Origin of the sequence: Bradyrhizobium sp. (genome assembly GCF_049519115.1) — a bacterium.
Classification (GTDB): Bacteria; Pseudomonadota; Alphaproteobacteria; order Rhizobiales; family Xanthobacteraceae; genus Bradyrhizobium.
This window is the reverse complement of sequence record NZ_JBEKRB010000017.1, coordinates 1-55,761: the sequence shown is the minus strand read 5'-3', so window position 1 is coordinate 55,761 and position 55,761 is coordinate 1. Positions and strand designations below refer to the sequence as shown.

Below are 55,761 nucleotides of genomic sequence, written 5' to 3'. Positions count from 1 at the left end.
GACTTTCGGCTCGTTCGCGGAAACCATCCATGCCCCCGAAACGCGCCTGCGCGAAATCAAAGGCGTTGGCGAAGCGACCATCACCGAGTTCAAACTGATCGCTGCGGCATCGCATCGCCAAAGGCGAGCTTCGAGAGCGCGCGCTACTCTCATCATGGAACGAGATGATCGACTATTGCCGCACCAACATGGCGTTCGCCGACAAGGAGCAGTTTCGCATCCTGTTTCTCGACAAGCGCAACCAGCTGATTGAGGACGAGGTGCAGCAGACCGGCACCGTGGGCCACACGCCGGTTTATCCGCGCGAGGTGATCAAGCGGGCGCTGGAACTATCTGCAGCAATTTGATCCTCGTGCACACCCACCCCTCCGGCGATCCCTCGCCCTCTCAAGCCGATATCCAGATGACGAAAGCGATCATCGGCACCGCCTCACCGCTCGGCATTTCCGTGCACGACCACATCATTGTCGGCAAAGGCGGCATGCGAGTTTGAAGGCGATGAAGATCTAGCAAGCGGTTTGAGTTCGGACAGCAGCACTGCCATTCAACGCCCATAAGAAAAAGCGAGCCAATGTGAATGACCTCACATGGAGCGCTTTGACCTTGTGCTTAGCTGATCTCACTCAACCATTAATAGAATATTTTTCTGGATGGGAGTGAGGCATAAGGATGAGTGGCAAACCTCCCATTCCGAAGCGTGGTGCTTTTCCAACGGCGCAAGACGTGCGCGACAAGGCGCCACCCTACATCCCTGACCACGATGCGGCAGACGATCAGCAAGGCACCAAAAATCGTTCGCCGGATCCTGCTCAACCTGAAGACGATCGGAACGATACCAAGGAAACGGACAAATAATCTGGTTCATTCAAGCAAGGAGCAACACCATGGCTATTGAACTTGGAGGAAGTGGACGAGGCAAAACCCCCAGACGCGGCGCATCCCCCTCGCTGAGGAGCGAGTTGGCGGCCGCCATGCCGCATACCCCGGTTGAAAGAGCACCGCCGAATTTCCTGACGCTGCCCGATCAGATTTCATCGTGGGGCAATTTCGACCATGGCGATTGCGTCACCGCCGAAGAGGCATTCGCAAAGGCCTGTTATAAGCCGGAAGTCTTCATCACGGACCAGATCGCGATGGCCTGGGCCACAAAGCATCACGTGCTCGAAGGCGCCAATATCCACCAGGTCTTGGAGTGGATGCAGAGCGGTGGTTTTCAGGAGAGCGGAAAGACCTTCGACGACGGTCTGATCTTCTCGGTCGACTGGACCAATCCGTCCACGCTCAACAGCGCGATTTCGAAAGGGCCGGTCAAAATCGGCGTCGCCGCAACCCAACTCGAAACGGCCTGGCGAACAACCAACGGTCAGACGGGATGGTTTGGTCTCGGTTTCAAGCAAGACAATGCCGAGGACCATTGCGTCAGTCTCTGCGGTTACGGCTCGCTCGCCTGGCTTGGGGGGCAGCTCAAGGCCGCGCTTCCGGCCGGAGTCGACGGCACCAAGCCCGGCTACGCCCTGTTTACGTGGGACTCCATCGGCATCGTCGATCAACCTTCGCTGATCGCAATTACCCACGAGGCATGGCTTCGGTCCCCAACCACGGTGATAAAGCCCGGCCAGATGGCTGAAGGCCACCGCGCCACGGTTTGAGGCGAACATGATAGCGCGCCGCAGTTGATCCAAGCGTGCTAGATTCAACGGCGCAGCAAAATGCCGACCGCCTCATAGGCGGCCGGCACGATTTGAACCAGCCTGATCGATTCAACGAGGCACAGCTCCCCGCGCACCCGGAGGCCACATCGACAACAAACCTAGCGTCTGATGAACATCGCGACCAAGGCGCTGGCGGCGGAACATACCGCGACGATCACAAACACGACCGAAGTTTGCTGGGTGCTGTCCATGAAATGTCCGATCAAGGGCTCACCCAATCCGGCAAACAGATAGGCGCAGAAATTCATGACGCCTGTCGCCGTTCCCGCGCGCTTGTGGCCGACCAGATCCGGGCACAACGCCCAGAACGATGATTGCGGCCCATAGACAAAGAAGCCGCACAGGAACAGCACGACCAAACCCTGGTAGACGGCAGTGGTTGGAATGGTCGACATGTAAAGCGCGGTCACGCATGCCAGCGCCATATAGAGCACGATCGCCGCATAGCGGCGCGAGTTGAAGATATGATCGGACACCCAGCCGTTAGTGAATGCACCCACAGCCATGCCGACTGGCAGCGCAATGCTGATCCAGCGCGGATCGATCACCGCCGAACTGGCATCGGCCTTGGCCCAGTCGGCACCCAGGAAATGAACGGGAACCCACACCAGCAGTCCGTAGCGGGCAGCGTTCTGAAAGCCGATCGAAACGCTCGCCACCAGCAATCGCCAGTTCGACAGCACGGCCTTGTATCTGGAAAAGGAGCTTTCGGAATCGATGACCGCGGCGGCCTCCCTGGCCGCATCATCCACCGCGTCGTCATGCGGTGAATCAAATCCCATATCTTCCGGCTTCTCGCGGGCGATCAGATAGAATGCAACGCCGCCGACCAGCAAAAGCGTGACCGGAATTCTGAATATCCAGCGCCAGTCCAGCTGGAAGTGGCCGACGACAATCAGCGAGGTCACGAACGAAAGCACCGAAGCGAGCCCGGCTGCGAAGGTGTAGAGGCCGTAGACCGTCCCGCGCTCGTGACGGCCCCACCAGTTCGACAACAGCCGGCTGCCCGGCGCCCAACCCATCGACTGGAAATAGCCGTTGATGCCCCAGAAGACCGAGAGACTGACAACGCCGGTCGACAGGCTGGTGGCCCAGTTCATGATAAAGGACAGGACCGCGCCCGCGCTCATGACACGCCGGCCACCGAACTTGTCGCCGAGGTTACCGTTGACCGCCTGGCCGACGGCATAGCACCACAACAGCGCCGCGCTGGCCCATCCGAGCGCAGCCTTGCTGACGCCGAACTCCGCCTGAATGCCGGGAATGGCGAAACCGAATGTCTGCCGTCCGGTGTAGAAGAAAAGGTAGCAAAACATCGCCGCAAGCAGCATCCGCCACTGCGCGCGACGGAACGAGGTCATCGGATGTGTCAAGCCCAGCGAGCCTACGCCCGCAGGATCGGATACCGTCGACATTGCAACCCTCCCTGATTTCTAGCTGAAATTTCCTCGCCGTCTCTCCGCAGCTATTATTATGAAATTTTGATGTACTATTTTTGTCAGCTGCGGCTCTGCTGACTTACTTCACACAGGGTAAAGTCTAGCCGGGCCAGGGAAGCGAATAGGTCTTCAAATTGGTGAAGCTCTTCATCGCTTCCTGAACCCCTTCCTTGTATCCGAGGCCGGAGTCCTTGATGCCGCCGAACGGCGACATCTCGATGCGATAACCCGGCACCTCCCAGACGTTGACCGTTCCAACATCGAGTTCGTTGACGAACCGCGTGATGTAATCGAGACGGTTGGTGCACACGCCCGACGAAAGGCCAAAGGCCGTCGCGTTGGAAATCCGGATGACGCTATCGATATCGTTGGGGACCCGGATGATCGGAATCACCGGCCCAAAGGTCTCCTGCATGACCAGTTCGCAGGTGTAGGGAATGTGATCGACTACGGTCGGCGGATAAAGCGCGCCGTTGCGATCGTTGCCATGCAGCAGTCTCGCGCCGTTCTGCACGGCATCGTTGACGCGGCGCTCGAATTCCGTTGCGGCGCGCTCATGAATGACGGTCCCGACGTCCACGGCTGGATCCATCGGATCACCGCATTTCAGTTTCTTCGCCCGCGCGAGCACCAGTGCTGCAAATTCGTCCGCGACGGCTTCAACGCAAAGGATGCGTTTGACCGCCGTGCAGCGCTGGCCCGAATTCTTGGTGGCGCCAACTACCGCCAATTCGGCGGCTCTCTCCAGATCGGCATCCTCCATGACGATCAAGGGATCGTTGCCGCCAAGTTCTAGCACCAAGCGCTTATAGCCGGCATTGGCGGCAATGTGCTTGCCGACACGCACCGATCCGGTGAAGGTAATCAAATCGGCGTCGGGATCGGTGATCATCGCATCTCCCATGGAGTGCGGATTTCCTGTGACGATCGACAGCATTTCAGGCGGGAGACCTGCCTCATAGAGCACGTCGGCCAACGCCAGCGCGGTCATCGGCGTCAGTTCGGTGGGCTTCAACACGATCCGGTTGTTGGTAGCGATCGCGGGCGCAATCTTGTGGCTCACCATGTTGAGCGGATGATTGAACGGCGTGATCGCCGAAATCGCGCCGAGAAGCGGCGTGCGCATGGTGAAGATCTTGCGCGCCTTACCTTGAGGGCTGATGTCGCACGAGAATACCTCGCTATCGTCCTTGATCGTGAGCTGGCCCGCGAATGAATAGACATCGTAGGCGCGGCCTGCCTCATAGAGCGAATCCTTCCAGCAAAGACCGGACTCGACCGTAATCAACCGCGCGAATTGCTCTTTCCGGTCAGCCAGGATATCCGCGGTCCGAAGCAGGATCTTCTGACGTTCATACCGCGTCAGCTTCGGCTTGAATGCTTTGGCTTTGGCAAAGGCATCACGCACATGCTCGGAGCGCGCGGCAGGAACCGTGCCGATGATCTTGTTGGTGTAAGGATTGAAGACCTCGACACGCTCGTCGGTATCGACAAAGGCCCCTGCGATCCGCATCTTCTCATGACGTACGGCTTGCGCTTGGATATTCATGCGACGCTCCTGCCGGATTATTGAATACGATTGAGAGCGACGTCGAAGACGTCGAAATTTCGCAAGAGATGGCCGGGCGGCAGCGCGATCTTGCCGTTGACGATCATCGGCACGCGCTCTTCCGTAAGCCCGCCGTGCGAGCGAAGCGGCTCCGTCAACCCGGAAAGGTCATGGCGGTCGCGGCTGGTCCCGAGCACCTTATGTCTTGATGAAATCGCCACAATGTCGCCGACCCGGTCGGCCGGCAACTCGAACCGATCGCAAGCTGCCTTGCGCGCCAGCGCGACGTCGATTCCGGCCGTGGCCTTGAGCCGGGCGATCAGCGGTTCAGCATCGATATTCGTCGGCAGGTAGATCGTCGCAAACGAGCCCAGCGAGCCGTGATGGGCAACATAGGGATCTGTGATCGGCAGAATGACGCGGGCGTTTCCTTTGCCGAGCCATTCGTCGAACAAATCCTGAAGGTACAGCACGTCGGGCTGGCCGCCGGACATGAACTTGTCGTTCATGCCGTGGTCCGCGGTAGCGACAATGTTGCAACCGAGCGAATCCAGTTGCGCCAGATAGCGGTCGATCATCGCGTAGAAATCGTTGGCGATCTTCGTACCCGGGCCGACCTTGTGCTGGATGTAGTCTGTGGTCGAGAGATACATCAGGTCCGGGCGATGGTGCCGGACCAGTTTGACGCCGGCGGCAAAGACGAACTCGGACAAATCGGCGGAGTAAACCTCGGGCAACGGCAGGCCGACGAAATTCAGGACGTCGTCAATTCCATTGGCCTTCATCGTAGCATGGTCCGCTTTTTCGGACGAGAACGCGATGGCGCGGCCATCCGAATAATCAAGCCCATGCGACAACAACGATCTCAGCTTGTCCTTCGCGGTGACCGCGGCAACCTTGAAGCCGGCGTCATACATGCCGGCAAGGATGGTTGGAGCCCGCAGGAATTGCGGGTCGTTCATCATGACTTCGCGATCGTTGGCCACATCGTAGAAATAATTTCCGGCGATGCCGTGCACCGATGGCGGCTGCCCGGTGATGATCGAGAGGTTGTTCGGGTTAGTGAAACTCGGAATAACGCTGCTCGCATGAACGTGCGCGCCATCGCGCATGAAACGCGCGAACGTCGGAGCGACGCCGGCCTCGATGGCCTTCTCGATATATCCGGGCTCCGAGCCATCGAGGCAGATGACGACTGTGGGCCGCTTGGGCGTCTGATAGGTACGACCGTTGACGACGATGGCGCTCTTGTCCGGCTTCATCACTGTTCTCCTTGCACGCTGGCGAAGACGCTTTCCGCTTCGAGCCTCGCGGCCTGCTTCGTCTTCACGCGGTTTTGGCGATGGGCATGTGTGGCGTTTGCGACGCCTCAATCAGCCGGTCTCTCGAACCAAGAAAATTCCGTCCGCGTTCACCTTCGAGCGCATCCTCGATCAACAGACGCCATTCCCTTTGGTCGACCTTGTACGAAGCGGGATCGCAGGAGACGCCGAGCTTGCCCATGAAATCTTCCAGCTCATCCGCACCTCGCGCGAAATCGACGCCGAAAATCTGCTTCAGGCTGTCTTCACAGAGGCCGCCGACTCCTTGAACGCTGCGCAACACCATCGGCAAAGAAAATGAGCACGCAATTCCGTGCGGCACACCGTGCCGCAGCGTGATTGGATAGGATATCGAATGGGAAATCGCGGTTTTGGTGTTGGAGAAAGCCAGTCCTGCAAACAGCGCGGCCATCGCCATCCGGCTCCGCAATTCGATACTGCCGAGATCTTTCACAAGCTTCGGCAATACGTCGAGTACATGACGTGCGGAAGACACGGCGTGATTGGCCGATACCGGGTTGTTGTTGATGTTCCACAGGCTTTCCAGCGCATGAGACAGCGCATCAAGACCCGTGCTGATCGTCAGCGAACGCGGTTTTCCGAGCATCAGTCGTGGATCGATGACGGCGTAGGTGGGATAAAGATTTGGTCGTGCGAGCGAATACTTCTTCTCGTTCGCTTCATCCCAGACCGTGGCCCAGCATGTTACTTCGCTGCCGGTCCCGGCGGTGGTCGGAACAGCGATGATCGGAGTCGCCGAAAGCGATTCCTCGCCTTGCTGGCTTTCCAGGTATCGAATGATTTTGTTGAAGTCGCCGCCCGCGGCCGCGAACACCTTGGCCGAGTCGATAACGGACCCGCCGCCGACCGCGACGATGACGTCAGGCTGTACCTTCAATTCGGCGAAGCGGCGAGTTTGATCGGCCAGCAATCGATAGTCGGGATTGGGCGCGACGTCCCGTATGACCAGAGCGGGCGCGCCGGCGCCCTGTTCCAGTCTGCGCGCAAGCTCGTCGAAGATCGGCTCGCCATAGGTCACCAGAGCATATTGACGCTTTCCGATCAGCTCCGGGAGCTTGGCGAAACTATCGACGCCAAATTCGACCTGGACCGGATTTCTGAATTTCCACGCCATCGCGCTCCTCCATTTCGCGCGACGGTAGAGAACTTTAATCTATTGACAAATTCATATTTGCAATACGATCTATTGATTATGTCAATAGTATTCAGCCAGCTTCGGGCTTTCCATGCGGTTGCCGAGCATGGCGGCTTTACCGCAGCTTCGCGCGTCCTGAACATTGGCCAGCCGACGCTGACGATTCAGGTGAGGGATCTTGAGGCGGCCTATGGCGTGGAACTACTGATCCGCAAATCAAGGCGGATCGAATTGACGCCGACCGGCGCGGCCTTGTTCGGGATTACACGCGGCGTCATGAAATTCTGCGACGAGGCCCACGAGCTGTTGGCGGCTCACGGCCTGTCGCCGAAGGGCCATCTCCGCCTTGCGACAGTGGGGCCTTTTCACGCCACCGAGATACTTGCGGCCTTTAAACGCGAGCATCCGGAGGTGCAGATTTCCACCTTGCTTGGAAATTCGGAACGCACCCTTCGCCATATCATCGACTTCGAAGCCGAGGTCGCCATCCTTGCGGACGTCCGGGACGATGCGCGCGCCGTCATGATTCCCTACCGAACGCACCGCGTCGTCGTGTTCGTCAACGGCGATCATCCGTGGTTCAATCGAAAATCGGTGACACTGCGTGAGCTTGCGGATCAGCCCTTTGTGTTGCGCGAGCGCGGTTCGACGACGCGGCGCGCGTTTGAAGCGGCGATGGAAGAGCAGGGGTTAAAGATCAATCCGGTCTTCGAGATCGAAAGCCGTGAAGGCGTTTGGAAGGCCGTCGAGCGGGGTCTCGGCATCAGCGTCGTTGCTGATTTTGAATTTGTTCCGCATTCGAATTTGCGCACGCTGGAAATCCGCGATCGCGTGATCGAGACACAATACAGCATCGTTTATCACCGGGACCGCGCGCATTCCCCGATCATCAAAGCGTTTATCGATACCGTCAGCCGGATGAAGGAAAGGCCTGCTCTCGTTTCAACGAAGCGACGAGAGGCTCGGCGCAGTTGACGTGCTTCGCTCGGACGAGACTTCGGCGCCGTTATCAAAGCAGGCGCGTGAAAATCACTGCCGCATCATGATCAGCGGGTCGGTGCTGTCAGGCACCAGCCGCCACTGCGCGTTGTCGTCGGCCTCGAACTGCCAGGTTTCGCCCTTGTTTGACATCAGGAGCATCTGGCCGTGCTCCAGCCGCCACCGCGTCGGCGCAAACGCCGTGATGGCTGCGTCGCATTTCGGCTTCAGGAACACCTGAAAATTGTCCTGGCCGGCATCGGTGTTGGTCAACGTCAGACCGCAAATGGCCTGGCCGTTGCCGCGCACCATGGCCCAGTCGCCGATCATCTGGTCCATCGATTTGGCGAGTGAGCGCGCGGCTGCAAGGTTTTGCAGGATGTAGACGCCCTCGTTCTGCCGCACGCCTTCGAAGATGCCGCTCTCGACTTCGGTGAAGTCGATCACCGGCTGGCCGCTCGCATCCTGCAAGCGAACGATATCGAGCCCTTTGACGTTCCAGGCGGCAATATCCTTGGCGAACGGCAATGCCTTGGCGCAACCCGGCTCGAGTTCGAGCCTGAAGCCTTGCGACGCCACGTCGGCTTTCAACGTGACCACGCAGGTCTTGCTGCGCTCGGTGGTCGAAAGCTCCCACTGGCCGACCATGTCCTTTTTCAAGGTGCTCGCATCCTGCGCGGCCGCCAGATGCGTCAACGCGAACGACGCCAGAAGCGCCGCTACCGCCATGCACGGCCAGACTAGTGGAGTGGTTTTGACATTCGCTACCCTGTAGCCCGGAATGTGTAATGCGAATGTCAAATCCTAAACTCCACTAGAAGCTTATATTTGCTGGTGGTCCTTCAATTCTAACATTCGCAAAAGTGTCCGCTGCGAAGGGATGCGAATGTTAGGATCGGACCACGGGTGCCCCGGCCGTCATCAGCCGGCCTTCACCGGAGTTTCCGCGATCGGGGTCAGCGGCCCCTTGCCGCCGAACCACGCTTTCAGATTATCGACCACGAGCTGATCCATCGCATTGCGGGTGACGACCGATGCCGAGCCGATATGCGGCAGCAGCACGACATTCTGCATCGCCTTGAGTTCGTCCGGCACGGCGGGTTCGTTGGCGAACACGTCAAGACCTGCGGCCAGAATGGTGCCGGACTTCAACGCCGCGATCATCGCCTCTTCGTCAACGACCGAACCGCGCGCGACATTAATGATGACGCCCCGGGGCCCAAGCGCCTTGAGCACGTCGGCATTGATCATTTTTGCCGTCGATGGACCACCGGGCACGATCACGACAAGCGTGTCGACGGCTTTCGCCATCTCGGTCAGGTCGGGAAAATGCTTGTAGTTGAGGCCCGAGACCGGGTTGCGCGTATGATAGACCACCGGAACCAGCGAAGCGTCGAGACGGCGTGCGATCGCCTGACCGATCCGGCCCATGCCGACGATTCCGACCTTGCGGTCCCGTAGTGATCCGACGCTCAAGGGGTATTGCTGCGTGGTCCAGAGACCCGAGCGCAGATAGCGGTCGGCCTTGACGAATTCGCGTAACGTCGCGATCAGAAGCCCCATCGCGATATCGGCGACCTCCTCGGTGAGGACGTCAGGCGTGTTGGTCACGACGATGTTATGCTCACGCGCATAATTGGCGTCGACGTGGTCGTAGCCGACGCCGAAGGACGCCACGACTTCGAGCTTCGGAAACATCGCCATCACGCCGCTGTCGCAGCGGGCGGTGCTGTAGGTCACCGCGGCGCCACGGATTTTCGCGGCAACCGCCGGGCTCACGCGATCGAGGTCGGCGCGCGTCTCGGCGGGATGGAGCACGAACTGATCGGAAAAGCCCTTGTCGATGATCGGTTTGTTCGGCCCGTAGACCAGAAGATCGATCTTCTCCGATGAAATATTCCCGCCGACCATCTAATTTTCCTTTCCAAGCGCACTTTCGTGCCAGCGCCGCAGGACCAGATGCGAGGTCAGCGCCAGCAGCCCATAAATGACAATTCCGGCGGCCGAGAGCAACAGTAACGCTGCGAACATTCGCGGAATGTTGAGGCGGTATCCGGATTCCGCAATCCGATAGGCAAGCCCCGATCCCGCGCCGGCCGAACCGGCCGCGATCTCGGCCACAACGGCGCCGATCAAGGACAGGCCGCCGGCGATGCGAAGCCCGCCGAGGATGAACGGCAATGCGGCAGGCAACTTGAGAAAGCACAGGGTTTGCAGCCTCGATGCACCGTAAAGCTGGAACAGGCCGGCAAGGTTGCGATCCACCGAATTCAGGCCGAGCGTTGTGTTGGACAATACGGGAAAGAAGGCGACGATCCAGGCGCAGACCACCACTGCCGCAGGTTGCGACAGGTAAATCAACAATAGTGGCGCAATCGCGATGACCGGCGTGACCTGCAGCACCACCGCATAGGGGAATAGCGAATATTCCAGCCACTGCGACAGGTTGAACAACAGCGCCAGCGCGACACCGCCGATGGCGGCCGCCGCAAAACCTTCGAACGTTGTCAAAAGCGTGGTCAGAAGCGATTGGGAAAGCACGCCCCAATCGCGGATCAGTGTGGCCAGCACCGCCGAGGGCGCCGGCAGAACATAGGGCTTGATATCGTTGAGGCGAACCACGAGTTCCCACAGCCCAACGCCCGCCACCAGCACGGCGACGGGAAGCGCGAACCGAACGAGACCGACAGCGCGATTGCCGGAGCGCGCTGAGGCGGCGAGCGATGGCGAAACATCGGGCGCACTCATGCGGGCGACCCCGAATAGGCGGGTGCCAGCGCGTTCGACACCTTCCGGCAGTAGCCGGCATAATCGGCCGAGGTACGGAAATCCTCTCCGCGAGGCTCGCTGGTTTCAACGCCGATTTCGGCAGCGATCCGTCCCGGCCGCGCCGTCATCACCAGCACGCGCTGCGACAGATAAACTGACTCGAAGACGGAGTGCGTGACGAAAATGACGGTCTTGCGTAGGGAGCGCCATAGCGCCAGCAAATCGTTGTTGAGACGAAAACGGGTGATTTCATCCAGCGCCGCGAACGGCTCGTCCATCAGAAGAATATCCGGATCGGTGACCAAAGCGCGCGCCAGCGAGACCCGCATCTTCATGCCGCCGGACAATTCGCGCGGGTAAGCGTTAGCGAACTCGGAAAGTCCGACTTGCACGAGTGCCTCATCCACGCGCGCCTTCGCAGTCGAAGACGGGACATGTGCGAGCTTCAGCGGCAAGCGGACGTTCTCGCGGACCGTCGTCCACGGCATCAAGGTCGGCTCCTGAAACACAAAGCCAACCGGATGTCCGCCGCCCGCCGTCACCGTCGGCCGCGCCACGCGGACCGTTCCCGAGGAAGGCAGGCTCAGGCCTGCGATCAGGCGGAGCGCGGTGGATTTGCCGCAGCCGGACGGCCCGAGCAGGGATACGAACTCGCCGCGGCGGACCTCAAGATCGATCGGGCCCAGCGCGACTACGCCATTGTCATAGACCTTAGTGGCGTTGCGCAGGCTGACCGCGACTGTCCTACCCGCCGGATCGGAGTCCGTGTCAGCCGATGCCGTGGAATCAGCCATATCGCGTAGGACCTAGTTCTTCGGCCGTAGATCGACGCCAACACCCTTGTTGATGAAACGAAGCGTGTAAGACTTGCGATAGTCGACATCGGGGCGAACGACATGGGCGCGCGCCATCTTGTCGAAAAAACTTGCCATCCGCGCATCGTTCATGGCGCCGATGCCGTCGCGCAACGAATCGCCGGAATCAACGATGCCGTATTCCTTCATCCGCGCGATGGAATAGGCGATCAACTCGTCCGTCATCTCCGGATTGAGTTTCTTGATCAGCGCGTTCGCAGCCGCGTTGTTGCCATAGAGGTAGTTGTACCAGCCGACGATCGACGCGTTGACAAAGCGCTGCACCAGATCCGGCTTCTTGTCGATCAGGTCGCGACGCGTCTCGATCAGGGTCGAATAGGTGTTGAAGCCGTAATCGGCGAGCAGGATGATTCCGGGCTTGAAACCGGCCGCCTTCTCCACCGCATAGGGTTCGGACGTGACATAGCCCTGCATCGCGCTGTGTTTATCGGCCAGGAACGGCTGCGGATTGAAGGTGTAGGGCCTCACTTTGTCTTCGCTGAAACCATATTCGGACTTCAACCACTGAAAATAGCTCGAGATACCTTCCTTCGAGACATACAGCGTCAGCGGCTTGAGTTCTTCGAGCTTGGTGATCTTGAATTCCGGATGCGTCAGCAGCACCTGCGGATCTTTCTGGAACATCGCCGCAATCGTAACCACCGGCACATCGTTGGCAACTGCATCGAACGACATCAGCGTGTTGGCCGCCATGAAGAAGTCGAGCTTGCCGGCAATCAGCAGCATGCGGTTGTTCTCGTTCGGCCCTCCAGGCACGATCGTCACGTCGAGGCCGTATTTTTCATAGGTGCCATCGGCCACGGCCTGGAAGAATCCGCCGTGCTCGGCCTCGGCGACCCAATTGGTGCCAAAAGAGACCTTGTCGAGCGTGGTCTGGGCCCGCCCGGGCGACACGGTCGCCGCCATGACCAACAGCAGAGCCGTCAACACCAGCTTCATGATTGGACTCCGTCGGTCATTTGGCCTCATGATGGGGAGAAACGGACGCCCCATACAAACTATCTTTGTGCGATGACTTCAACCCTCCCGCCCCGCGATTGGACCGAGATTCGCTGGCCTGAAATGGCCGGTATCGATCGCGCACGCTGGATTGCGGTGTTGCCGCTGGCAGCGACCGAGCAACACGGCCCGCATCTGCCGCTTGAGACCGATATCCTGATCGCTCAGACGTATCTGTCGCGGGTGCGTGAATTGCTGCCCGGCGCTTTGCCGGTCACTTTTTTGCCGATCGAACCGGTTGGCATTTCGACCGAGCACACGGACTTTCCGGGCACGCTGACGCTTTCACCGGAAACCGCCTTCAGGAAATGGATGGCGCTCGGCGAGAGCGTGGCGCGGGCCGGGCTTAAAAAGCTTGTGATGGTCACGAGCCACGGCGGCAACAGCGCTGCCATGAGCCTGGTTGCACAGGAACTGCGCGCGCGCCACCAGATGCTGGCCGTCACCACCGCATGGGGACGTCTCTCGGCCGCCGCGACATTGTTTCCGGCCGAGGAGATCGAGCACGGCATTCACGGCGGCGCCATCGAGACGTCGATCATGCTGGCGGGCCATAGCGAACAAGTGAAGCGCGAAGCCATCGCCGACTTTCGTCCTTCGACCATTGCGATAAAAAAGGATTTTCGCTGGCTCTCCGCACAGCGGCCGGCGCCGTTCGCATGGCAAACCCAGGACCTTCATCCGAGCGGCGCGGTCGGCGATGCGACGCAGGCAACGCCAGAGAAAGGCGAATGCCTGATCGACCAGGGCGCCAAGGCTTTCTGCGAGTTGCTCGCCGATGTCGATCAATTCGACCTCGGGCTGCTATCCAACCGTCCGAAACCCTGACTTCGTTTGGCACACGGCCGCGCCTCCCATGCTTACAGGCACCGTTGACATAGTATAGGGGGGTATCCTATACCTGGTCCAGCAATGTCTCACACCATCAAAGAGAAGAAAAAACTGATTGCGCGCGTCGGCCGCATTCGCGGCCAGGTCGAGGCAATCGAGCGGGCGCTGGCTGAAGAGGCCGAGTGCGAGCGCATCATGCACATGATTGCGGGCGTCCGCGGAAGTGTTGCCGGGCTGATGGCGGAGGTGGTCGAGGACCATATCCGGACGCATCTGGTCGACCCGGAAAAGAATCCCGGGGCGCTGAATGCCGATGCGGCCGACCAACTCATCGATGTGGTTCATACCTATCTGAAGTGAGGCGAACATGACGGACCAGGGACCCGCCTTTCAGATATCGCCGCATAGCCACGTGTTCCTGGGCCCCGATCACGAGCGGGCCGAGCGCCGGACGTGGGCGGTCATTATCCTCTGCACGATCATGATGGTCGCAGAAATCGTCGGCGGCGCCCTGTTCGGCTCGCTGGCCCTGATCGCGGATGGCCTGCATATGTCGACCCATGCGGGTGCGCTATTGCTTGCCGCGCTCGCCTACACCTTTGCCCGCAAATATGCTGAAGATCCCAGCTTCACATTTGGAACCGGCAAGTTCGGCGATCTCGCCGGTTATTCCAGCGCCATCGTGCTGGCGATGATCGCGCTTCTGATAGGCTATGAAGCTGTATCTCGTTTTCTCGATCCGGTTCCGATCGCCTTCAATGAGGCGATCCCGATCGCCGCGCTCGGACTTTTGGTGAATAGCGCCAGCGCCTGGCTTCTGGCCGGCGGCCATCATCACGAACACGGCCATTCCCATGGCCACACTCACGATCATGACCACGACGACGACCATGATCACGACCATGCCGATGACATGCATCATCGCGACAACAACATGCGCGCCGCCGTCGTTCACGTGATGGCCGATGCCGCCGTGTCCGTGCTGGTCATCGTCGGCCTGCTTCTGGCACGCACATTCGGTTGGCTCTGGATGGACCCGCTGGCCGGTTTGATCGGCGCGCTGGTGATCGCGAGCTGGTCGGTTGCGCTGATACGCGATACCGGCGCGATCCTGCTCGACCGTACGCCCGACCCCGGTATGGCCGAGAAGGTCAGAGTTGCGATCGAAAGCGATGGCGATCGGGTCACCGACTTGCACCTCTGGCGGCTCGGACCGGGCCATCTCGGCGCCATCGTCTCAGTCGCGACCTCGGCGCCGCGTGAAGTGGCAGACTATCGGCAGAAGCTGGCGCATTTTCACGATCTGTCGCACGTCACGGTCGAGGTTCAGCGCCTGTAGTGGAATGGATTTGCGAGTGGTCCTTTGGTTCTAACATCTGCAAAAGTGCCTGCCACACAGGGATACAAATGTTAGAATCGGACCACTCGCAAATCTGCGGTTGACAGCTGATGGAACCGGGCGTAGGTGCGCCCCGTCACTGTAACATTAGTGTCAAACAAATCCTTCAATCCTGACAAACGAGCCATATCAGCCATCATGGGCAGTACCACCTTCGGCAACGTCACCCCGGCGATCACCGGGCCTGCGGGGCCAGCAACATTCAGACGCGATCGCGCCGGTTTTCGTCGCGTGAGGATTGGCGGTCCCGCTTAAGGAGACCGTCCGCTCACCGGCCTGCCGCGCTGTCAGCGGAAGTGGAGGCGAGCGATGAAGAGAACAGCAGCAACGGCCCCTTTCCTCACCCGTGTCGCCTTGGCGACCTCGGCGTCGCGCTGTGATTTCGCCGTACCGGCGATCCGCAAGGCTGGATAGAGGGCGGCCATGATCACGTCGATCGAACAGACCGCGCTCAACCTCGGTTTCGCGACGCTGCTTGGCGCCTGTATCGGCTTCGAACGCCAGTGGCGCCAGCGGATGGCGGGCTTGCGAACCAATACGCTGGTCGCCATCGGCGCGGCGAGCTTTGTCGTGTTCGAAAGCCTGTTTCCCGAGGACGGAAGCCCAACCCGGGTGGCAGCCCAAGTCGTCTCGGGGATCGGCTTCCTCGGTGCCGGCATCATCTTCCGCGAGGGACTTCAGGTGACCGGCCTCAATACCGCAGCGACGCTGTGGTGTTCGGCGGCGGTGGGACTGCTCGCCGGCAGCGGGCACCCTCTCCACGCCGCGACCGCGACCGTGTTTATCGTGCTCGTCAATCTGACGCTGCGGCCGCTGGTCCGCCTGATCAATCAGCAGCCGATCGCGCAGGCCGAAACCGACTTCCGTTACAGCGTTCGCGTCGTCTGTCGAAGCCCCGAGGAAGCCCATGTCCGGGCGCTTTTGTTGCAGACCACCGGCAATGGTCATCTCAGCCTGCGGCAGCTCGACAGCACCGATCTTGCGGAAAGCGGACGTGTCGAGGTCAACGCCTTGCTCACTTCGCCGATCAAGAACGACGCGGTGCTCGAACAGGTCGTCGGCCGCCTCAGCCTGGAGCCGACCGTTTCGGCGGCAAGCTGGAGCGTCGGGCCCCTGCTGGAATAACTTGTCAAATCGCGGAGACTTGCAATTGCGAAAATCCGGTGCTCTGTCAGGTCTGCGCGCGACTATAAACCCATCATAAACCCCGCCTATCACTGAACGTCGGGTCACCCTCCTCAAGGCCGTCAGGCCAGCCAATCGAACCAAGGCAGCACGCATGACGCTGGACGATATTCTGACGCCGAGACTGGGGCAGGCGTTGCGGCCGAACGTCTTTGACCTGGTCGCGCTGGTTCTTGTAACCGGCGCGATGGTGCTGATCGTCTATGGCGGCGAGCAGACCACGCTGCCGCTGTCGGCGCTCGATGCCGCTCCGGTTTCGCTCGATCCGGCCAATTTGCCGCTCTACGCGTTGCGAACCACGATGCGCATGCTGCTCGCGCTCGTCTGCTCGATTATTTTCACGCTGATTTACGCCACACTCGCCGCCAAGAGCCGGCGCGCGGAGATGGTGCTGATCCCGCTGCTCGACATCCTGCAATCCGTGCCGATCCTCGGCTTCCTCACCTTTACGGTGGCCTTCTTCCTCAACCTGTTTCCCGGTCAGGTGTTTGGCGCTGAGCTCGCTTGTGTGTTCGCTATCTTCACCAGCCAGGCCTGGAATATGACTTTCAGCCTGTATCAGTCGATCCGCAATGTGCCGAAGGACCTCGACGAAGCCACGAAAAGTTTTCATCTGTCGGGTTGGCAGCGCTTCTGGCGGCTCGACGTGCCCTTCGCCATGCCCGGCCTGATCTGGAACATGATGATGTCGATGTCCGGCGGCTGGTTCTTCGTCGTGGCATCGGAGGCGATCACGGTCGGCAATACCACGGTCACTTTGCCCGGGATCGGTTCCTATGTTGCGCTCGGCATCCAGAAGCAGGATTTGCCGGCGATCGGCTACGCGATCCTGACCATGCTGTTGGTGATCATCGCCTACGACCAGTTGCTGTTCCGGCCCGTTGTGGCCTGGGCCGACAAATTCCGCTTCGAACAGACGTCATCCGGCGCAGCACCAACCTCCTGGATGCTCGACCTGTTCCGCCGCACGCGGGCGTTGCGGGCGCTGACCGCACCGTTCGCTGCGACGAACAAGGTGTTTTCGAACCTGCATGTGAGACTGCCGGAAGGCATGCGCCTTTCCTTCAAGTCCGGCCCGTCCTCGCGCGTGGCCGACGCAGTGTGGCTGGCGGTGATCGGTGTAGCCACCTGCTATGCCGGCTGGCGCGCCTATCAATTCATGTCGTCGACCCTAAATTTCTCGGACGTCTTCGCGGCCATCGTCGATGGTTTCATCACGCTCGCCCGCGTCGTTGTGCTGATCGCGCTGGCCTCGCTGATATGGGTGCCGATTGGCGTGTGGATCGGGCTTCGGCCGAAACTCGCCGAACGCGTACAGCCGCTGGCGCAATTTTTGGCCGCCTTCCCGGCAAACCTCGCCTTCCCGGTCTTCGTGGTGATTATCGTGCGCTACGGCCTGAACGCGAATATCTGGCTCAGCCCGCTGATGATCCTCGGCACCCAGTGGTACATCCTGTTCAACGTCATCGCAGGCGCCAGCGCGTTTCCGACCGATCTGCGCGAGGCCGCCGGCAGCTTCCATTTGCGCGGATGGCGATGGTGGATCAAGGCAATCCTGCCGGGCATCTTCCCTTATTACATCACCGGCGCCATCACCGCCTCGGGCGGTTCATGGAACGCCTCCATCGTGGCTGAAGTAGCGAGTTGGGGCGACACCCACCTGATGGCCAGGGGCCTCGGTGCCTATATAGCCAATGCGACGGAAGCCGGCGATTTTCCGCGCGTCGTGCTCGGCATCGTCGTGATGTGCGTGCTGGTGACGCTGTTCAACCGTCTGCTCTGGAGGCCGCTCTATGCTTTCGGAGAACGCCGCCTTCGCCTCGGGTAAATCTTAAGGAAAGCCCATGCTCGATATTTCAAAACAATCCAACCTGCTCGATATCCGCGGCGTGTGCCGCTCGTTCCCCAAGGGCAGCGGCGAAGAACTGCTGGTTCTTGAAAAGGTCGATCTCACAATCCGGTCGGGCGAGATCGTCGGCCTGCTCGGCCGCTCCGGATCTGGCAAGTCCACGTTGCTCCGTATCATTGCCGGGCTAATCGCGCCCTCCTCGGGCGACGCCAAGTGCCGCGGCGAAACCATCGTGGGACCGCCGAACGGCGTCTCCATGGTGTTCCAGTCGTTCGCTCTGTTTCCGTGGCTGACGGTGCTGCAAAACGTCGAACTCGGCCTTGAAGCCCTTGGCGTCGAAAGCGCCGAGCGTCGCAAGCGCGCGCTGGCGGCGATCGACCTGATCGGCCTTGACGGATTTGAATCCGCCTACCCGAAGGAATTATCGGGCGGCATGCGCCAGCGCGTCGGCTTTGCGCGGGCCCTCGTCGTGCATCCGGACCTGCTTTTGATGGACGAGCCGTTTTCGGCGCTCGACGTGCTGACCGCCGAGACATTACGTACCGACCTGATCGATCTCTGGATCGAAGGCCGGCTCCCGATCAAATCGGTGTTGATGGTGACGCACAATATCGAGGAAGCGGTGCTGATGTGCGATCGCATCCTGGTATTTTCGTCCAATCCCGGCCGCGTCGCCGCGGAAATCAAGGTCGACCTGCCGCATCCGCGCAACCGCCTCGATCCCACCTTCCGCCAACTGGTCGACAGCATCTATGCCCGCATGACGCAGCGGGCGGAGCCCAAATCTCCGGCGATCGAAGGCATTCAGGGCACCGGCGTCGGCATGATCCTCAACCACGTGTCATCCAACGTGCTGTCGGGCCTGATCGAGACGCTGGCCGCACCGCCGTATAACGGGCACGCCGACTTGCCGGTGCTCGCCGGGCACCTGCAACTCGAGGCGGACGAAATCTTCCACCTCGGCGAATCCCTGCAACTGTTGCGCTTCGCCCAGTTGAGCGAAGGCGATCTGATGCTGACCGATGCCGGAAAGCGTTTTGCGACGATGGAGACCGATGCGCGCAAAAAGCTGTTCGCCGAGCACATGACCAACTACGTGCCGGTGATCGGCCTGATCAAGCGCGTGCTGGACGAGCGGCCTTCGCATACTGCGCCTGAGGCGCGCTTCCGCAACGAGCTCGAAGACTATATGAGCGAGGGCGCCGCCGACGAAACGCTCAAGACGATCATATCGTGGGGACGATATGCCGAACTGTTCGCCTATGACGAACAGTCGGAAACCTTCAGTCTCGAGAATCCACACTAGTTCCACCGTCGTCCCCGCGAACGCGAAGACCCATACGCCGCGGCGGCGCGTCGGGCACGGAAGGCAGACGGCTTTTCATGCGACGAAGGCCGGTGATTATGGGTCCCTGCGTTCACAGGGACGACTGTCGAGAGAGGTGTGCTTATCTAGCCCACCGGCGCAAAGCTATCCACCTGCGCCATTGCCCAGGCCTCGCGGAAGCGCGGATCACTGGTGCCGTCGATCAATTCGCCCGGTCGAAGCGACGGATAGAGTTTGGCGAAGGTCTGCACTTCGGTCGTTGACGTCCGCTGCGAGAAGTGGATCGTCCGCAAGTCCTGCGGGTGATCGAGGCCGGCTGCGGCCAACAACTCCGCCAGCGCATGCAGCGTCGCGTGGTGGTAATTGTGGACCCGCTCGAGCTTGTGCGGCACGAACAAAGCGCGATTGCGTGAGGGATCCTGCGTGGTGACCCCGGTCGGGCAACGGTCGGTGTGGCAGCTCAGCGACTGAATGCAACCGAGCGCGAACATGAAGCCCCTTGCCGAATTGCACCAGTCGGCGCCGATCGCCATGGCGCGCGCCATGTCGAAAGCGGTCGCAATCTTGCCGGAGGCCCCGATACGGATGCGATTGCGCGCATTGATGCCGACCAGCGCGTTATGGACGAAGTTGACGCCCTCGCGCATCGGCATGCCCATGTGATCCATGAATTCGAGCGGGGCAGCACCCGTGCCGCCTTCATTGCCGTCGATCACGATGAAATCAGGATAGATGCCGGTTTGCAGCATCGCCTTGCAGATCGCCAGGAATTCCCAGGGATGGCCGATGCACAGCTTAAAGCCGGCCGGTTTGCCGCCGGACAGCCGGCGCATCTCGCCGATAAAGGCCATCATCTGCAGCGGCGTCGAGAATGCCCGGTGCGTCGCCGGCGAGATGCAATCCTCGTTCATGGCAACGCCCCGGATTCGCGAAATCTCCTCGGAAACCTTTGCCGCAGGAAGCACCCCGCCATGGCCGGGCTTGGCGCCCTGGCTGATCTTGAGCTCGACCATCTTGATCTGGTCGTCGGCGGCGACACGGGCGAACTCGTCCGGGTTGAAACTGCCGTCGCGGTTGCGGCAACCGAAATAGCCGGAGCCGATTTCCCAGATGATGTCGCCGCCGTTCTCGCGATGATAGGGGCTAAAACCGCCTTCGCCGGTATCGTGGGCGAAGCCGCCTTTCTTCGCGCCAGCATTGAGCGCGCGCACCGCATTGGGGCTCAGCGCGCCAAAACTCATCGCCGAGATGTTAAAGACCGACGCCGAATAAGGCTTGGTGCAATCCGGGCCACCGACGGTCACGCGGAAATTCTGATCGGCATGAACCTTCGGCGCCACCGAATGGTGAATCCATTCATAGCCGTCGCGATAGACGTCTTCCTGTGTTCCGAACGGCCGCTTGTCGAGCACCATCTTGGCCCGCTGGTAGATCACCGCGCGGGTATCGCGGGAGAACGGCATGCCGTCCTTCTCGCTCTCGAAAAAATACTGCCGCATTTCGGGGCGGATTTCTTCGAGCAGAAAGCGCAAATGCGCCGAGATCGGATAGTTGCGCAGCACCGCGTGGCTCTTCTGCGTCAGATCGCGAATGCCGAGCAACGTGAGCGCGCCGAAGATCACCAATGGAATCACGATCAGGTCGAACACCTTGTGATCGACGATGCCGACGCCAAGGAGCAACGCTGTCACCACGGAGCATATCGTGAGAATGATGAAACGCGGTGAGAACGGAAGCATCAGTGTTTCCATGGATCCCCTCAGGCCGGTTTGCCAGCCCATACGATATCGGCGGCAACAGTCACATATATGACAAATTGCGCCAGGCGATTTGCCTTCTCCAAACTATCTAATCATCTGCGGGATGATCAATCTATCCAAGTGGCGGGGGCCGATCGAGTTCAGGCGATTTTGCACTGCAACGTGGCCGTTTGGGAAAGGCTGGGATTGGCAAGAACCGGGGAGCTTAGTGGTCGTGCGTCCGTAATGCGCCCGGGATGTGCTGTTTCTCCAGGCCATGGTTGGCAAGCCATTCCTCCGTGCTTTGGATCGACCGCTCGATATGCTCCTGGGTGAACGAGAAATCGTAAGGCGAGCCCACCAGCGGGCATAAAGGCGGGACCACGAAGTATTCGATCTCAGGCGGAAGGTTTTCCAGCTCATTCACCATCTGCCGCGCGATCAGAAGCGTCAACGCGTGGAGCGCGTTGGCAACCGCTCCCACCGGTGGCGCGTCGGAGGCGCAGGCATAACCCGTCGGCAGGATGATGAGGCGGCGTGCCCCCTTTGCGACGGCGACCCTGATCGGAGTGTTGGCCGAGATCGCGCCGTCCGCAAGGTAGCGGCCCCGGTACGGCACAGGTGCGAATGCGCCCGGGATCGACGTAGACGCCACAATCGCCTCCACGGCAGAGCCTTCCGAAATCACAATGCTTTCGCCGGTGACGATGTCGGTGGTGACGATATGAACCGGAATTTGCGCTTCCTGCAAATTACGATAGGGCAAATGATCCTCGAGCAGCTTGCGGAGGCCGTCATGCGAAATCAGGAAATCCCGGCGCCAGATGAAACCCAACATGGTCCGCCAGGTGATCGGGAAGACATCGCGGCGCGTTAGCCCGCGCCAGATGGTTTCGAGCTCGAGAACGCCATTCAATGTAGGGGCCCCGGCATAATACCCGCCATTGATCGCGCCGACGCTGGAGCCAACCACCATATCGGCCGTAACGCCGTTGGCAACGAGCGCGTGCATCATGCCGACCTGAATCGCGCCGAAACTGCCGCCGCCTGCGAAGACGAACGCCGTCTTCGCGGTCTCGTCTTGAATTAACGCGGACAAAATCTACCCCCCAGAGTCAACGCTTCGCTTGATAAGCCCGCATGATTTTCCAAAACCATAGCAAAGGGCCAAATGACCGCATTATCAAGAGCAGGTGTTGCCGAAACACCTGGCGGAATAGCGGGCCGTGATATCCGGTCGGAAAAACGTGACAATCTCGCGCCAGCCGATATCGTCCGCGCGATGCGAGCACAGGATGTTGAGAAATGAAGATTCCAACCCTACCCTTCACCGTCACCGATTGGAGCCGGGTCAATGCCACCACCCATCCCGGCGAAAGCGGGAGTGCGTTCTGGCGCACGCTTGATATCGGCGACGTACGGGTGCGGATGGTGGAGTATACGGCCGGATATCTTGCCGATCACTGGTGTGACCGCGGCCACGTGCTTTACGTGCTGGAAGGTGAACTCATCACCGAATTACGCGACGGCCGCAGCTTCACGCTGAAAGCGGGCATGAGCTATCAGGTGTCGGATTTCGGCGATGCCGCGCACCGCTCGTCGACCAAGACCGGCGTGAAGCTTTTTATCGTCGATTGAGAACGCGCGGCGAGCCGTTCAGCGCTCCACAAAAGCCTTCTCGATCACGAAGTGACCGGGCTCGCTGTGATTGCCTTCGACAAAATCGCGGGCCACGAACATCTGGCGTAATTCTTCCAGCATCGCTGGGCTGCCGCACATCATGATGCGGTCACCTTCGATATTCAGCGGCTCCTGGCCGATATCGTTGAACAGCTGCTCCGAGGTGATCAGATCGGTGATGCGGCCGCGATTGCGGAAGGGCTCGCGGGTGACCGTCGGATAATAGACGAGCTTTTCGGCAAGCAACGGGCCAAACAATTCGTCGCTCTGCAGGTTCTTGACCACCTCTTCGCCGTAAGCGAGTTCCGATACCTGACGGCAGCCGTGCACGAGAACGATGTTCTCGAACTTGTCGTAAACGTCCGGGTCCTTGATCAGGCTTGCAAACGGCGCAAGTCCGGTGCCGGTCGACAGCAACAGCAGCCGCTTGCCCGGAAACAGGTTGTCGGCGATCAGCGTGCCCGTTGCCTTGCGGCCGACCAGGATGGTGTCGCCTTCCTGGATCTTTTGCAGGCGAGACGTGAGCGGACCATCGGCCACCTTGATCGAAAAGAACTCGAGCTGTTCTTCGTGATTGGCGCTTGCCATCGAATAGGCGCGCATCAGGGGGCGGCCATCGACCTCGAGGCCGATCATCGCGAACTGGCCGTTCTGAAACCGGAAGCCGGCATCCCGGGTGGCGCGGAAGCTGAAAAGCGTATCGGTCCAGTGGCGGACTGAAAGAACCTTTTCTTTATGAAACGCGCTCATGGGCCTGCTTTTCCGTTTTTCGCTGTTCGGAACGCCGACAGGGTCTGACCGCGCCTGGCGGCGGAACTCCCTGTGGCGATTGAGGAAATATGTTCGTTGGACTACCCCAATTTCGCCGATAGTCAACATGTTGCAGTGCAGGATAAGGCTTCGAAAATCGCAGAGCGGCGGACAAGCGGCGACGCCGGCCAAAACCTCCTATGGATGGCCTGTTCCGCGTAATTAACTTGCTGAAAACGCGTGTGATTCGCGTCATTAATTGCTGCCCGGCACGCCCAAAATTCGTTAGAGATATTCTTTGAAACAGCCGGAATGCCAGATCGCCTGATATTGCATGCGGAACTTGCGGGAATTTCGTGCGGGAAAGCCCGCCTCCTATCCGGACCAGACGGTCTATGCCGCCTATGCGTGCGCCGAATTACGACTGAACTTCGAAGATATCGATGGCGGCACAGGTCTCGCCTTTCGCGTCGCCTCACCAACCAAAGCCATTTACTTCGGCGCCGGCCGCTGCTCCTGGTATCCGCAAAACAATGCCACCGCCGCGACGCTTGCCTCCGACAAATATTTCGCCAACCGCATTCTTGAAGATGCCGGTGTCGCCACCCTTGGCGGCAACTATTTCTTTTTGAGCGCCCGCCACCGCGCGCTGCGTCCCAAAGGCCACGACCGCGAGGATGCTCTCGACTACTTTCGAGCGCTGAACGGACGCGCTTTCCTCAAGCCGCTGACGGGATCGCGCGGCGACTTTGCGCAAGCGATCGACAGCGAGACCGCGCTCGAAGCTTATCTCGATAACGTCGCGCCGCATTACGACGCGGTGTTGATGCAGCCGGTCGTAAGCGGTTTCGAATACCGGATCTTTCTGCTCGACGACGAGGTCGTCTATTCGGCGCGAAAATTTCCGCCGGCTCTCGAAGGCGACGGCACTCATCGCGTGCGCGATCTGCTCACCGCGCACAACGCCTCGCTGGAGAGCCACGGTCTTTCCGTCATCGATCCCGCGGCGATATCCGAGGCCGATCGCGACACGGTGTTGCTGGCAAGCGAACGCCTTGAAATTCCCGGCCGCACCAATCTAAGCGCAGGCGGCCACATGGCGTTCGATTCGCCCAACGCCGCGGCGCTCACGATGGCGCAAAAAGCCGTCCGCGCGCTGGGCCTGCGGGCCGCCGCTGTCGACCTGTTCGCGGATATCGGCGGAAATCCGGATGCAGCGGCGATCATCGAGGTCAATTCCAACCCTTCGATCCGCCTGCTGGAAAAATTGCAGCGGCCGGATTTGATCCTGAAAATCTGGCGGCACACGTTTTCCGCGGCCGGATTGTTAGATGTTTGATCTGCCAAAATATGGCAAAGGCATTTGCCTCGCGCGGATGGCCGCCTTGTTAGAGGCCCTCGCCATCGACCGCGGCAAGTTGCAGGAAAGATCGGTCGCGATCACCGGCTCGAACGGCAAGGGTTCGACGGCGGCGTTTTGCGCCTCGATCGCACAAAACTTTGGCTTACGCACCGGCCTCTTCACCTCGCCGCATCTGTTTCGCATCAACGAGCGGTTTCAGATCGACGGCGCGCCGATTGCGGATAGCGTGCTGAATGAGTTGGCCGGCAGGGTCACAACCGCCATCGATGCGATTTCGCGGCAATACGCCGTGCAGTTCGGCGCCTTTGAAACCATGTTCGCGCTGGCGTGCCTGTATTTCCAGGAGAGCGACTGCGAATTCATGGTGTTCGAGGCCGGCATTGGCGGCCGCTACGATCCCGTTCGCCTGCTGGGTAGCCACGTGACGACAGTTACTTCGGTCGATTACGAACACGTCGAATTGCTCGGTCACTCGCTGGAACTGATCGTCTCAGACAAAAGCGATGCCTGCGCATCCAGCGGCGTCATCATCTATGGCGTAAATTGCCGGCCGCTGCAGCCACATATTCTCGAATATAACCGCAACCGGAATGTCGAAAGCCTGTTCATTCGCGACGACGTCAGGATCGGCGGCGAGACCGTTACAGCCGCCGGCAAAACCTTCGATTTTGCTTTCGGCGCTTATGAATTTTGCATGCTGAATGTGGCCTTGCCCGGTAGCTTCCAGATCAACAACGCCGCCATTGCGATCACGCTTCTCCTCCGCTGGCTGAAGCATGCGCGTCGCTCGGAAAGCGACGCGCATCTGGAGGCCGCCATTCGTTCCGGCCTGCGGAATACACGCTGGCCCGGCCGCCTGGAAACGATCGCTCAAGATCCTTTGACTGTGATCGACGTCGGCCACACGCCCGATGGGATCCGGCAGGCGCTCGTGGGGCTCAAGGCGACGTGCGGAGAAGAAGACTGGATCTTGGTCGCGGGCGTTTCCTCCGACAAAAACGTAACCGATATCGCTGGTGCGCTCGCACCGGGTTTTGACACCATCATCTGCACATCCGCGCATCACAAAGGGGGCAATCCGGCCGTCCTCGCGGATGCCATGCGCCGCTCCAATAAGGATGCCCGGGTTGAGATTACCACCACGATCGAGCAAGCGTTCAGCTTGAGCCACACGCTCGCCGCCTCGCTCAAGCGAAAGATTTATGTGGCCGGCGGGCTTTTCATTGCGATCGAATTCGCGGCGGTCGCACGCGGGCAGGATGCGAAGCAACTGAGCTTCTTCTGAAGGCTTTCCGGCGGTAACGATTCGTTAACCATGTCGGGCCGATGGTTGCCTGCGTATCGGGAGCATCCCATGAGCAGCATCCTACCCGTTCCGTCTTCAACGCCGCCCGTTGTCAGCAAACCAGCGAACAACGTCAGCCAGGCCGAGGCCGCGTCCTCGTCGCTGTTCGGCAATCTTCTTCGCAAGACCGAAGTCGCGATCGGGGTGAGGTCACAGACCGGCTTTACCTCCGGCGCGACTTACGACACCCAGACCATCGCCGGGCAAACCAAGGCGACGCTCAACAGCGCGGTCAACGCGACCAAGAGCTTCTTACACATCAAGTAGGTCGTCAGACGGGCCTGACGAAAACCGTCAATTGCTCACGCCGTCGCTGTCGTCGAGCGCTCTGAAGGCATCCTCGAGCTGCGGCGAGATCGCGACGTTCATGCGCTCGCCAGTGGGCAGGCGGGAAGCGAACCACTTGTTGTAGAGCGGAACGAGGTCGTGGTTGGTGCCGAGCTTGCGGAAGGCGCGTTCCACCACCGCCGTCAGTTGCGGCTCGCCCTTGCGGAACATGATGCCGTAGGGATCGTAGGACAGATAATCGCCGGTGACCTTGAACTTGTCCTGCGACTTGTGCCGCGCAATCAAGCCGTAAAGCAGGATGTCGTCGGTCGCGAACGCTGCGACCTTGCCATCGACCAGCATCTGATAGGACTGCTCGTGGTCGCCTGCGGTGACGATGTTCAGGCCGAGATTGTACTTCTTGTCCACCGCATGCATGGCCTGCTCGTTGGTCGTCCCCTTGGTGACGACAATGGTCTTGCCTTGCAGGTCCTTCGGCGCGGAGATCGTGGAATCCTTCGGCACCATCAGTTTGGTGCCGGCCACGAACATCAGCGGTGAGAACGCCACTTGTTTTGCGCGTTCGGCGTTAGCCGTGGTCGAGCCGCATTCTAGATCGATCTTGCCCTGCACGACCGCGGGAATGCGGTCGTCGGACGTTACCTTCACATAGTCGATCTTGAGAGCGGGGTCGTCGACCTCGACACCGATCTCGTCCACGACGGCCTGGCACAGCTCGAGGCTATAGCCGATCGGCCGGTTGGCCTGGTCGAGGAAGGAGAACGGCGGCGAGCTCTCGCGATAGCCGACATGCACGCTATGTCGGCTCTTGATCGTCGCGAGGGTCGGGCTAAGCCCTTCGTCGGCGACTTGCGCGCCTGCGGCCGTCGCGAGCAGGCACCCTGCGAGCCATAGCCCGCAGGCCCCAATCGATCTTCTCAACCGTTGGCGCATCGTTCCCTCCCGTCAATGCGCCGGCACGGCGTCGCCAGGAACGGAGTCTGCGGGCACGGCGTCATCCGGTCCGAGTTCGTGCTCGGCCTTCAGCTCGCCCTCCCATTTCGCCACCACGGAGGTTGCGAGCGAGTTGCCGATCACGTTGGTGGCGCTGCGTCCCATGTCGAGGAACGTATCGATGCCCATGATCATCAGCAGTCCGGCCTCAGGAATGCCGAACTGGCCGAGTGTGGACGCGATCACCACGAGCGAGGCGCGGGGAACGCCGGCGACGCCCTTTGAGGTGATCATCAGCGTTGCCAGCATCGCGAACTGGGTGCCGAGCGACATGGGGATTTGGTAGGTCTGCGCGATGAAGATACTGGCAAAGGTGCAGTACATCATCGTGCCGTCGAGATTGAAGGAATAACCGAGCGGCAGCACGAAGGCGGAAATCCGCGACGAAGCACCGAAGCGATTGAGGCCCTCCAGCGTCTTCGGATAGGCGGCCTCCGATGACGCGGTCGAGAACGCGATCATCAGGGGTTCGCGGATCAGCCGCAGCAGATGGCTGTATCTCGGCCCGATGACGATGAACCCGACGACGACCAGGATGCCCCACAGAAGCATCAGCGATATGTAGAAGCCTCCCATGAACACGATGAGCTTCCACAACACGGCAAGGCCGTTCTTGGCCACGGTCGCTGTGATGGCCGCCCACACCGCGATCGGCGCGAACAGCATGACATAGCCGGTTACCTTGAGCATGATGTGGCCGAGGTCATCGATGAGCTCCAGCATGCGCTTGGAGCGTTCCGGCATCGCGCCGAGCGCGACCGAGAAGAACACCGCGAAAACCACGATCTGAAGAATCTCGTTCTGCGCCATCGCGTCCGCGATCGAGGTCGGGATCAGGTGGGTCAGAAATTTCTCGATCGAGAAGGCCGATACCGGCAATCCGGTCGATTGCGCCTTGTCCGGCAGCGTGCCGGGGAAATTGGCGCCGGGCTGTAGCAGATTGACCATCACGAGGCCAAGCAGCAGCGACACGAAGGAGGCGCTGACAAACCATCCCATGGTCTTGGCGAAAATGCGCCCCAGTTTGGCGCCAGAGCCCATATGGGCGATGCCGCCGACCAGCGTTGCGAACACGAGCGGCGCGATGATCATCTTGATCAGGCGCAGGAACAGCATGGCGATCAGGTTGACGCTTGAAGCGATATCGGCGCGGCTATCCGGCAGATAGTTGAAGATCAGAGTTCCCATCACGATGCCGAGCACCATCGCGATCAGGATGTATTGCGTAAACCTGTTGGACATATCTTACCCCCGTAAACTCTCCAGTCGCTGAGTTTGGCAGATTTCGGGGCCGACGCAACACGCTTCCATGGCCGCGAGGTTACCGTTGTGGAACGCGCGCCATCGGACTAGCCTCTTATGCAACGCACAATGTGGGAGTTGCGTATTTCTTGCGCGCTCACTGCATCAAGAACAGCCACAGGGAGAAAGCCATGACCAACGGTGTCAATCGCCAGGTGCTTCTCGTGGAGAAGCCGACCGGAAAACTCGCGCCAGAGCATTTCAAGATGCGGGACGGAACCATTCCGCAGGCGCGCGATGGCGAGGCCTTGTTGCGGGTGCGCTATATCTCGCTCGACGCCGCCAACCGCGCTTGGATGCATGGCGCCACCTATCGCGCGGCGGTCGAAGCCAACACCGTGATGGCAGGCGGCGGCATTGGCGAAGTCGTCTCGTCCAAAGCACCGGAACTGACTGAGGGCGACATCGTGTTTGGCGATACCGGCTGGCAGGATTACGCAGCCGTACCCGCGAAGCACCTCGTCAAAATGCCGAAGGTCGAGCCGATGACCTATCTGCTCAGCGTCTACGGCATCGCCGGCCTCACCGCCTATTTCGGACTGCTCGACGTCGGCAAACCCAAAGTCGGCGAGACCGTGGTGGCGTCGGCGGCCGCAGGCTCGGTCGGCTCGATCGTCGGCCAGATCGCCCGGATCAAAGGCTGCCGTGTCGTCGGCATTGCCGGCGGCAAGGACAAATGCCACTGGCTCATCTCCGAACTCGGCTTCGATGCCGCGGTCGACTACAAGGACGGCGCGGTGTTCAAGGCCCTGAAGGCGGCTGCGCCAAACGGCATCGATGTCTATTTCGACAATGTCGGCGGCGATATTCTCGAAGCGTGCCTGGCGCAAATGAACAATCGCGGCCGCATCGCCTGCTGCGGCGCGATCTCGCAATATGACGGCGCCCCGTCAGCGACCGGCCCGCGCGGCGTGCCCGGCCTGATCGTCGTCAAACGCCTCACCATGCAGGGCTTCATCGTGACCGACTATATGGAGCGGCGCAACGAGGCAATCCGCGACCTGCAGTCCTGGGTCGCCTCCGGTACACTCAAGGTCCAGGAGGACGTGATTCAGGGTCTTGAGAACACGCCGAAGGCGCTGATCGGATTGCTCGCCGGCGACAACCGCGGCAAGCGCATGATCAAGGTCTGAGGCGCCGACCGGCTGCGGCGATTCATCCGTCAGGCAATTGACTTGTGGCGGCGATAAACGACAATGATCCGCCGCCAATATTTCACGACTAACGTATTCATCATTTAACGTCGGCTAAAACGACGGCTTGCGGCGAAAACGACAGGGATGGATGCCCATGATCGGCATGTCGAGCCGCGCGGCGGCACTTTGGATGTTGACGCTAACCGCGGGCACCGCTGTTGCCACATCCGCTTATTCGCAAGCCCCGACCGATGCCCAACGAACCGCGATCCGAGCCGAATGTCGCTCGGACTATGAAGCCCATTGTGCGAGCGTTCCGCCTGGCGGAATGGCATCGTTGCAATGCCTGCAGAAAAATATGTCGGGCCTCTCGTCTGGCTGTCAAAGCGCCGTGCGCGCCGTCGGAACTCCGTCGGAAGCCACGGCTCCGTCTGGAGTCAAGGCTCCGTCTGAAGCCAAGGCCGCGCCACCGACAACCCCGGCAAAGACAGAGTCCGAGCCGGCCGTCCCACCCAAGGAAGAGTCTGCCGCGGCTCCTGCCCGGCCAGCCGCAGAGGGCGCGGCTCCGGCCACCGCCAAGGCAGCCACCGCGACAACCAGCAAGCCAAGCAAAGCGAACATTGCGGCGATCCGCACCGCGTGCCGAAGCGACTATTCACGAGTTTGCGCCGGCGTGCCGACCGGTGGCGCCCCGGCACTGCAATGCCTGGAACAGAACAAGTCGAGAGTCTCGGCAGCTTGCCAGAAGGCCGTTGCTGCCGTGAACGGCAGTGTTGCACCACCGACAGCCCGTGGCGCCGCTCCGGCTATCGAGGCGACAGCCGACCCAGCCGCGGTACCCGCGGCGCCCGTACTGGTGCTTCGTCCGATGCGACCGCGCGAAGAACTGTTCGTGCTGCGATCGGCATGCGGCATCGACGCCCGCGCGCTTTGCGGCGGTGTCGCCCCCGGCGGCGGTCGGCTTATGCAGTGCCTGGCGGCGCAGTCCGCCTCGCTTTCTCCGGATTGCCGTGGCGTGTTGTCCGAATTCGCGGCGCAATAATTTACAAGCGCGTCAGATCCTTTGTCTGACTGCGTTGCCTCGACGCGGTTTCTTCTGCGGATTTTTTGATGGCGTCGAAAACCCGCACGGGATAGGATGCCCAATCAACAGTATACTGTCAATCTAGGGAGAGAGGCTTGCGTATCGCCGTCATCGGCGGAGGCCCCGGCGGCCTCTATTTCAGCTATCTCTGGAAAAAGCGCCACCCGGACGCGCACCTCGATCTGTTCGAGCAAAACCCGGCCGGAGCCACCTGGGGCTTTGGCGTGGTGTTCTCCGAACAGGCGCTTGAATTCCTGCGCGCCGACGATCCCGACACGGTGGATGCGATCGCGCCGCGCATGGAGAGCTGGAAGAACATCACGCTCAATTTGCGCGGTGAAAGCGCCGAAATCGACGGTGTCGGCTTTTCCTCGATCGGCCGGCTCGATCTGCTCCAAATCTTGCAGGCGCGCGCGACGTCCACAGGCGTCGCCCTGCATTTCGAAACGCAAGCTTCGCTCGACCAGTTGAGCGGCTATGACCTGATCGTCGCCGCCGATGGCCTCAACTCCACGGTGCGGCGGGCCTTCGAAGGCGATTTCGGCACGTCGCTGTCTTATTCCGCCAACAAATTCGCCTGGTACGGCACCACGAAGCGCTTCGAGACGCTGTCGCAGACCTTCGTTGCGACCGACCTCGGCAGCTTCAATGCCCATCATTATCGCTATGCTTCCGGCATGAGCACCTTCCTCGTGGAATGCGATCTGCCCACCTGGCAGTCTTACGGCTTCGCCGACAAGACGGTCGAGGAATCCAAATCGATCTGCGAGCAGGTGTTCGCCAAAACCCTCGATGGCCATGAATTGATCTCGAATAAATCCGTGTGGCGGAATTTCCCGTGGGTTTGGAACGAGCACTGGTTCTTCAAGAACGTGGTTTTGATCGGCGACGCCCTGCACTCGGCGCATTTCTCGATCGGCTCGGGCACGCGGCTTGCGATCGAGGACGCCATCGCTCTCACCAAGGCGCTGGAGGCAGAACACACCCTCGGCGACGCGCTGGCCCGCTACCAGAGTGAACGTCAGCCCATCGTGAAGAAACTGGTGACGGCTGCACGCACCAGCGCCGACTGGTATGCGAAATTCCCTGAGCATATGAAGCTGGACCTGATGGACTTTGCTTACAGCTACATCACCCGCTCCGGCCGGATCGACGATGCGCGCCTGCGCGCGATGGCACCCGCGTTCATGGCGCGCTACGAGGCGTCGCGGCCACGCTCGGCCGGCGGAGGCAAGCCATGACCTCGTCCACGCCATTGCAGATCGTCGATCAGGTCCCCACTGAGACCGCAGGGGCGCGCGAGATCGGCTTTTCAATTTCCACCGTCTACAACGCGAGCCGCGTTCTCTTCGACAATCTCGCCAGGGGCAACCACGATCGCATCGCGCTAACGGGCCCGCTTGGCGCCGTGACCTATGCCGAACTATGCGCGGAGGCCTCGCGCTGGGGGCATGGGCTGATCTCGCTCGGGCTCACGCGGGGCGATCGCGTGCTGATGTTTCTGGACGATACACCGGCCTATCCAGCCGCCTTCTTTGGCGCGGTCCGCGCCGGTTTCGTCCCGCTGTTGATCAACACGCTGACGCCGCCGGATCTCCTGCAATTTTATCTATCGGATTCCGCTGCGTCAGTTGCCGTGGCCGACGCTGAGTTTTGCACGCGCTTCGACGCGGTCGCCTGCAAGGACACAGCATTGCACACGCTGATCGTCGTCAACGGCGGGGCGTCCGGTCATGCCGTCGCGAAAACGGTGATCGCCAAGGATTGGCTGCCCGGCTTTCCGGCCGACCTGACCGAGGCCGATACGCATCGCAACGAAATGGCGTTCTGGATGTATTCGTCGGGCTCGACTGGAAGACCCAAGGGCATCGTCCATCTGCAGCACGACATGGCCTATAGCGACCAGGCGTACGCGCAAAACTTTCTCAAGCTTACGCCCGGCGACATCTGCTTCTCCGTGCCAAAGATGTTCTTCGCTTATGGCTTCGGCAATTCCGTCACCTTTCCATTCTCGGTCGGTGCAGCGACGCTGTTGCTGCCGGGCCAGCCCAAGCCGCAGACCATTTTCGAGGCGATCGCGCGCTATCGCCCGACCATCTTCTTCGGCCTGCCGACGCTCTACACCGCCCTCACCAAGGCCGAAGGTGCCGACAAGGCCGATTTTTCTTCGCTGCGACTGGCGGTCTCGGCCGCCGAAGTGCTGTCTGCCGAAGTCTTCCAGGGGTGGAACACCCTCACCGGTCTTGAGATCGTGGAGGGTCTCGGGTCCACCGAAGTGCTGCACATCTATCTCTCTAATCGACAAGAGGAGAAAAAGCTCGGCGCCGCTGGCCTTCGCGTTCCCGGCTACGAGATCGCACTGAGAGACAGCGACGGCCACGAGGTCGGCGACGATGTCGAAGGTATTTTATGGGTGCGCGGCGATTCCAACACGCCGCTGTACTGGAACCGGCCGGATAAATCGGCCGAGACCATCCGCGAGGGTGGTTGGATCTATACCGGCGACCGTTTCGTGCGAGACGCGGACGGGTTTTATTTCTTCCGCGGCCGCGCTGATGACCTGATCAAGATTTCCGGGCAATGGGTCTATCCGCTCGAGGTCGAGCTGTGTCTCGCCGAACATCCCGACGTGCGCGAATGCGCGGTCTTTGCCGCCGAACTGCCGGATCGTCGCATGACACTCAAGGCCGTCGTCGTCATGAACCAGCCCGCGGCCGACGAGCGCGAAACGACGAAGCTCCTGCAGGATTTCGTCAAGGCAAAACTCCTGCCTTACAAGTATCCGCGCGAGATCCAATTCACCGACGAATTGCCGAAGACCGGCACCGGCAAGATCGACCGTCAGGCCGTGATGCGGATGTAGCTACCCCGTCAATCCCGTCCCGCCATAAAGCCAGGCGAGATCGTCGTGCCATTCACCTTGCGACTTCGCGCTCATGATGGCGTTGCGCAGCCGCGCATGTTCGCCTGTGGGGTGATAAATGTGTTCGCCGATGACGCGCGAGAGCAGTTGCACCTTTGCGGTGCGCGGAAAGCGTAACTCGCGGTATTTTTCCAACGCGACGGCGTGATCGCTCCCGTGGATGCCCAGCATGTGCGACAGGCAGACGGCGTCCTCCATCGCCTGGCAAGCGCCTTGCGCGAAATATTGCAGCATCGGATGGGCGGCATCGCCGAGCAGCACGACGCGGCCGTCGATCCAGCGTTCGGTCGGATCGCGATCGCACAGCACCCAGAATTTCCAGTTGGTGCCGTGACGGATGATGTCGAGCGCTCGCTCGTGAATATGCGCAAACCCTTTCATCACCTCTTCTTCCGGCACCGGCTTGCCAGCCACCGGCTCCGGCGCATCGTTGTGGCAGGTGACGACGAGGTTGAACACTTTCCAGCCCGACAGCGGGTAATGCACGAGATGGCATTTCACCCCGGCCCAAAGCGTGGCGGCATTCCAGCGCAAATCTTCCGGCATCTGGTCGGTCGGAATCACCGAGCGGTAGGTGGTATGACCGGAGACGCGCGGCTTGCCGTCGCCAACGACTTGCGTGCGAACATTCGACCACAACCCGTCGGCGCCGATCAGGAGCGAGCCGGTGACGCGATCGCCCGACGCCAAGCGCGCCGTCACCGAAGAGCCGTCCTGATCGTAGCCGACGACTTCGGAGCTGACGCGCAGATCGATCAGGTCGCTGTCGCGGCACGCTTTGAGGAAAACGCCGTGCAGGTCACCACGATGCACCACCGCATAGGGGTTGCCGAAGCGTCCACGAAAAGCCTCGCCGAGATCGACATGGCAGATTTCCTGCGCCGTCATCGCATCCATGAGGCGAAGCTGGTCGACATAGACCGCCATATTCCGGGCGGCTTCGCCGACCCCGAGATAGTCAAAGGCATGAAACGCGTTCGGCCCGAGCTGGATGCCGGCGCCGATCTCGCCCAGGGAGGAGGCTTTCTCGAGCAGGATAGAGCGAATGCCCTTTTGGGCGAGCCCCACCGCTACGGCGAGGCCGCCGATGCCGCCGCCCGCGATCAGGACCGGTTGTGTGTCCGCGCCCGCCATCAGCTCGCTTTCCCCAAATGCTCGAGCGCGTCTTCGGCGCGGAGCGGCACGCGCGAGGCCTCGTTGTTGAGATCGACGAGCTGTTCGAGCAGCGTCAGCAGGGTCTTGCGATCGGTGGGCTTGAGCGGCTGCAAGATCCGCGCCTGCACCCGATCGACCGACGGCATGATCTCGCGCAACAGGCTCGCGCCGGCCTTGGTCAGGTACAGAAGCTTGACGCGCTTGTCTTCGGGCGCGGGCTTGCGCTCGACATAGACCTTGGCTTCGAGCCGTTCGATCACGCTGCCAAGCGTCGAACGGTCGAACGCAATCACGGCGGAGAGCCGCGTGGCGTCGATGCCGGGATGGGTGCGGATCGCAATCAGCGCGGCATATTGCACCGGCGTCAGGTCGAAGGCCTTGCACTCCTCGATGAAGATCGCGACCGCGATCTGTTGCATCCGGCGGAATAGATAACCGGGTGCGGTGTAGACCGCATCCATCGTTACGGTGTCAGCTTTATTCGGCATCGGGCTGTCGCTCCGGAGCGGCATCGGTGAACGCCTTGAGTTGTTTCGCAGCCGCTTCCGCCGTGAGCAGGCGGGGGAAAGCGGCGACGTCGACGCCGAAGCGGCGTGCGTTGGCGAGTTGTGGCACCAGACAAAGATCCGCAATCGTCGGCGCATCGCCAAAGCAAAATGGCCCGGCCTCATGCGCGATCAATTTCTCGCAAGCCGTCAGGCCTTCGCGGTTGGCCCAACCGGCCCAGCCCGTCACCTTTTCTTCCGCAATACCAAGCTCGCGCAGTCGCGCCAGGATTTTCAGATTCTGCACCGGATGGATATCGCAGGCGATCGCTTGCGCAAAGGCACGCACCAAGGCGCGGCGCATCGGATCCTTCGGTAACAGCGGTGGGACGGGATGGGTTTCATCCAGCCATTCGATGATCGCGAGCGATTGCGTAAGGATGGCGCCGCCGTCGCCTTGCAAGGTGGGAACCAGGCCTTGGGGATTGATCGCGAGATAATCGGGAGACCGCTGCTCACCCTTGCGCAGATGGTAGCTCAGCTGTTCCGCACTTAAACCCTTCAGGTTCAATGCGATTCTGACCCGATAGGACGCGCTGCTGCGGAAATAGCCGTGCAGCTTCATCGTCGACCTCCCCATTTTATTTTATAACCGGCCCTTAGGGGCGTCATTGACGCTATCCATATTGGCAGTATACTGTCAATCAGGAAACGACAAAGCAACAACAACGATGGGAGGTTGGCTATGGAAGCCGTGGTGAAGACGCCGGAACGCGAGGCGTTCTACAAGAAGATCGACGGCGAAAATCTTTCCGCGCTGTGGAACGTGCTCGGCGATCTCGTTACGCCGGAGCCGAGAAGCGCCTGCCAGCCTCACTTATGGAAATTCGATGCCATCCGCGCCTACATGAACGAGGCCGGCAAGCTGATCACCGCGAAAGAAGCCGAGCGGCGCGTGCTGGTCCTTGAGAATCCGGGACTGCGTGGCCAGTCGAAGATCACGACCTCGCTGTTTGCAGGCGTCCAGATGGTGGTGCCGGGCGATGTCGCGCCGGCGCATCGCCACAGCCAGTCGGCGCTGCGCTTCGTGCTCGAGGGCCGGGGCGCCTACACCTCGGTCGATGGCGAGCGCACCGCGATGTCGCCGGGCGATTTCGTCATCACACCGTCGATGACCTGGCACGACCACACCAACGAGACATCCGAGCCGATGTTCTGGCTCGATGGGCTCGACATCCCCCTGGTGCAGTTCCTTGACGCCTCGTTCGCGGAACATTCAACGGAAGATCAGCAGAAGATCAGCCGTCCTGCGGGCGACAGCTTCGCGCGCTACGGCCACAACCTGCTGCCGGTCGACGGGAAGCGCACATCGAAGACCTCGCCGATCTTCAACTATCCCTATTCCTACACCCGCGACGCGCTGGAAGCCGCCAAGCAGCGCGACGAATGGGACGCATGCCACGGGTTGAAGCTGAAATTCTCCAACCCCGAAACGGGCGATTTCGCCATGCCGACCATCGGCACCTTCATTCAATTGCTGCCGAAAGATTTCAAGACCGCGCGCTATCGCTCGACCGATGCGACCGTGTTCGCGGCGATCGAGGGCAAGGGACGCACCCGGATCGGCGATCAGACTTTCGAGTGGGGACCGCGCGACCTGTTCGTGGTGCCGAGCTGGCGGTGGGTTACGCACGAGGCGGATGCGGATTCGGTGCTGTTCTCGTTCTCCGATCGTCCGGTGCAACAGAAGCTCGATCTGTTCCGCGAGGATCGCGGCAACGCGTGAGGCGCACCGTTGCTCAATCCACGTCATTGCCTGCGACAAACGCGAAGCGTTTGCGCAAGGGAGCAAAGCGACGAAGCAATCCAGAACTTTTCTGCGGCAAGACTGGATTGCTTCGCTAACGCTCGCAATGATGGCCTAAACCGGCATCGAGATTCGCGAAAGCTCGGCATGATCAGCGCTAAATCGAAAAGCATTATTCCGACGTTGGCCGGCCTTCTGATGAGCGCCGTTACAGTTGTGTTTGCATGCACTCCCGCGAGCGCCGTGGAACAATGCCGCTTCATCCAGCCCAAGCCGGAGCGCGAAGCCTGCTATCAGCGGCAGGACGCTGAGCTCGCCGCGAAACGTAAGCCGGCGGAGCCGCGCCGTGACCCGACCATGGAAGCGCTCCAGCAGATGAAACAAGAAGACCAGGCGCTGGACCGGCAGATCCACAGCATTTGCCGCGGCTGCTGAGCTTTCTACAGTCGTTCCTGCGAAAGCAGGGACCCTACGCCGCGGCCCGTCGACCAAGCGATCGGAAGCCGACTTCCTAAAGCAACGTGTATTGGTGGTTATGGGTCCCCGCGTACGCGGGGACGACATCATTCCAGTGATCAATTAGAGCGCATCGACCCAGCCGGCGAACCCATCGAGAATTTCGTTCATCACCTCGCGGTCGTTGCGGCCCGAGCGCGCGAGCACGTGGAAGGAATGATCGGCGCCGTCCACCAGATGCAACCTCGCCTGCGATCCCAAACGCTTCACCACGCCTTCGATCAGCGCCGCTTCCGCGAGGCTGTCGCGTGTGCCCTGGAGAAACAGCATGGGGATATCGATCTTGACGAGATGATCGGCACGGTCGGTGGAAGGCTTGCCGGCCGGATGCAGCGGGAAGCCAACGAAGGCAAGCCCGCGCACGCCGGGTAGTGGCGCTGCCGCCTGCGCCTGCGACGTCATACGGCCGCCGAAGGATTTTCCGCCAGCGATCAGAGCAAGGCCCGGAAAAATTTCCGCGGCCTTTGCCACGGCCGCGCGCACCGTGGCCTGCGCAATCGCCGGCGGGTCCGGGCGCTTGCTGCCTTTTTCCATGTAAGGAAATTGATAGCGCAACGTCGCGATGCCGCGTTCGGAGAGGCCGGTCGCAAACGCTTCCATGAACGAATGCGCCATGCCGGCGCCAGCGCCATGGGCAAAAACGAAACAGGCGCGCGGTGCCTCAGGCCGATGCAGCAGCGCCGAGACCGCTCCGGGCTTTCCGGTGTCAAACGAGAGTTGTTTCGCGTGAACTGTCATTCAATCTCAGCCGCGGCGGATCAGCGCCGATATATTTCCGGCGTCAATCTTGTGCCGGACCGCACCCGGCAACTGCAGCGCATCCAATGCCTTGATGGTTTCGCGCACCAGGTAGCTACCGCCTTCGGCATCGAACGGAAAGTCGCTCGCGAACACCACCTTGTCGGCACCGAAATAGTCGAGCCCGCATCGCATGGCGCCGACCGCACCCGAGAGCGCGGTGTCGGCAAAGAACATCTTGAAATAGTCTTCTGGACGCCGCTGCAGCGGCCCCGGCAACAGGCCGGCGTCGGCGGGAGGCGTGCGCGAACCCATCTCCAATCCCCAGCCCTGGATAATGCGGCCTTCGAAGTAAGGAATCATCGCGCCCATGTGGTGGGTGATGATTTTCAAATCCGGGTGGCGGTCGAACAGGCCGGAAAACACCAGCCGCGCCATGGCGACAGAGGAGTCGTAAGGCCAGCCGAAACACCACCAGATTTCGTAGCGCGACTTCGTCTCGTTCGGATAATCCGGCAAGGGCCCACGGATCGGGTGCAGCCAGATCGCAAGATGTCGCCGCGCGATCTCGGCAAACACGGGTTGAAAGCGCGGATCGTCCAGCGGTACGCCGCGCATATGGGTACACAACTGAAAGCCCACCGCACCGATCGTCTCGGCCCGCGCGATCTCGGCCAGCGCCGCCTCGATATCGTGCAACGAGAGGGCTGCGGCGAACGCCTGAAAGCGATCCGGATGACGAGACACGAGTTCCGCGAGCCCATCGTTCATGAGGCGCATCAGGTCGACCGCGGCTTGACCATCGGTCAGATCCTCGATCGCCGGCATCGAGGGAGTGAGCAATTGGCGGTAGCCCGCAAAGCTATCCATCAGTCGAAAGCGGTGATCGAGATCATAGAGCGGTTTCAATTCAAGCCAGCGCTTGAGCGGCCCCGCCGCGTTTGCCACGGTTTGAAGCTTCGCAAAATACGCCTTTGGGAAAATATGGGTCCAGGCGTCGATCCGATCAGGCATGTGGGGTTCTCACCGGGACCCGCGCGGCCGCGATCGATCCCTGATCTGGAGGAGGAAATTACTGGAAATGACATGAAAAAATGGCGATCCCGGCATGACTCGAACATGCGACCTACGGTTTAGGAAACCGTCGCTAACTGGCGGCTTCATACCAGAATGAGCGAGCGCTCGCCAGTCTTTGAACGAAGACTTCTCATTCGCCGTCTTCTTGAATGCGTTTTTCATCGGCCAGCGCTTTTACCTGGCCAGGCGTTTCTGTGACCAGCCATGGTCTTTGCAGCCCTGACCAATCCACAACTCGCGGATCGAGGGAAACAAGCGCTTTTGCGCCTCTCTCTCGGTCGGCCTGAAGTGGCGGTTCGATAATGTATTTTATGCTGCTCGCTCGAATATGCAGTTCGCCGCTTAGTGAATGAAGGGTGATAAATTTAGTGTCGAGCTGGAGCTCCGTTAAGAAATTCTCCGGGGGAGTCGTTGATCGAAAGCGGGATTTCAGCAATGCCCCAAACGTGTGGCGTCAATGCCCCCCGATTAACTTCCGAATTTCCCCGAACAGGTTTAAGCGTTACGGTCAAACTGTAAGTAGGCGCTACTGCCGTCACTTTGTTCGGATCGAAGATATAGGTGGTTTGATTTTCACCTAGCTTCATCGCCGCAAGAGGCGGCAACTTGGCTGCATTGGCCACGACCGGCATGATGAGCGCAGCGAACAGGATGGGCGTGGCGAATTTCGATTCCATTGCCGTTCCCCATATCTGGGTTTGATACGCAAGATGCACAGGTTTGCGGCCAGCTCGCGGCGCATCTAACGTGGCGAGTGATGGCGCAAATGGTACTGCTTGATCCAGCGGCCCAATCGCGTGCGCGGCTGATAGGGAATGTGGGCGACGTAGTGCACCCATTCATAATGCAGGATCGCCAGCATCATGCCGAACAGCGTGGACGCTGAAGCGTCGGAGCCGCCGGCCATGATGATCGTCCCAAATAGAGCACAAGCGAAATTGACAGGTCGGAGACGCATCCTTTTGCCTCGATGCTGGTGATGACCCCATCGTGCATAAGCGCTGACCTAAAGTCCGTTCCAATGCTGAATACATTGCCGGCCGGATCTTCACGCCAATCAAGTGGGCGACCGACCCAGACCTCAACGGGAAGTTCGACGGACGATGATCGAGGCGTGCCGGTTCAGCGTCCGCCTGCTCCCCGGCCATCCGAAAGCTTCACGCAGCGCAAAACATGCTCACAGGATGATGCTAGGATTTCTAATACATTGGTCACATTGAAGCAGATTCACCTGCTTCGCGGAAATCTTCCAATCGCCGTCGACATTCCTGAAGCGGTGCCCGGCCCATCCAGCGAGGGTACGAGTTTCGTCGTCCCAGAATTCGTTGATGAGAAAATTGGAACGCACGAGCTTTTGTCCGGGGGTCGGGCAATCGAACACCTCGACGTTCGACACCATTCGAACGGTGCGCGATGAGGGGGCTTGCGACCAAGCAAAGCCGGTCGACAGGCGATATACCCGGTCCCCGAGCCTGCGCCGGTCATCGAACATAACGGCAATCTCGCGTCGCGGGTCACCGCCGTTCGGCGTACTCGGCACCCAGTAGAAGCATTCATCGGTATAGCTCGCCATCCACGCGGCGAAATCTAGTCCGTCGAGGAGACGGGCCTCGCGTTCGATCAATCGCCGAAAAACGTCGCGCTCGGCGGGATCCTCAACGGTAGGTTCCTCGGTTCTGATACGTTGGAAATCCGCGATGAGTTGCCGATACGCCGCGTCGTCGACATAATAAGAATAACGCGCCGGGTCGCGGCTGAGGGCGGCTGTGCTCATCTCTAGGGCTCCCGACGAATGGTAAGTTTCGGTTGCGTCTTCATCAGACGCTTCCATTCTTTGATGTATTCCCGCATGAAGATCTCATCGGTCGCGGGTCCTTTAAGCGTTCCGTCGTCCAGCTTTTTGATGCGCCCGGGGATATCGGAGCCCCGGTTCATATAGATCCATTCGTCTTCCTGGCAGCGAAGCCCGCGCTGGATTTGCTCGAAGTTTGTGACGTCGTCCACCTCGCCGAAGTTCGGGAATCCCTCCTGCGTGCGCATGCGAAGCGTGTTGATGTCGTTCAGGACCTCCGGCCCCATCGTTCCGTCGACGTCCTCGATTTTGGTCCCGTACCAGATGGTATCGGTCTCCTCGAGGGAGATCGGCTGGAAGACCTGGATATGGTTGCCTAGCAGCGAGAGATTGGGAAAGATGTTGATGTTGACGGGTTCCGATCCCGCTAGATCCAGAAACGCTTCGGCCTTTTCACCAAATTGACGGCGCAGCTTTTCGGCAACGTGCTCCATTCCCGGGTGAAGCGACTCGATCGCCCAAAGACCGCCGAGGCGTGGCTGCAGGTTCGGCCGCTTGTCCTTGAAATGATGTCCGTTGCCCATGTATTGGATGTACATCGGCTGCTCGTCGGGCGAATCCTTGTAGTAAGACATGCCCTTCTGGGTCGCCTCGTCCTGAAACCGGTTTTCCGTTTCGAGCAGCGAACGATGCGAATACAGCACGTGGTACCCATCGCCCGAGTTATCATACGCCAGCTTCCAGTTACCCTTGTACTTGATGCGATTGGCCTCGCAGACAATGATCTTTCCGCCGGGGTTGCGGTCGATCCACTCATCCATCGGTCGCTTGATTAATCCCAGATGATCACTGAGTGGAGGAAGGGCCTCATTCAACGTGCCGAAGATGAACCCCCGATAGGATTCGACGCGGGGGAGTTGTGCCAAGTTGAACTTTGAATCCTTGGCGGGATTTTCCGCGTATCCATCCGGCCACGGCACTCCGCGCAGCTTGCCGTCGTTCTGAAAATTCCAGCCATGGTATGGGCACTGGAACGCGCGCTTGTTGCCCTTATCGAATCGGCAGAGTGTCGTTCCCCGGTGCGTGCATCGATTGTAGAGGGCGCGGATCACACCTTTATCGTCTCGCGTCATGATCAACGGACGCAGGCCCAGCTTTGCCGTGATGTAGTCGTTGTTGTTCGGGATCTGGCTCTCATGGGCAAGGTAGACCCAGGTGCCGCCGAAGATGTATCGCATCTCGGCGTGGAAGATCGCGGGATCCGTGTATAACGATTCGTGCACGCGGTCTTCTTGAACCAAGTAGTCCCAGTCGTACGCGCCGGTACTAAGTTCAATTTGCGTCATGGGTCGAAACCTCGAGAGGGACGTATTCGATTTTGCTCAAAAGAAGTCGAAGTATTCGTTCTGCTCCCAGTCCGTGACCTCCTCGCTCGTCGGATCCAGGCCGTTCGCTTTCACGAATTCTGTGAAGCGATCGGATTCCTTGCGCTTGAGCGCGAGATAGTGGTTCACGAACAATTCGCCCATTTCTCGCCGGAATAATTCAGAATTGTCGAGGCTGTCGAGGGCGAGAGGCAGGCTTTTGGGTAACTTGGTCGTATCCGCGCTGTACGGATCGGTGGCCGGCGCTCCAGGGTCGAGCGAGTTGTCGATCCCGTCGAGGCCGGAAATGATTTGCGAAGCGATGTAGAGGTACGGATTGGCCGACGGCTCTCCCAACCGGTTCTCGATGCGAGATGCGTGATCGCCGACCTCGCCTAATACTCTCAGCATGACACCGCGATGGTCCGTTCCCCAAGTAAGCCGGTCGGGGGCGAGCGAGTTCGTGCGAAAGCGCCGGTAGGCATTGACCGTTGGATTGGCGAACACCGCGGCTGCAACCGCGTGGTTCAGCAAGCCTCCCAAATAAGCTTTCCCAAGCTTCGAGAGCGGCTCGCCTGATTCCGTCGGCGTGAAAACGTTCCCACCCGTATCAGCGTCGACCAGGGACTGATGCAGGTGCCATCCGCTGGAGTAGAGACCTTTGAGCTTCGGCCGGCACATGAAGCTCGCCAGGTAGCCCATGCGGCGGGCGATTTGCCGAGTGGCTGTACGGAAAAGCAACATACTGTCGGCGGCGCGAAGCGCATCGGTTGGTCCGAAGGTGCATTCGACCTGACCGGGACCCCACTCGTTCTCAAATGACCGTACGGGCAGCTCCAGCGCCTCGTACGCGCTTGCCAACGCCGCGATCGGCTCGTGCATCAGGTCGAAGTTAGTCTCCGAGTGAAACGAGTATCCCGGCTCGACGGGATATGCGCGCAATGCGCGTCCCTTGATCCCAGGTGAGCCGAGGTGTTCTTCGGTCAGGTGATCTTCCGCAAGCCGCAGCAGATACCACTCCACCTCCAAACCGACGATGCAGCGCAGACCGCGACCTTTCAGGCATTCAAGTTGCTTTCGCAACACGTGCCGGGGCGAAAAATGGAATGGCTGCCCCGAACCAAAGTAGTCGTCGCAAAGAATCCAAGCGACGTCTGGCTCCCACGGCAAAACCCGGAACGTATGCGGGTCCGGAACGACGGTCAGGTTGGGCGACCCCGTCATCTCGTGCAATCCCATGCCGCCGCCGCGAGAGAAGGACGAGAAGACGCGAGCACCCGACGCGTCGAGCGTCGCAGTCGCAACGTTGATGTTGTAGCCGTTCTTCAAAGCGCCAAGGAAGGCTTTAGCGGTCACGGTTTTCGCGCGTGAAGCCCCATGCGGGTCGCCCCACGCCACACGCACCAGCTTGATGCCGTCGCTCTCGATCCGACCGATCACCTCTTTGGATAGCTTAAACTGTTCGTCGGTCCATAGGCCATGCTTTTCGATGAAGCCGGAACCGCTCGACATGGAGACCTCTGATCGGCATGGGCCGAAGTTTGGAATCTTGGTATGATCGCTCTGAGCGTAGATTAAAGAGATGCATATCCGCAACATCGTTTACACCGGGCGCTGCTCCTGAGGAGTGTCGCTACGAGATCTGTGGTTCGAGCAGCGGAAACGGTGCAGTAAAGTGTCTCGTTTTACTGAGTGAAAAAGCCCGTACGTTATCGAGCCTTCACCGAGTGAGTTTTATCCAGTTTAGAAACAATCTTGGCGCTTGGTGAATGCGAGCGCAAAGAATGCACTTTAACCACCATTAAGTGCCAAACCTTTTGACGCGATCCGCTTACATTACGGTGGCCTGCGCCGACCTCAACCAAGCGGCGACGCTTTTTACAGCGCACTCAGACGGATACCTCGGGGGTCGTGCTGGGAAGTTTTCATCTTGTGAGGAAAAGGGACCGATTCAACTCAATCGCGTGGCCTTATCTGAAGCTCCAGCAAAGCCATTCTCTGCAACGTCGCTGGGTCTCGCTCGCCTTCCTTGGCCGTTCGCAGGATGGTCTCTGCTATCGATTGCAAGTGCCCGGAACTGACGGGAACCGGCAGGGTCTCCACCGCCGCCTCCAGTGCATCCTTCATCAGCTTTATCGTCTCGGGCGGAAAACTCGCGTGCGGAAACTCTTTCATCTGGTCAGCCCTCCTCTGCGGTTCGCGAACTAAAAAGACGCAACCAACGCCGATCGACTGAACGATTGCTGTGTAACGAAGTAAGCGTCGACGGCGTCAGCCGTTCCAGGTCAGGCAGCGCAAAGATTGAGCATCCGCGTTGTGAACCATTGCTCCGGCCGGCTCTTGGTCCTGGGGCGAACAGATTTGTACTGGATCGCAACATGCCGAAGCAAACCGATCGAATCGACTCGGTTCATAGCCGGGCGATAAGCGGCGAGATCGCCGAGAGGTTGCGCGCTCATTATCGAATGACCCATCGCCGCTGCCGGCCTTTCTCAGGCACCGGCTCGATCAGCTTCGCGAATTGGAAGAGCAGTCTCCCTCGATAGTACCGTCCATGAAGGGTGATCGCTTTTAGCCCCATTAGCGTTCCAGTCTGATTGCGTGGCAAACAGTCCTGCTCGTCCCAAGTAGGGTAAACGCCTTTGGAAGAGAAACTCAAATCAATCGCCTCGTAGTGGACGATGACCAGATGCAGCGTGACGAGGTGGTCATGCTTCTGCGAAGCGCGGATATCCAAGTCATCCAGTGCGAGAGTGGCGAGGCGGCGGAACTGTTCCTTGAGAGAGTCGGCGGATGTCTTTGCCTGATGTTCGCCGACGTGGAACTTGCGGGAAGTATGACTGGCTCGGAGCTGGCGACCATGGCTAGACGCGGCTTTCCTAATTTGAAGATTATCGTCACGTCCGGGCGAAGTCGCCCCGACCTTCCGGATGGAACGACGTTCATGCCGAAGCCCTGGGGGGCTTTGGATATCGTTCGAGAGGCTGAATTGTCGCCCTATTAAATCGAGCTCGCGGCGCCAGATAGACCTGACCCAAAATCGAAACCAAGGACGTCAGAACGGTGGGATCGATACAGGAGATCGAGACAAGTTATCCCGAACTGCGAGCCTTCGCATCGCTGCGTCTCCCCGTAAAAATTCGGTCTTGGCTTAAGCGACCGAATCTCGTCATGTGGCAAGGGGCTCTGGAGAACAAGAAAATGAAGCATCCCCTTCTCTTCAACCCGTTTCATTCGAGACAGGAGCAACTGCCGGAACGCGCGCAGGAAGCTCGGCGACACGCGGGTTTGTCAGTGCAAACGACGCCGGTCTGCGGTCACTGCCGCTCCGATGACATCGTTTCAGATGCGACGGTGCAGTGGAGCAACGAGCATCAGGAGTGGGAACTGGCCGACACCTTTGCCAAGCCGGCGCACTGCAATAGCTGCAACGTCGCCTACGAAATCGTCCGGCTGCCGCTGAATTAGGTCGCAAGGTAAAAAAGCACCCTGATTTTTCCAAACGAGCCGCGGTAATGCCGGTTCCCCTAGGGGGCATTACTCTCTGGACGACGGTAATAAGTTGTTTTTTGCGAAGCTTTGGTCGACCATGGAGGGCCCTTGAGGCACCCCGTTCTCTGCATTTCGAGTTCTGATCGATGTGGAAAGGCATTCTCGCAACGCTGTTCGTTTTATTCGGCGTCAGCGCAGTTTTTGCTCTGAGGTCCACCAGTCGAGACGCTTTGGCCGAATTGGCCGCAGCGGCACCTCTGCATTCGACGACAGCTCATCCGTCCCATGAGGCTTTCGAAAACTTTGAAGTGAACTCGAGCGCAAAGGCCGACAGGCTGCCCGTCGTCGTGCCTGGCGACGAAGCAAAAAAAGTAGTGCTCGAGCCGGTTCAAGTCTCCAGCAGCCAAGCCCAGGCGGCAAAGGCTCCGATCACTAGCTGGCACTGGCATGCCGGCTCTAGCAAGATCACTCGCAAATAAGAGCAGGCGTAATACTGATCGCCTGCAAGGGCGTTATTCGGTCGCTGCTAATCGTGCTTCTGCCGACGATGCCCCAATACCAGCGGGCGATGACCCGGTCTGGTAGACCGCAGGCCCGTTTTATATCAGGCAGATTTTTTCCCCAAGCCAGCCCTGTAAGGTCCCTGTCAGCAGACGCCACTAGGCTGGGCCATGGCAACGATCGGCGATTGGCTAACTGGTAACTTTGATTTTTTTGGACCCACTATCCAAAATTGGATGGTCGCCGTCCCTGCCATCATCGCAGTCAGCATCATAGTGGCATGCTGGAGCCGCTAGTATGGAACCTGGTCCTGCTGAAACTGCAATCCTACAGTGGCTCGCTGCGGCCGGAGCAATCGCGATAGCTTTCTGGTTGGGGTATGTTGCTCACTATGAATTTGGCATTTCCTTGCAGGAAATTCGCATCGTCGCCGCGATTGTCGCCTCGACTATCGGAGCGCTGCTGAATATTTCGGACGCAAACTACGTAAACCTAAATGATCGGCTCATTGTTAGAGGCTCACGTCAGGTAGGCGAGCTGCCTGATACTGGCCAACGGAATAACAACCGACCGTCGGCAAGATAGCCTCCCAGTAAGGCGTCTCAGTTGCGGCCTCTTTGAGGTCCATCCCCCGAAATCTCCAACCCCCCGGCAGCTCGCCTCCCAGCGCGATCGGCAGAGGTATGAGGCAGCGCTGCAGGCCTCGTCCGCTACGCGGCGACCCCTGTTTCTGGCACCTGAAAAAGCACAGCGCCGCCAAAGCGAAGCTTGGCGGCGCTAGGTTATATATTAGTCGCTGAAGCGCTCAGAGTGGTTGACCGACACCGACCTTGGCAGATTTGTAGACGTCGCCGCCGTCAAAGCTCATCTTGACTTGGGAGACGTCAAAAGTTTGCAGGCTGCTGCAGCCTGCAACGGTCAAAAAGATCAGCAAGACGAGGGCTGTCCGCATATGCGCGGTCAAGTTAGTGCTTGCCCTTCACGGGCACACCTTCAGCCCTCAACTCCTTGATGTCAGCATGAATGTCATGCTTATCGGCAAAGATGTCATGCTTATCGGCAGCGATGTTCGCCGCATCTTTGGCGGCAGCTAGAAGGTGCCCGTTTGCTACTGCGTTGTTAAATTCGGCCTTCTCTGTTTTCAGATTTGTATAATCAGTCTTGAGGTCTTTGTAGTCGTGCGACAGGTCCTTAAGTTGCTTAGAAATTTCGCCCCAGTTCTTGCCTGCGTCTTCCGCAAGCGCCGGTGTCACTGCTATGCAAACCAACGCCGCTCCAACTGCCAACTTTCTCAACATGTCTCGCCCTCCGCAATGAATGGAAATAAGCCATCTGCACTAACAGAGTCGTTCAAGATCGGCTGTGACCGATTTGACACGATAGATAGCAAAGCCGCTTGACTTTCTTCCTTCCGATGGGCGCACGCTTGAGAGAGTGAGGCATTCGCAAGTGCGCTCGGACTCGCTGCTCGGTAACACCCGAATTCCGCCAATGAAAACAAGGCTACGGTGGGAATGCCTCTAGAAGGGCGCCAATGCCTGCGTCTACGGCGAAATGAAGGCCGGGAGATAGTTGTCACCACAATCCCCGGCCGCTGGTTCAGAAACGGCTAGCCCGTTTGGGGCCTAAGCATAGAAAAGACGTTGGCAGATCTTGCCGCTAGCCGCCAGCGGTTCCATTGACGTCAGCCAACCGCTGATACTCAACGGGCGCCCTTTAACGTGCAGGATGTGTTGCAGGTAGTAGCGACGCCACGGTCGCATCGCGTACAGACTGCCACGCACTGTTCCAAAGACCTGGGATTGTAAGCGTGATAGAGGCTTTTGGCGCAGCTATTTGTGGACCCCGTCGCGTCGACGTCGGGGGAGCACGCGCTTAGAACGGAAGCCAATGCTACCAAGGCGGCAAATCGCTTCATGATACCTCTGAGTCAGCAAAGCCCTTCAGGATGCTGCCCTGATTGGTCGATTCTCGCTAGCCAAACCGAGCTGGTGCCGTGCGAGCCGCGCGCCGGCGTCGTGTATGTTATGTAACAAGTCGGGTCGCGCCGGCATCTCCGTCGTCACTGATGATTATTCCGCACGCAGCGGGCAGTAGCCAGCACATTAATCAGCTATCCGTGGCACCAGTCACTCGAAGTGATACGTGCTTTCGCCCCTGTCGGTCACTATCCGGACCCTCAGCGGATCGCAGAGCGATATGACGTAGCTCACGTCCCCGAAGTTCATCGTGGTGTCCTTCGGGCCGTTGACCAGGACGCAGTCGGAACGGCCGTTGACGGTCACGTCCCTGATCGCGACCGGCTGCTCGCCCAGCGACTGGACCTTCAACCGCTGAGCTGTCGGCTGCTGGCATCGGCCGCCCGGGCAGTCCAGAGCCGGGATCATGAAGTACCCGTACTCGACCTTGAACTTCGGCCCGGTAGTCGATGCTAACGATCCGGCCGGACCGTGTATCCCGTCGCGCAGGTAGCTTATCCCGAATAGGGTCACCAGTATCCCGACCAGCGTGAGCGTGGCCCCGAGCTTTGTTGGCGTCGTCCTGATAGCAATAGCCATCCTTAACCCCCCGTTTCCCTGTCTAAAAACCGTTTGAGGCGTTAAAGCCGTGGGCTAATAAACCACAGGCTGGTTGGGTCGTACATGGACCTTCGCCAGCTTTTCGCGACCAACCTTCGGCGCATCCGCCACCAGCGGAAGCTGTCCCAGGAAGGGCTTGCCCACGACGCCGGGGTCGACCGCGCCTACCTGAGCCGCGTAGAGCGGGGCGTGACCCACGTGGGCTTGGAGATCATCGGGAAGCTGGCCGAGGTGCTGGAGGTGGACCCGGCCGAGTTCTTCCGGCGATCAGTCCGCTCCGAGGGCCGGAAGAAGGCTGACTGAACTCTCCGGCCTCGGGGCCGAGCTCACCGGTCATCCGGAGTTAGCCGGCCTTGGCATGTACGGGAGTTGCCTCCCGGTTTACGGTTCCTCTCGACAGGGGCGGGAGGCAGCCATGGACATCGGGCGCAGGGAGTTACTGGCCGGGGCAACCAGTCTGGGTCTCGCGACCATGGTCAGATCGCCGGGCGCGATCACTGTCCGGGCCGAATACCTGATCGCAGAAGCTCCTCGATGGCACCCACTGACTCGCTCACTGCTCGACCGCGCCAATCGAGCCGGGCAACAGCTCGATCGATCCCGCGTGGAGCGCCTCATCCACGAGCTCGCCGGCGAGCACGGTCGACCGGTTATAAAATGGATGGACGCTCCGGGCCGTGCATTCGAGTACCTGCTCCGGTATCCGCTGGACGAGCTCGCGCAGATGCCGACGGCGCAGTTCTGGTCCTACCCTCCAACCATTTCGGCCGCGAGCGAAGACGACCAAGAGCGCTCAGTTGGACTCTATTTGCACGCCACTCGGGTTTTGAAGGTGGAGGAGCACGGCCGCGCGCTGCTGGCGCCGCAGCTGTTCCACAAGGCGCAAGCCATCGCGTCGCAGCCACTTCCCGAACAGGTCCTTGAGGCCAGAGCGGTCGCGGCCGAGATCGGCTGGATCGAGACTTCATTGCCGGGAGCTGCGGCCGGTGCGATCCGTGCCGTGGAAGACCTGCTCTCGGTGGGATGTGCCAAGGGCTCGATGCAGATCTATCATCAGTTGATGGTGTTCGAGGCGTTCGAGTGCGGCCTGCTAGCCACGTGGGAGACGCCGGACGAGCTGGGTCGGAACCAGTCGAGCTCGCGGCGATGTCCTTTCTAAGCGGGCATCCTAAGGCCCCCCGGGCATTCAGGCTCAACTTCGACGTCATGTAACGCGTCAATGCCGCCGTGCCGGCGCGCACATCCAGAGTTTCGAAGCTTTTAATGCTCTAAAAATTAGCATTGTAACGAAGCTAACTTATGTTAGCTTTTTCTGACACGGCGAGGATGGGGAGATAGGAATGTTTCTCTACAACGCTTGGTATGTAGCCGCTTGGGGTACAGAAATCGGCGAAAAGCCGATGGGTCGGACGTTGCTCGAAGAGCCGGTGGTTTTCTATCGGCGGTCCGATGGTCAGGTCGTTGCGTTGGAAGACCGTTGCTGCCACCGAGGCATGCCGCTGTCCTGCGGCCAGGTATTCGGGAATAACATCCGCTGCGAGTATCATGGCATGGTTTTCGATGGTGGAGGAAACTGTGTCGAAATACCCGGCCAGCCTCTCATTCCAAAGAGCGCCAGGGTCCGCAGTTTTCCCGTCGCCGAGCGCGATGGCCTGATTTGGATTTGGATGGGCGACGCCAACCTTTCGGACCCCGCTGCAATTCCGAGCTATCCTTGGCATGCGCGATGGCCGCACAAGGACAAAACGGAGCGGATCCTTTGCAACTATCTGCTCCTCTCCGACAATCTCCTCGACCAGACCCACGCCGCCTACGTTCACAAGTCGACGCTTGCAAGTAACGTCGACGCCTACGAGCGCGCTGAGATTAAGATCACCCCGACCGAAGACGGCGTAAAGTTCATTCGCTGGATGCTCAACTGTCAGCCGCCAGGCATCTACGCCAAGGCTGTGAAATTTAGGGGTCGGGTGGATCGCTGGGGTGAATTCGAATATGTCGCGCCTTCGTGCATCCTGCAATTTACCGGCGCCCGCGACGTCGGCGAAGGAGCCTACGAAAACGACGACCGCGACGGAGGCTTTGGTCTGCGTATTTTCTACGGCATCACACCGGAGACCGAGCACACAAGCTGGTTCATCTGGTCAGCGGCCAATGGCCACCGTCAGAATGAACCGGAAGCAACGGAGGAATTGTTCAGAGAAATCGAACGCGCATTCAAGGAAGATGAGGACGTACTAGTCGCCCAGTATGCGACCCTGCGCAAGATCGGTGATCGACCGCTGATAAACATCGCCTCGGATGGCGCCCGTGTCCACGCGCGGCTTGCGCTCGAACGGAAGATCGCAGAGGAGCGGGGTATTCCCCGCGAACAGGTCATCACTCTGGCATGAGATCGACGCCATAAGGAACGTCTAGGGGAAACATCCATGATGTTTATGCGCGCTTTGATATTCGGACTGACTACGAGTTTGATGTTTTCCGGCGAGATTCGCGCTGCGGAAAACGGACCAGGAGTGACGGACAGCGAGATATTGATTGGCCAGACCAATCCTTACAGTGGCCCTCTGTCGGCCTATGCCACGCAGGGCCACGCGCAGGCCGCTTACTACAAAATGGTCAACGACCAAGGCGGGGTGAATGGTCGAAAGATCAAGTTGATCTCGCTCGACGACGCTTATTCGCCGCCGAAGACAGTGGAGCAGCATCGGCGTCTAATTGAGAGCGACGAGGTATTTGGAATTGTCGGAACGATGGGAACACCCACGAACTCCGCCATCGTCAAATACGTCAACAGCAAAGCCGTGCCGCATATCTTCCTGGCTACCGGCGCGTCAAAATGGGGCGATGTCGCCAGCTATCCATGGACGATGGGATGGTATCCAACCTATCGTTCCGAAGGCATGATCTATGGAACGTACATACGGGATACGATCAAAGACGCCAAAATTGCCATCCTGTCGCAAAATGACGATTACGGAAGGGATTTCGTTTCGGGTTTCAAAGCAGGCTTGGGCGAAGCCGCCAATAAGCTCATCGTGAAGGAACTCACCTATGAAGTTTCGGAGCCGACCATCGATTCCGATATCATCACGCTGAAGGCCTCAGGGGCGAATGTATTGTTCAGCGCGGTTACGGCCAAAGCCGCAGCGCAGACCATCAAGAAGGCGGCCGAACTCGACTGGCACCCTACACATTTCCTCGTGCAGAACGCCAATTCGATAGCAACGGTGCTGACGCCTGCCGGCCTCGACCATTCGGTCGGAATTATTTCTGCCGCCTACGTCAAAGACCCCTCTGATCCTCAGTTCGCCAATGATCCCGGCATGAAGTCGTATCTCGCTTTCATGAAGCAGTATTATCCGGAAGGCGACGCTAAGGATCCGCAAAACCAGATCGGCGTGTCGATCGCCGCAACCTTCGTGCAGGTTCTGCGGCAGTGCGGCAGCGACCTTTCCCGTGAAAATCTCATGAAGCAAGCAAGCAATATTAAAGAGCTGGAACTACCGTTGCTTCTGCCCGGTATCAAGCTGAACACCAGCCCGGATGATCATTATCCAATTGAGCAACTGCAACTCGTCAAGTTCGACGGCAAGGCCTGGCAGCCCTTTGGTCCTGTATTGGGTAGCCACTGATCGCGACAATCAGCTAGTAGTCTCTGTCCCGCATAGGGGCCGGAAACCTCACGTAGAGGACGCTAATCGCCCATGCATAACGGTCGGCAGCAAGAAGCCGAAGTTACCCAGTAAAAACCTCGCCAGTCGGTTGCCTTGCTGAGGTGTGAACGGCATGCGGCAGGTCAGCCGGAGGAAAGAGCCCCGGAGACAGCGGGGTTGCGCGCATGCTGGTGCTCACGGCCAGTGCAGCCGATCTACTTGCAGCGAAGCTATAGAAGGAGGACGCGATCTAGAATGCCGTTTCTCGCGCTTCGAAAACGATCAGCGGCATGAAATGGTTCGAGGTCTCACCGACGAGGGGACACATCGAGGACGGGTCCGTTCGTCACTACCAGGTCACGCTGCGCGTCGGTTTCACGATAGAGGATTGACGTCCGCTGCGTCCGCGCTCTTCAAGCCGTTAGCGCTACAGATTTCGGGCCGTACTTTGGCCGCTTACCTTCAGCGACGGGCGACCAGACTGATTATCTTCCGCTTCTCGTGATGTCCGTTTATCGGGTGCCGGGGCAAAGCGGAAGTCGCGTGGATAGAACGCCACTTCTGCTTTTGACGACCCACAACGGACATCAGCGCTGGTGCGACGAGTAGACGTCGTACTACGACGTCAATCGCGGAGCGCCTTCAAGAGGGCCCGTGCTACGGCCGTGTGGCCCGACGCGCTCCAATGGCCGTCGGGAAGAAGATGAGCCGGATCGGCGGCCAGCGTGTCGTCAAGATCGATGCAGACGTCAGCAAATTTGCAGAAGATCGTTGAGGACAGGCCAAGCTTCGGTTCGAGCAGGTCGCGGGTGCCTTGATGGGCCAAGACCACTTTCACGCCGCGCGGCACTTCTTCACGAATTCGACCGAGCATGAAACGGATAATCTCGATCGATTGACTGGGATCCAGGTTCTCGGGAACCGTCGGCTCGATAGATCTTGCGACGACCCTAGCCACGAGGGACCAGTCGCTCCAGCGTTCCCACAGGCCGATACGCGGCGGGCGGAGAACATATGAGCCATTCGCCTTCTCGACGTAGGGCTTTGCTCGGCCGAAGAAACGCCGTCTCAATACATCGAAGTAATCGCTCTGATTTAGCACGATCAATACCGTATCGCCCGGTTCCAAAAGGTATTTCCAGTTTCGGAAAGCCACGTACTCTTGGTCAGTGCCGTAGCCCATGGTGCCCGTGTTTATGATGCGTGCATCATGGAGGAAGGAAAGCACTTTGACATCGAAGCGATCCTTGATGTCTATGCCTTCGCCGAAAGACAAGGAGTCGCCGAGGATCAAAATCCTGCGCTCGGTGTTAAGCTCTTGCGCAATTAGCCGTTGGCCATTCTCATCAGTTCTGATGCTCCACTCTTCGCCGGCCGCATTAGTGCGTGTCGTCACGAGATTAAGCGCATTGCTCCACCCGGTTTGCGCATCGGAGCGGAAAAGCCGAGCGGGCCTGGAGAAATAGCTCTCATAGAGTCGTAGGGCCGCTTCTGCGGCGACCGGCGCCACTGACAAAATGCCGAGGATAAGAGGTGTCCAACGCATGGGTGCGCTCGCGGAATCCCTGATACCATATTGGCACGTTTGAGACGTGCTGGGTCGGTCGGGCGATGTCCGTTGATCGGGTAGACCGGAAGTGGATTGCCCACGGTCAACCGGACGCAATTGACCCAACTGTATGGACCGGCCGTGCGTTGCAAGCCGAATTTGATTAAATGGAGGGGCTTGGTTTGCGCATCTGTATCCGGCCCTTCAATGGAGCGTTTCTGCTCCTGGCCATCATGGATATCCGCGCGAACCCGATCTCATTCTCGGAAAGACCCTGAGAGGCCGGTTGGGTCACCAGATCATGGGTACGACGGCGAGACCGTTTCTCCATCTCCTCAATTCAGCTCGCAGACCTCGGCAGGTAGCTGTAGATTCCTCAGTTGCGCCAGGGGATCAGGCTTGGACATCCTCTCGGCTGGGCCTGAATGCGTTGATCTTATGCGACCTTTGGCTCGACGCGCGCTTCGTAGCTGCGACCTTGTGCTAACACGGTCCAGGCGATCCGCGCCAGCTTATTGGCGAGTGCGGTTGCCAGGACGTTATGGTGTAAGCGTTGTGCTGCAGCCGTGAGCCACATCCCAAAACTATGCTTCGCCCAGTTTGCTGGTCTGAGCAGAATAACGCGAGCACCCTGCATGATCAGCGTGCGTAGATAGCGATTGCCGCGCTTGCTGATGCGTCCGAGGATCGTCCGATCGCCGGTCGACATCTGCTTCGGCACCAAGCCGAGCCAGGCGGCAAAGTCACGGCCCTTGGCAATGGCAGCACCATTGCCAATGGCCGCTACCATGGCGCTGGCGATGAGCGGGCCGATGCCCGGAGCGGTCATCAATTGGCGACAACTCTCGCTGTTATGCGCCAGAACCTCGATCTCTTCGGTGACGTGCTGGATACGCTCATCAAGACGCCGCCAATCGCCGCTCCCAGCCGTCGCGCCCTACCGCGCGAGCGGTTTAGACCGTATGTCCCTTTCCATGTGAAGGCGACTCGCCCTCGATGTGATGACGAGGGTTGCCCGGATAGGCTGGGTAGAGCCTCACACAAAGGGGCGAGTCATGGA

Annotated in this window: 56 protein-coding genes, 1 tRNA gene and 3 pseudogenes (1 of these 60 only partly in view); 28 read left to right on the top strand and 32 right to left on the bottom strand. The window is 59.7% G+C overall.

Translation table 11 applies throughout. From position 1 onward, the window contains the following. The 3 genes and pseudogenes from radC to ABSE61_RS15385 all read left to right on the top strand — a co-directional run. Positions 1-493 (top strand): annotated as a pseudogene (radC, locus tag ABSE61_RS15395) (RadC family protein) (it extends 197 nt beyond the left edge of the window). A 176-nt stretch (positions 494-669) separates the two neighbouring features. Further along, positions 670-855, top strand: coding sequence for a hypothetical protein (locus ABSE61_RS15390; protein ID WP_423871984.1), 186 nt, complete (start codon positions 670-672; stop codon positions 853-855). 29 nt (positions 856-884) lie between these two features. Continuing rightward, on the top strand, positions 885-1,649 hold the full coding sequence (locus tag ABSE61_RS15385; RefSeq protein WP_423871983.1) for a hypothetical protein: 765 nt from the start codon (positions 885-887) through the stop codon (positions 1,647-1,649). Between the two features lie 161 nt (positions 1,650-1,810). Here ABSE61_RS15385 and ABSE61_RS15380 read toward each other — a convergent pair whose 3' ends face one another. The 4 genes from ABSE61_RS15380 to psrA form a co-directional block, all read right to left on the bottom strand. Further along, on the bottom strand, positions 1,811-3,127 hold the full coding sequence (locus ABSE61_RS15380) for an MFS transporter (protein WP_423871982.1): 1,317 nt from the start codon (positions 3,125-3,127) through the stop codon (positions 1,811-1,813). A 124-nt stretch (positions 3,128-3,251) separates the two neighbouring features. Then, positions 3,252-4,700, bottom strand: a complete 1,449-nt coding sequence (gene phnY / locus ABSE61_RS15375; RefSeq protein WP_423871981.1) for a phosphonoacetaldehyde dehydrogenase — start codon at positions 4,698-4,700, stop codon at positions 3,252-3,254. A 17-nt stretch (positions 4,701-4,717) separates the two neighbouring features. Then, entirely contained in the window at positions 4,718-5,965 is a 1,248-nt protein-coding gene (phnA, locus tag ABSE61_RS15370) for a phosphonoacetate hydrolase (RefSeq protein WP_423871980.1), read from the bottom strand. Positions 5,966-6,026: 61 nt separating this feature from the next. Continuing rightward, positions 6,027-7,157, bottom strand: coding sequence for an iron-containing alcohol dehydrogenase PsrA (gene psrA / locus ABSE61_RS15365; RefSeq protein ID WP_423871979.1), 1,131 nt, complete (start codon positions 7,155-7,157; stop codon positions 6,027-6,029). Positions 7,158-7,235: 78 nt separating this feature from the next. Here psrA and ABSE61_RS15360 point away from each other — a divergent pair, with 78 nt between their 5' ends. After that, positions 7,236-8,153 (top strand): LysR substrate-binding domain-containing protein, encoded by a 918-nt coding sequence (locus tag ABSE61_RS15360; RefSeq protein WP_423871978.1) that lies wholly within the window; start codon positions 7,236-7,238, stop codon positions 8,151-8,153. A gap of 54 nt (positions 8,154-8,207) precedes the next feature. On the opposite strand, the gene ABSE61_RS15355 is transcribed toward ABSE61_RS15360, so the two are convergent. The 5 genes from ABSE61_RS15355 to ABSE61_RS15335 form a co-directional block, all read right to left on the bottom strand. Continuing rightward, positions 8,208-8,885 (bottom strand): protease inhibitor Inh/omp19 family protein, encoded by a 678-nt coding sequence (locus tag ABSE61_RS15355; protein WP_423872045.1) that lies wholly within the window; start codon positions 8,883-8,885, stop codon positions 8,208-8,210. 192 nt (positions 8,886-9,077) lie between these two features. Continuing rightward, positions 9,078-10,067: a 2-hydroxyacid dehydrogenase gene (locus ABSE61_RS15350; RefSeq protein WP_423871977.1), complete on the bottom strand. Its 990-nt coding sequence runs from the start codon at positions 10,065-10,067 to the stop codon at positions 9,078-9,080. Beyond that, complete coding sequence (locus ABSE61_RS15345) at positions 10,068-10,904, bottom strand: ABC transporter permease (RefSeq protein ID WP_423871976.1); 837 nt, start codon at positions 10,902-10,904, stop codon at positions 10,068-10,070. Next, the gene (locus tag ABSE61_RS15340; protein ID WP_423871975.1) at positions 10,901-11,719 is read right to left on the bottom strand and encodes an ABC transporter ATP-binding protein; all 819 of its coding nucleotides are present in this window, start codon (positions 11,717-11,719) and stop codon (positions 10,901-10,903) included. Before ABSE61_RS15340 ends, ABSE61_RS15345 begins: the two co-directional genes overlap by 4 nt. Before the next feature lie 12 nt (positions 11,720-11,731). Further along, on the bottom strand, positions 11,732-12,739 hold the full coding sequence (locus tag ABSE61_RS15335) for an ABC transporter substrate-binding protein (RefSeq protein ID WP_423871974.1): 1,008 nt from the start codon (positions 12,737-12,739) through the stop codon (positions 11,732-11,734). Between the two features lie 72 nt (positions 12,740-12,811). Here ABSE61_RS15335 and ABSE61_RS15330 point away from each other — a divergent pair, with 72 nt between their 5' ends. From ABSE61_RS15330 to dmeF, 3 genes are all read left to right on the top strand, one after another. Beyond that, positions 12,812-13,627 (top strand): creatininase family protein, encoded by an 816-nt coding sequence (locus ABSE61_RS15330; protein WP_423871973.1) that lies wholly within the window; start codon positions 12,812-12,814, stop codon positions 13,625-13,627. A gap of 84 nt (positions 13,628-13,711) precedes the next feature. Beyond that, positions 13,712-13,990: a metal/formaldehyde-sensitive transcriptional repressor gene (locus ABSE61_RS15325; protein WP_423871972.1), complete on the top strand. Its 279-nt coding sequence runs from the start codon at positions 13,712-13,714 to the stop codon at positions 13,988-13,990. Between the two features lie 7 nt (positions 13,991-13,997). After that, on the top strand, positions 13,998-14,969 hold the full coding sequence (gene dmeF / locus ABSE61_RS15320; RefSeq protein WP_423871971.1) for a CDF family Co(II)/Ni(II) efflux transporter DmeF: 972 nt from the start codon (positions 13,998-14,000) through the stop codon (positions 14,967-14,969). 347 nt (positions 14,970-15,316) lie between these two features. Here dmeF and ABSE61_RS15315 read toward each other — a convergent pair whose 3' ends face one another. Further along, a complete protein-coding gene (locus tag ABSE61_RS15315; protein WP_423871970.1) occupies positions 15,317-15,454 on the bottom strand; it encodes a hypothetical protein in 138 nt (45 codons plus the stop codon). On the opposite strand from ABSE61_RS15315, the gene ABSE61_RS15310 reads away from it, so the two are divergent. The 3 genes from ABSE61_RS15310 to ABSE61_RS15300 all read left to right on the top strand — a co-directional run bounded on the left by ABSE61_RS15310 (position 15,453) and on the right by ABSE61_RS15300 (position 19,369). Then, positions 15,453-16,154 (top strand): MgtC/SapB family protein, encoded by a 702-nt coding sequence (locus tag ABSE61_RS15310; RefSeq protein WP_423871969.1) that lies wholly within the window; start codon positions 15,453-15,455, stop codon positions 16,152-16,154. The two genes, ABSE61_RS15315 and ABSE61_RS15310, sit on opposite strands and share 2 nt — an antisense overlap. A gap of 154 nt (positions 16,155-16,308) precedes the next feature. Then, complete coding sequence (locus ABSE61_RS15305) at positions 16,309-18,042, top strand: ABC transporter permease (protein ID WP_423871968.1); 1,734 nt, start codon at positions 16,309-16,311, stop codon at positions 18,040-18,042. A 16-nt stretch (positions 18,043-18,058) separates the two neighbouring features. Further along, positions 18,059-19,369, top strand: coding sequence for an ABC transporter ATP-binding protein (locus ABSE61_RS15300; RefSeq protein ID WP_423871967.1), 1,311 nt, complete (start codon positions 18,059-18,061; stop codon positions 19,367-19,369). Between the two features lie 146 nt (positions 19,370-19,515). On the opposite strand, the gene ABSE61_RS15295 is transcribed toward ABSE61_RS15300, so the two are convergent. Next, positions 19,516-21,141 (bottom strand): FMN-binding glutamate synthase family protein, encoded by a 1,626-nt coding sequence (locus ABSE61_RS15295; RefSeq protein ID WP_423871966.1) that lies wholly within the window; start codon positions 21,139-21,141, stop codon positions 19,516-19,518. A 214-nt stretch (positions 21,142-21,355) separates the two neighbouring features. Next, positions 21,356-22,228, bottom strand: coding sequence for a patatin-like phospholipase family protein (locus ABSE61_RS15290; protein ID WP_423871965.1), 873 nt, complete (start codon positions 22,226-22,228; stop codon positions 21,356-21,358). Positions 22,229-22,434: 206 nt separating this feature from the next. Here ABSE61_RS15290 and ABSE61_RS15285 point away from each other — a divergent pair, with 206 nt between their 5' ends. After that, the gene (locus tag ABSE61_RS15285; RefSeq protein WP_423871964.1) at positions 22,435-22,767 is read left to right on the top strand and encodes a DHCW motif cupin fold protein; all 333 of its coding nucleotides are present in this window, start codon (positions 22,435-22,437) and stop codon (positions 22,765-22,767) included. Positions 22,768-22,785: 18 nt separating this feature from the next. On the opposite strand, the gene ABSE61_RS15280 is transcribed toward ABSE61_RS15285, so the two are convergent. After that, entirely contained in the window at positions 22,786-23,559 is a 774-nt protein-coding gene (locus ABSE61_RS15280) for a ferredoxin--NADP reductase (RefSeq protein WP_423871963.1), read from the bottom strand. A gap of 334 nt (positions 23,560-23,893) precedes the next feature. Here ABSE61_RS15280 and ABSE61_RS15275 point away from each other — a divergent pair, with 334 nt between their 5' ends. The 3 genes from ABSE61_RS15275 (at position 23,894) to ABSE61_RS15265 (ending at position 26,534) form a co-directional block, all read left to right on the top strand. Further along, a complete protein-coding gene (locus tag ABSE61_RS15275; protein ID WP_423871962.1) occupies positions 23,894-24,898 on the top strand; it encodes an ATP-grasp domain-containing protein in 1,005 nt (334 codons plus the stop codon). Then, positions 24,891-26,207 (top strand): bifunctional folylpolyglutamate synthase/dihydrofolate synthase, encoded by a 1,317-nt coding sequence (locus ABSE61_RS15270; protein ID WP_423871961.1) that lies wholly within the window; start codon positions 24,891-24,893, stop codon positions 26,205-26,207. Before ABSE61_RS15275 ends, ABSE61_RS15270 begins: the two co-directional genes overlap by 8 nt. 69 nt (positions 26,208-26,276) lie before the next feature. Further along, positions 26,277-26,534, top strand: a complete 258-nt coding sequence (locus tag ABSE61_RS15265; protein WP_423871960.1) for a hypothetical protein — start codon at positions 26,277-26,279, stop codon at positions 26,532-26,534. 27 nt (positions 26,535-26,561) lie between these two features. On the opposite strand, the gene ABSE61_RS15260 is transcribed toward ABSE61_RS15265, so the two are convergent. Further along, positions 26,562-27,488 (bottom strand): amino acid ABC transporter substrate-binding protein, encoded by a 927-nt coding sequence (locus ABSE61_RS15260; protein WP_423871959.1) that lies wholly within the window; start codon positions 27,486-27,488, stop codon positions 26,562-26,564. 12 nt (positions 27,489-27,500) lie between these two features. Next, complete coding sequence (locus ABSE61_RS15255; protein WP_423871958.1) at positions 27,501-28,790, bottom strand: dicarboxylate/amino acid:cation symporter; 1,290 nt, start codon at positions 28,788-28,790, stop codon at positions 27,501-27,503. 191 nt (positions 28,791-28,981) lie between these two features. On the opposite strand from ABSE61_RS15255, the gene ABSE61_RS15250 reads away from it, so the two are divergent. The 4 genes from ABSE61_RS15250 to ABSE61_RS15235 all read left to right on the top strand — a co-directional run bounded on the left by ABSE61_RS15250 (position 28,982) and on the right by ABSE61_RS15235 (position 33,933). After that, the gene (locus ABSE61_RS15250) at positions 28,982-29,983 is read left to right on the top strand and encodes an NADP-dependent oxidoreductase (RefSeq protein WP_423871957.1); all 1,002 of its coding nucleotides are present in this window, start codon (positions 28,982-28,984) and stop codon (positions 29,981-29,983) included. A 157-nt stretch (positions 29,984-30,140) separates the two neighbouring features. Further along, positions 30,141-31,028 carry a cysteine rich repeat-containing protein gene (locus tag ABSE61_RS15245; RefSeq protein ID WP_423871956.1) on the top strand — a complete coding sequence of 296 codons (888 nt, stop codon included), beginning with the start codon at positions 30,141-30,143 and terminating at the stop codon, positions 31,026-31,028. 137 nt (positions 31,029-31,165) lie between these two features. Beyond that, positions 31,166-32,311: an FAD-dependent monooxygenase gene (locus ABSE61_RS15240; protein WP_423871955.1), complete on the top strand. Its 1,146-nt coding sequence runs from the start codon at positions 31,166-31,168 to the stop codon at positions 32,309-32,311. Continuing rightward, positions 32,308-33,933 carry a benzoate-CoA ligase family protein gene (locus ABSE61_RS15235; protein WP_423871954.1) on the top strand — a complete coding sequence of 542 codons (1,626 nt, stop codon included), beginning with the start codon at positions 32,308-32,310 and terminating at the stop codon, positions 33,931-33,933. Before ABSE61_RS15240 ends, ABSE61_RS15235 begins: the two co-directional genes overlap by 4 nt. Here ABSE61_RS15235 and ABSE61_RS15230 read toward each other — a convergent pair whose 3' ends face one another. Genes ABSE61_RS15230 through maiA form a run of 3 tightly spaced genes read right to left on the bottom strand, consistent with a single transcriptional unit; the run spans position 33,934 to position 36,258 of the window. Next, a complete protein-coding gene (locus ABSE61_RS15230; protein ID WP_423871953.1) occupies positions 33,934-35,127 on the bottom strand; it encodes a 3-hydroxybenzoate 6-monooxygenase in 1,194 nt (397 codons plus the stop codon). It abuts the gene before it with no gap. Further along, complete coding sequence (locus tag ABSE61_RS15225; protein ID WP_423871952.1) at positions 35,127-35,636, bottom strand: MarR family winged helix-turn-helix transcriptional regulator; 510 nt, start codon at positions 35,634-35,636, stop codon at positions 35,127-35,129. The genes ABSE61_RS15230 and ABSE61_RS15225 overlap by 1 nt, the downstream gene beginning before the upstream one ends. Then, positions 35,626-36,258 (bottom strand): maleylacetoacetate isomerase, encoded by a 633-nt coding sequence (gene maiA / locus ABSE61_RS15220; protein ID WP_423871951.1) that lies wholly within the window; start codon positions 36,256-36,258, stop codon positions 35,626-35,628. The genes ABSE61_RS15225 and maiA overlap by 11 nt, the downstream gene beginning before the upstream one ends. Before the next feature lie 120 nt (positions 36,259-36,378). On the opposite strand from maiA, the gene gtdA reads away from it, so the two are divergent. Both gtdA and ABSE61_RS15210 read left to right on the top strand, forming a co-directional pair. Continuing rightward, the gene (gene gtdA / locus ABSE61_RS15215; protein ID WP_423871950.1) at positions 36,379-37,419 is read left to right on the top strand and encodes a gentisate 1,2-dioxygenase; all 1,041 of its coding nucleotides are present in this window, start codon (positions 36,379-36,381) and stop codon (positions 37,417-37,419) included. 168 nt (positions 37,420-37,587) lie between these two features. Further along, entirely contained in the window at positions 37,588-37,875 is a 288-nt protein-coding gene (locus ABSE61_RS15210; protein ID WP_423871949.1) for a hypothetical protein, read from the top strand. Positions 37,876-38,019: 144 nt separating this feature from the next. Here the strand turns inward: ABSE61_RS15210 and ABSE61_RS15205 are convergent, their stop codons facing one another. The 9 genes from ABSE61_RS15205 to ABSE61_RS15165 form a co-directional block, all read right to left on the bottom strand. Next, a complete protein-coding gene (locus ABSE61_RS15205; protein WP_423871948.1) occupies positions 38,020-38,694 on the bottom strand; it encodes an alpha/beta hydrolase family protein in 675 nt (224 codons plus the stop codon). 6 nt (positions 38,695-38,700) lie between these two features. Next, the gene (locus tag ABSE61_RS15200) at positions 38,701-39,708 is read right to left on the bottom strand and encodes an amidohydrolase family protein (RefSeq protein ID WP_423871947.1); all 1,008 of its coding nucleotides are present in this window, start codon (positions 39,706-39,708) and stop codon (positions 38,701-38,703) included. A gap of 81 nt (positions 39,709-39,789) precedes the next feature. Continuing rightward, positions 39,790-39,871, bottom strand: a tRNA-Arg gene (locus tag ABSE61_RS15195). Positions 39,872-40,136: 265 nt separating this feature from the next. Next, entirely contained in the window at positions 40,137-40,448 is a 312-nt protein-coding gene (locus ABSE61_RS15190) for a hypothetical protein (protein ID WP_423871946.1), read from the bottom strand. 65 nt (positions 40,449-40,513) lie between these two features. Then, a complete protein-coding gene (locus ABSE61_RS15185) occupies positions 40,514-40,678 on the bottom strand; it encodes a hypothetical protein (protein WP_423871945.1) in 165 nt (54 codons plus the stop codon). Positions 40,679-40,948: 270 nt separating this feature from the next. Next, positions 40,949-41,602, bottom strand: a complete 654-nt coding sequence (locus tag ABSE61_RS15180; protein ID WP_423871944.1) for an aromatic-ring-hydroxylating dioxygenase subunit beta — start codon at positions 41,600-41,602, stop codon at positions 40,949-40,951. Further along, positions 41,548-42,909, bottom strand: coding sequence for an aromatic ring-hydroxylating oxygenase subunit alpha (locus tag ABSE61_RS15175; RefSeq protein ID WP_423871943.1), 1,362 nt, complete (start codon positions 42,907-42,909; stop codon positions 41,548-41,550). The genes ABSE61_RS15180 and ABSE61_RS15175 overlap by 55 nt, the downstream gene beginning before the upstream one ends. Before the next feature lie 36 nt (positions 42,910-42,945). Further along, complete coding sequence (locus ABSE61_RS15170; RefSeq protein WP_423871942.1) at positions 42,946-44,439, bottom strand: glutamine synthetase family protein; 1,494 nt, start codon at positions 44,437-44,439, stop codon at positions 42,946-42,948. Between the two features lie 444 nt (positions 44,440-44,883). Continuing rightward, positions 44,884-45,102, bottom strand: coding sequence for a hypothetical protein (locus tag ABSE61_RS15165; protein WP_423871941.1), 219 nt, complete (start codon positions 45,100-45,102; stop codon positions 44,884-44,886). Positions 45,103-45,601: 499 nt separating this feature from the next. Here ABSE61_RS15165 and ABSE61_RS15160 point away from each other — a divergent pair, with 499 nt between their 5' ends. The 3 genes from ABSE61_RS15160 (at position 45,602) to ABSE61_RS15150 (ending at position 46,898) form a co-directional block, all read left to right on the top strand. Further along, positions 45,602-45,931: a response regulator gene (locus ABSE61_RS15160; RefSeq protein WP_423871940.1), complete on the top strand. Its 330-nt coding sequence runs from the start codon at positions 45,602-45,604 to the stop codon at positions 45,929-45,931. Between the two features lie 197 nt (positions 45,932-46,128). Further along, on the top strand, positions 46,129-46,395 hold the full coding sequence (locus ABSE61_RS15155) for a hypothetical protein (protein ID WP_423871939.1): 267 nt from the start codon (positions 46,129-46,131) through the stop codon (positions 46,393-46,395). 170 nt (positions 46,396-46,565) lie between these two features. Continuing rightward, positions 46,566-46,898 (top strand): hypothetical protein, encoded by a 333-nt coding sequence (locus ABSE61_RS15150; protein WP_423871938.1) that lies wholly within the window; start codon positions 46,566-46,568, stop codon positions 46,896-46,898. An 827-nt stretch (positions 46,899-47,725) separates the two neighbouring features. Here the strand turns inward: ABSE61_RS15150 and ABSE61_RS15145 are convergent. The 3 genes from ABSE61_RS15145 to ABSE61_RS15135 form a co-directional block, all read right to left on the bottom strand. Then, complete coding sequence (locus ABSE61_RS15145) at positions 47,726-47,884, bottom strand: hypothetical protein (protein WP_423871937.1); 159 nt, start codon at positions 47,882-47,884, stop codon at positions 47,726-47,728. Between the two features lies 1 nt (position 47,885). Then, on the bottom strand, positions 47,886-48,218 hold the full coding sequence (locus ABSE61_RS15140) for a hypothetical protein (protein WP_423871936.1): 333 nt from the start codon (positions 48,216-48,218) through the stop codon (positions 47,886-47,888). An 831-nt stretch (positions 48,219-49,049) separates the two neighbouring features. Beyond that, entirely contained in the window at positions 49,050-49,478 is a 429-nt protein-coding gene (locus ABSE61_RS15135; protein WP_423871935.1) for a hypothetical protein, read from the bottom strand. 84 nt (positions 49,479-49,562) lie between these two features. Between ABSE61_RS15135 and ABSE61_RS15130 the strand changes: the two genes are divergently transcribed. The 5 genes and pseudogenes from ABSE61_RS15130 to ABSE61_RS15110 form a co-directional block, all read left to right on the top strand. Then, entirely contained in the window at positions 49,563-49,802 is a 240-nt protein-coding gene (locus ABSE61_RS15130; RefSeq protein ID WP_423871934.1) for a helix-turn-helix domain-containing protein, read from the top strand. A 112-nt stretch (positions 49,803-49,914) separates the two neighbouring features. Continuing rightward, on the top strand, positions 49,915-50,658 hold the full coding sequence (locus ABSE61_RS15125) for a hypothetical protein (protein WP_423871933.1): 744 nt from the start codon (positions 49,915-49,917) through the stop codon (positions 50,656-50,658). A 181-nt stretch (positions 50,659-50,839) separates the two neighbouring features. After that, on the top strand, positions 50,840-51,889 hold the full coding sequence (locus ABSE61_RS15120; protein ID WP_423871932.1) for a Rieske 2Fe-2S domain-containing protein: 1,050 nt from the start codon (positions 50,840-50,842) through the stop codon (positions 51,887-51,889). Positions 51,890-51,934: 45 nt separating this feature from the next. Further along, complete coding sequence (locus ABSE61_RS15115) at positions 51,935-53,131, top strand: ABC transporter substrate-binding protein (protein ID WP_423872044.1); 1,197 nt, start codon at positions 51,935-51,937, stop codon at positions 53,129-53,131. Positions 53,132-53,406: 275 nt separating this feature from the next. Then, positions 53,407-53,544: pseudogene (locus ABSE61_RS15110) on the top strand (dodecin family protein); the annotation flags it as partial. 233 nt (positions 53,545-53,777) lie between these two features. On the opposite strand, the gene ABSE61_RS15105 reads toward ABSE61_RS15110, so the two are convergent. Continuing rightward, entirely contained in the window at positions 53,778-54,698 is a 921-nt protein-coding gene (locus ABSE61_RS15105; RefSeq protein ID WP_423871931.1) for an SGNH/GDSL hydrolase family protein, read from the bottom strand. Between the two features lie 439 nt (positions 54,699-55,137). Continuing rightward, a pseudogene (locus ABSE61_RS15100) lies at positions 55,138-55,623 on the bottom strand (IS110 family RNA-guided transposase); the annotation flags it as partial. Positions 55,624-55,761 lie beyond the last annotated feature (138 nt).

Coding starts and splice junctions, on each gene's coding strand:
- ABSE61_RS15390 (WP_423871984.1), top strand. CDS start 670: ATGAGTGGCAAACCTCCCATTCCGAAGCGTGGTGCTTTTCCAACGGCG.
- ABSE61_RS15385 (WP_423871983.1), top strand. CDS start 885: ATGGCTATTGAACTTGGAGGAAGTGGACGAGGCAAAACCCCCAGACGC.
- ABSE61_RS15380 (WP_423871982.1), bottom strand. CDS start 3,127: ATGTCGACGGTATCCGATCCTGCGGGCGTAGGCTCGCTGGGCTTGACA.
- phnY (WP_423871981.1), bottom strand. CDS start 4,700: ATGAATATCCAAGCGCAAGCCGTACGTCATGAGAAGATGCGGATCGCA.
- psrA (WP_423871979.1), bottom strand. CDS start 7,157: ATGGCGTGGAAATTCAGAAATCCGGTCCAGGTCGAATTTGGCGTCGAT.
- ABSE61_RS15360 (WP_423871978.1), top strand. CDS start 7,236: ATGTCAATAGTATTCAGCCAGCTTCGGGCTTTCCATGCGGTTGCCGAG.
- ABSE61_RS15355 (WP_423872045.1), bottom strand. CDS start 8,885: ATGGCGGTAGCGGCGCTTCTGGCGTCGTTCGCGTTGACGCATCTGGCG.
- ABSE61_RS15350 (WP_423871977.1), bottom strand. CDS start 10,067: ATGGTCGGCGGGAATATTTCATCGGAGAAGATCGATCTTCTGGTCTAC.
- ABSE61_RS15345 (WP_423871976.1), bottom strand. CDS start 10,904: ATGAGTGCGCCCGATGTTTCGCCATCGCTCGCCGCCTCAGCGCGCTCC.
- ABSE61_RS15340 (WP_423871975.1), bottom strand. CDS start 11,719: ATGGCTGATTCCACGGCATCGGCTGACACGGACTCCGATCCGGCGGGT.
- ABSE61_RS15335 (WP_423871974.1), bottom strand. CDS start 12,739: ATGAAGCTGGTGTTGACGGCTCTGCTGTTGGTCATGGCGGCGACCGTG.
- ABSE61_RS15330 (WP_423871973.1), top strand. CDS start 12,812: ATGACTTCAACCCTCCCGCCCCGCGATTGGACCGAGATTCGCTGGCCT.
- ABSE61_RS15325 (WP_423871972.1), top strand. CDS start 13,712: ATGTCTCACACCATCAAAGAGAAGAAAAAACTGATTGCGCGCGTCGGC.
- dmeF (WP_423871971.1), top strand. CDS start 13,998: ATGACGGACCAGGGACCCGCCTTTCAGATATCGCCGCATAGCCACGTG.
- ABSE61_RS15310 (WP_423871969.1), top strand. CDS start 15,453: ATGATCACGTCGATCGAACAGACCGCGCTCAACCTCGGTTTCGCGACG.
- ABSE61_RS15315 (WP_423871970.1), bottom strand. CDS start 15,454: ATGGCCGCCCTCTATCCAGCCTTGCGGATCGCCGGTACGGCGAAATCA.
- ABSE61_RS15305 (WP_423871968.1), top strand. CDS start 16,309: ATGACGCTGGACGATATTCTGACGCCGAGACTGGGGCAGGCGTTGCGG.
- ABSE61_RS15300 (WP_423871967.1), top strand. CDS start 18,059: ATGCTCGATATTTCAAAACAATCCAACCTGCTCGATATCCGCGGCGTG.
- ABSE61_RS15295 (WP_423871966.1), bottom strand. CDS start 21,141: ATGGAAACACTGATGCTTCCGTTCTCACCGCGTTTCATCATTCTCACG.
- ABSE61_RS15285 (WP_423871964.1), top strand. CDS start 22,435: ATGAAGATTCCAACCCTACCCTTCACCGTCACCGATTGGAGCCGGGTC.
- ABSE61_RS15280 (WP_423871963.1), bottom strand. CDS start 23,559: ATGAGCGCGTTTCATAAAGAAAAGGTTCTTTCAGTCCGCCACTGGACC.
- ABSE61_RS15275 (WP_423871962.1), top strand. CDS start 23,894: ATGCGGAACTTGCGGGAATTTCGTGCGGGAAAGCCCGCCTCCTATCCG.
- ABSE61_RS15270 (WP_423871961.1), top strand. CDS start 24,891: ATGTTTGATCTGCCAAAATATGGCAAAGGCATTTGCCTCGCGCGGATG.
- ABSE61_RS15265 (WP_423871960.1), top strand. CDS start 26,277: ATGAGCAGCATCCTACCCGTTCCGTCTTCAACGCCGCCCGTTGTCAGC.
- ABSE61_RS15260 (WP_423871959.1), bottom strand. CDS start 27,488: ATGCGCCAACGGTTGAGAAGATCGATTGGGGCCTGCGGGCTATGGCTC.
- ABSE61_RS15255 (WP_423871958.1), bottom strand. CDS start 28,790: ATGTCCAACAGGTTTACGCAATACATCCTGATCGCGATGGTGCTCGGC.
- ABSE61_RS15250 (WP_423871957.1), top strand. CDS start 28,982: ATGACCAACGGTGTCAATCGCCAGGTGCTTCTCGTGGAGAAGCCGACC.
- ABSE61_RS15245 (WP_423871956.1), top strand. CDS start 30,141: ATGATCGGCATGTCGAGCCGCGCGGCGGCACTTTGGATGTTGACGCTA.
- ABSE61_RS15235 (WP_423871954.1), top strand. CDS start 32,308: ATGACCTCGTCCACGCCATTGCAGATCGTCGATCAGGTCCCCACTGAG.
- ABSE61_RS15230 (WP_423871953.1), bottom strand. CDS start 35,127: ATGGCGGGCGCGGACACACAACCGGTCCTGATCGCGGGCGGCGGCATC.
- ABSE61_RS15225 (WP_423871952.1), bottom strand. CDS start 35,636: ATGCCGAATAAAGCTGACACCGTAACGATGGATGCGGTCTACACCGCA.
- maiA (WP_423871951.1), bottom strand. CDS start 36,258: ATGAAGCTGCACGGCTATTTCCGCAGCAGCGCGTCCTATCGGGTCAGA.
- gtdA (WP_423871950.1), top strand. CDS start 36,379: ATGGAAGCCGTGGTGAAGACGCCGGAACGCGAGGCGTTCTACAAGAAG.
- ABSE61_RS15210 (WP_423871949.1), top strand. CDS start 37,588: ATGATCAGCGCTAAATCGAAAAGCATTATTCCGACGTTGGCCGGCCTT.
- ABSE61_RS15205 (WP_423871948.1), bottom strand. CDS start 38,694: ATGACAGTTCACGCGAAACAACTCTCGTTTGACACCGGAAAGCCCGGA.
- ABSE61_RS15200 (WP_423871947.1), bottom strand. CDS start 39,708: ATGCCTGATCGGATCGACGCCTGGACCCATATTTTCCCAAAGGCGTAT.
- ABSE61_RS15190 (WP_423871946.1), bottom strand. CDS start 40,448: ATGGAATCGAAATTCGCCACGCCCATCCTGTTCGCTGCGCTCATCATG.
- ABSE61_RS15185 (WP_423871945.1), bottom strand. CDS start 40,678: ATGGCCGGCGGCTCCGACGCTTCAGCGTCCACGCTGTTCGGCATGATG.
- ABSE61_RS15180 (WP_423871944.1), bottom strand. CDS start 41,602: ATGGAAGCGTCTGATGAAGACGCAACCGAAACTTACCATTCGTCGGGA.
- ABSE61_RS15175 (WP_423871943.1), bottom strand. CDS start 42,909: ATGACGCAAATTGAACTTAGTACCGGCGCGTACGACTGGGACTACTTG.
- ABSE61_RS15170 (WP_423871942.1), bottom strand. CDS start 44,439: ATGTCGAGCGGTTCCGGCTTCATCGAAAAGCATGGCCTATGGACCGAC.
- ABSE61_RS15165 (WP_423871941.1), bottom strand. CDS start 45,102: ATGAAAGAGTTTCCGCACGCGAGTTTTCCGCCCGAGACGATAAAGCTG.
- ABSE61_RS15155 (WP_423871939.1), top strand. CDS start 46,129: ATGAAGCATCCCCTTCTCTTCAACCCGTTTCATTCGAGACAGGAGCAA.
- ABSE61_RS15150 (WP_423871938.1), top strand. CDS start 46,566: ATGTGGAAAGGCATTCTCGCAACGCTGTTCGTTTTATTCGGCGTCAGC.
- ABSE61_RS15140 (WP_423871936.1), bottom strand. CDS start 48,218: ATGTTGAGAAAGTTGGCAGTTGGAGCGGCGTTGGTTTGCATAGCAGTG.
- ABSE61_RS15135 (WP_423871935.1), bottom strand. CDS start 49,478: ATGGCTATTGCTATCAGGACGACGCCAACAAAGCTCGGGGCCACGCTC.
- ABSE61_RS15130 (WP_423871934.1), top strand. CDS start 49,563: ATGGACCTTCGCCAGCTTTTCGCGACCAACCTTCGGCGCATCCGCCAC.
- ABSE61_RS15125 (WP_423871933.1), top strand. CDS start 49,915: ATGGACATCGGGCGCAGGGAGTTACTGGCCGGGGCAACCAGTCTGGGT.
- ABSE61_RS15120 (WP_423871932.1), top strand. CDS start 50,840: ATGTTTCTCTACAACGCTTGGTATGTAGCCGCTTGGGGTACAGAAATC.
- ABSE61_RS15115 (WP_423872044.1), top strand. CDS start 51,935: ATGCGCGCTTTGATATTCGGACTGACTACGAGTTTGATGTTTTCCGGC.
- ABSE61_RS15105 (WP_423871931.1), bottom strand. CDS start 54,698: ATGCGTTGGACACCTCTTATCCTCGGCATTTTGTCAGTGGCGCCGGTC.